Genomic DNA, 47,292 nt, shown 5'->3' with positions numbered 1-47,292 from the left:
GGGGTTGGTTATTGTTTAAATTGCCACTGCGGCAGTTGGGTGTCTGGGTGTGATAAGCGGATGAGGTCCGCCTGATAAGCGGTTTCTATAGTGTTGCCTTGGGCGAGTCTTTTGGGCTCACTGTTGAAGATGACTTTGCCTTTTTCTAATAGGACGAGTTTGTCGCCATAGAGTGCCGCTAGGTTGATGTCGTGTAGGACGCAGAAAATCCCCAACCCTTTTTGGGCAAGGTTTTTAAGTAGCCTTAAGACTCGTTGCTGCTGATGCAAGTCGAGTGCTGAAATGGGTTCGTCTAATAGTAAGTATTTGCCTTCTTGGGATTGTTTTCTTGTTCGTGAGGGCTTGTCTGCGAAGAGCTGAACTAAGACTTTTGCGAGTTGGATACGTTGCTGTTCTCCTCCGGATAAGCTGGCGTATTGACGAGTTTCTGTGTCTGGCATGCCAACTTCTACTAAAGTGTCATGAATTAACCTCGAAGCTTCGTAATCAGACAATGCCCATGGCGCGAGTCCAAGAGAAACCACTTCTTTAACGGTTAATGCGAAAGGCAGATGTATTTGCTGAGTCAATACGGCGCGCTTTTTGGCGAGGTCTGCCAGCGACCAATTCGACAACAGTTTTTTATCTAGTGTGATGTGTCCTGTATCTGCTTGAAGAGCGCCTGAGCAGCATTTTAATAACGTCGATTTTCCCGCGCCGTTTGGCCCAAGAATAATAGTAAGTTGTCCAGGCTTAATGCTAAGAGAAACATTTTCTAACAAGTTTTTCCCAGATCGAATAAGTGTGAGTTGGCTGATATTAAGCATTAGCTGGTTTCTCGTATATTTTTTAAAAGTAGCCATAAGAAAAATGGCCCACCCAGTAAGCTGGTGACCAAACCAACAGGCAGTTCAGCTGGAATGACTAAAAGTCGAGCCAAGGTATCTGCTCCTGTTAGTAAGCTGGCACCTAATAAGGCAGAGCAGGGAACGACAATGCGGTTATCGGCACCAAAGAGCATACGAATGAGATGAGGGACCATTAGTCCAATAAAGCCAATAAGACCTGTAAAGGCAACGGTCACGCCGACACATAACGCCACAATGGCGATGAGCTTTATTTTGAAGCTCTCGACATCTAGTCCTAAATAACGGGCTTCTTCTTCGCCAAGTAATAACAGATTTAAGTTTTTAGATTGACGCCAAACATAACAAAGCATTGGTAATAAAATGCTCGCAATAACAGCAACTTGTTCCCATCTAGCACCGCCTAAATTTCCCATTGCCCAAAAAGTTAAGGCTCTTAGCTGCTCATCATTACTTACGTAAGTAAGTAATCCCGTTGCTGACCCAGATAAGGCATTGATAGCGATACCAGCAAGGAGTAAATGCAGCACAGATACTTGGCCCTTGTGTTTGGATAATTGAAAAATCAACCAGCAGGTTAGTACTGCGCCCAAAAACGCTGCTGCGCTTTGCATATAAGATTGTGCCCACAGTGGTAAGTTATCTGCTAAAGGATTGAGAACAATCAGAATGCCGACAAAAACGGAAGCGCCAGATGAGACGCCTAATAAGCCGGGATCTGCCAATGGGTTACGAAATAATGCTTGCATTAACGCACCAGAAACAGCAAGTGCGGCGCCGACCAGAGCAGCCATGAGTAACCTAGGTAAGCGAACCGTCATCAGTATTTGCCGGTCTATGTCATTCATGGAAGACAGAAAAAGGTCTCGCCATGAAATCGAATAGGCTCCTTGCGTTAACGCAAATATCCCCACAATAAACAACGCTAGGATTAGGGCTGGATAAGGGATTTGCGAATAAAAGGCGCGTTTCATGGTGCCCAGTCTTCAAGTTGTTGATGTATGAACTGAATCGCCTGCGGTGTTCTTGGACCTAGCCCTAATGCTAATAAAGCATCTAAGGATATTAAGCGTTGGGCTTTTGCCGCTGGTGTCGAAGCCATTCCAGGTAAAGACCAAATGGCTTGCTCGCCTGCTCGTGTAAGCCCCTGTTGAGCGACAACAATGGCATCAGGTTGAGCGAGTAGAATGGCTTCAGGAGTAAGTGCTTTATAGCCGTTTATGGTATTTACGGCATTGATCGCCCCAGCTAGATGAAACAGCGCATCGGGAGCCGTTCCTTGTCCTGCTACCATAGGAGCACCACCCATTTGTAAGACAAACAGCAAACGAGGAGGACGTTTTTTCCAAGATTCAGGAATAGCTAATTCATCAAAGGCTTGCCTAATGCTATCAATAGCCTGCTTGCCAGCGATTTCTTGATCTAATGCATGAGCGACTTGTGAAACTTTATCAAAAATACCCTGTTTGGTATCCGGCGAATCAATAGTAACGATTTTCACACCAGTATCTTTTAGCTGCTGTAATACTTTAGCAGGTCCTGCTGCTGGCGTGATGAGTAAGAGTTCTGGATGAACGCTCAGTACGCCTTCTGCCGACAGAGTGCGCTGGTAGCCAACTTTGGGCATTTGGTTCGCTTTATCGGGGTAGATGCTACTGGTATCGCTGGCAACGAGTTGCTTGTCAGCACCAAGTAAATAGACGATTTCTGTGACTGTTCCGCCTATGCTGACAACGCGCTGAGCAAAACTGAAAGTACTGCTAAGTGATCCCAACACCATCAAGGTAACGAAAATAAGCAGCTTTCGGCTCATGACGTCGTCTCCTGTTTAGCGCTTAGATTAATCACCTTATCTACTATGTTTTGCCATAGCGGTAGTTCAGGGTTGCCCGGTTTGCGTTTGCCAAATAGCGTTAAAATGGAGTCGCCTTTGGCGTTGAATGCTTCAATAGAAGTAATAATGCCGTCGCTACTTGGTCGTTTAATAGCCCAAGTTTCTGCGATCAAATCTTCTCTTAGGTGCAAGTTAAAGCCTGGGTCTAATACATTGAACCAAGGGCCTTGTTGCATAAGGCGATGTACTTCGCCGCTGAAAATTTGGATGCAGCCTTTGTTACCAACAAACACCATGATGTTGCAGTTTTCTTCTTCAGCAAAGGTTATAGCGTTTTTTACACTGTCTTGTTCTAGTTTTGTCGCCCATTGATCACCAATTTGGGACAAAGCTTGAGTACGAGAAAGGCCGTGCCTTTTGAGCATGCCATGATATTCATGAACATCTTTTAGCTCTGACCATTCTATAGCGAAACGAACTTGGTCAAAATTAGCTGGTAGCTCGCTGATAGGTTCTTGCTCCTCTTCTAACGGTAAATAAGTTGGGGTAACTGGGGAAGCGTCACGAAATTCAGTTATGAGAGCATCCCATTTTTCGGACAGAGTATTGTCTGTGCGATAGATTTTATGAAGTGCTAAGCCATGAACGTTGAAAAACTGGATACTATGGCGGCCATTTTCGACGACATGGAATGCGCTGTGCCATTGGCCAATGAAGAGACGTAAATCAATTTCGTCCGATAGAACGAGACCCATGTTGCTTTTTTCCATAAAGCTAAACTTATGATATGTCCCTGTGGTTTCGTGTACGGCTTCATCATTGCGAGTGATGGTCATCACTTCACCTACGCCTTCTAGCAGCGCCAATAGATCTTGAAATGGCGGCTTTATTGCCCATGTTTCTATTCCTTGTCGGCAAGCAACTAATTCACCTTCGCTGATGTTCAATTGTTTGGCCAGTTCCCGAGCTCGTGGCGCTTGGCTTGATGAAACAACTTCTAGGTATCGCGAGTAAGCAAGATGATTGGTGGTATTTGCTGTTTTAACTTTAGGTGCTTCGTTGTTGACTGACATATGAATTCTCCGTGAATAAACAAGGGAGAAACGCTTTCCCTTGTTTATTTCATTGGTGCTAGTAAGTATTTCGTTGATGTTAATGAGTACTTAGTTCACGTTAATAAATACTTTGAGTGTGTCTTAGAATGACAAGGTTGCATCTATGCCAAAATTACGACCTGCACGGGTGTATCTATTCAAGTTAGTGCTGGTATTGGTTAGGTTACGAATGTCATTCCAATTCATGTATTTTTCGTCGGTTAGGTTAAAAAGACCGGCGTTAAAAGTGAGGTTTTGCGTCGGTTTGTAATAGGCTGTTAGGTCAACAAGGTTGTAATCCGATGTGGCAAGCCATTGTTTGCTGGTGGATATGTCTTCTTTTTTCTTACCAGACGCCCAAGTTAGGTTGAGCTTTCCACCCCATTGCTCTGATGGGGCATCGTAGCCAAGACCGACAACCGCACTAAGCGGTGAAATGCTGTCGAGCGGTTCACCGTTTTCAAGGTTATCTCCTTCTGCATAAGCTATGGCTCCATTTAATACCCAGCCGTCATTAAGAGCATCGATGCTTTTAGATAGGTCTAAATTACCTTTGATCTCAACGCCTTTAATCACTACATGGTTAAGGTTTTGATTGGTATATTGGCCAAGGCTAAAAGCCGCTGAAGAGCCTAAAGATACTTGCTCAATGAAGTTTTTATAATCGTTGTAGAAAGCGACAAACTCTGCCGATCCATATGTATTTTGAGCACGAAAACCTGCTTCGATGAAGAGACTTTCTTCTGGTTCCAAATCTGGATTTGGTGTTATTTGGTAAGAACCATAAGAAGCTGAGTTTGCGAAGTAGTAGTAGAGTTCGTCTAAGTTTGGCGCTCTAAAACCTGAGCCTGTTTTGCCGAAAATCGTGTAGGTTTCCGTTAGAGCAAATTCGGCAGCCAGTTGTGCTGTGAGTGCTTCGTTTTCATTATTTCCCCATGACTCTATGTATTCGTCGCCTGTTGTTGTGTACTTATAATTGTCGTAGCGGATGGCAGGGACTAGAGTCAGTCGATCTGTTGCAGCCCAGCTGTCCTCTATGTACACGCCAAAGATGTTGGCATCAGCTACAGGAGAAAAACGAGATGCTGTGGTTGTACCTGATACTGTGTCTTTGTTTAGATTTTCCAAAGACTTTTTATCGTAATTTAAACCATAGCGGATTTGATGAGCGTCAATTTGTTTCACTAAATCGGCTTTTAAACTGGTACTTTCCTCATCATAAAAGCGATCAACTAGGCGGTTGTTATTGCTCCGATGTGTTTTATTGGTGGTTTTGGTATCTTGATAATCGACCTGCCATTTTAGGCGATCATATAAGGTGTTGGTTTGTGTGTTTTCATGGAAGAAGCCAATACGGCGGCGGACACTTTTGTCGTCAGAACTTTGTTGATCTGTTGCTGAGCTTTCTGAAAATAAGTCGGACTCTGACGTGCTGTGGAAGTATTCGCCCACAACACCAATACGGTTATTGTCGTTTATTTGCACCTGTACTTTGGCGAGTACGTTGTCTGATCCAGTGTCAGAAGGGTCTACTGAAGCTCGTTTGACTCCGACTGTCTGATCCGATCCTGCGTCACCTTGATGGTTCTCATTTTCATGACCATCTCGGTTTGTGTATACAAGCAAGGATTCAACCTTGCCGGTGCGATTTGCAATGGTGAGTGTTTGATTGAATTCATCCGATGCACTTTTGTATCCGGCTTTTAACGAGCCTGAAGTGTCATTGCCTTCTGCGGATAAAAAGCTACTAGGCTCTTTTGTTCTATACTTTACAACGCCACCAAGGGCACCACTGCCTTCTACAACATCACCGCCCTTAATTATTTCGACAGACTCTAATGAATCCAGATCAACGGTATTTCGTCCAGTTCTTAAATACGTGGTTGTAGGGCCGTATGCATCGGCTTGTGTTACGCCATCGATACTGATTTTTACGCGATCGCCATCAAGTCCTCGAATATTGATGCTGCTGATACCAAAACGAGAATCTTGGCTGGCATCGACACCAGGTTCGTAGCGGACTAAATCATCTAGATTACGGACTAGTGTTTTTTCGATATCTTTATAATCAATACTAGAAACTGAGCTACCCACCTTTGGTGCACTTTCTGATAGAGCATCTGCTTCAATTGTGACAGTGTCTAACTGGTGTTCTACTTCTAATGTATCTGCGGAAAAGACAGGATTTGCTGCCATAATGGATAGAGCGATTAAAGATAAGGGAACAGGGTAAGCCGTTTTTTTCATGATTTCTCTCGTTGATTCATTAAGTTACTCCGAACTAAAAAACAATCCTTTATGAGAATGATTATCACAAATTAACGATCTTTGATGCAAATGACTTTCATTAACATTTATTAATAAAGTAAGGATATTCGCTATTGAAAGAACTTTTTTAATTATGGTTTATGATTTAGGAGACGTTGTTTTTACTATGAAGGCTTAATATGTGGGAGTTCATGCGTAAGGGAATAAATGCTTTCGTTAATGAGTTTTATGGGATGCTTGATTGGTGATCTGTTTTAGCTGAGACTGTCACTAAATCTGTTCCAAACTACAGGCCCAATCATGCAATCTCTAGACGAATTAATTGCGTTACGTAAAACCCTTCATCAGAATCCAGAGCTGTCTAATCAAGAACAGGCTACAGCGGTTCGAATTTTCAACGAATTTCAAGCTTTCTCGCCGGATGAGGTTGTTACCGATCTTGGCGGAACGGGTCTGGCGTTTGTATTTAATGGTGCTGACAGTGGCCCAACGACTTTGATTCGTAGCGAATTGGATGCTTTGCCGATCCAAGAAACCAATAGTTTTGCTCATCGTTCACAAGTGAAAGGCGTTTCTCATAAGTGTGGTCATGATGGGCACATGAGTATCGTGACCGCGTTGGGTGCGGAATTGTCGAAGCATCGTCCGCAGAAGGGGCGTGTTGTGCTGTGCTTTCAGCCAGCAGAAGAAACCGGAATGGGAGCGATTCAAGTCGTAAACGATGCGCGTTTTACCGCTCTTACTCCAGACTATGCTTTTGCCCTACATAATTACCCTGGATTAGAACTGGGTAAAGTAGCTGTGCGAGCAGGTACTTTTAATTGTGCTTCTAGAGGCATGATTATCCATCTAAAAGGCAAAACCTCACATGCGGCGCATCCTGAAAATGGTATTAGCCCTGCCAATGCCATGTGCCAAATTATCCAAGAGCTAAATTCGCTGCCAGCAAGCATTCCACAACAAGCAGGCGCAGGGCGAAACTGGGTAACGGTTATCCACGCCAAATTAGGTGAAATTGCCTTTGGGACGGCGCCAGGTGATGCGGTGGTTATGGTAACTTTGCGCAGTGAAAGCAATGAAGGTATGCAAACTCTGATAGAGCAGGCCGAGCGCTTCTCTCAAGCAGTAGCAAAGAGTGAAAATCTAAGTATTTCATTTGAATACGATGATGTGTTTCAGGCCAGCGTAAATTCTCAACAAGGTTGCGATTTAGTGGTTCGTGCCTGTGAAACCACGAAAACGCCTTTGGTCTTACTGGATGAGCCAATGCGTTGGTCAGAAGATTTCGGTCAGTTCACCGCTACAGCAAAAGAGGGTGCAATGTTTGCTTTGGGTGCAGGACAAGCTAGCCCGCAATTACACAATCCAGATTACGACTTTCCTGATGGTTTGATATTTGTTGGTCGAGATCTTTTTTTGGATATTATTCGCCAATTAAATGGTTTGGAGGAGTTTTAGCATGATTACGCTTCGACAGGCTGCTTTAGAAGAACTTGCCGATGTGAAAGCGTTACTTTGGAATCATGGTCCAAATGAATGGAATTATTTAACTGAAGAAGGTGTTGATGCTGAGTTCTCTCTGATTGAGCACGGCACGGCGGTTGCTATGGTTGCGGTTGATTCCCTTGGCGCTGGCAGCAACCAAATTATAGGCTTTGCTGTTTTGATTGATGGGGCAGTCAGTCCCGATTATTTGACCAAGTATTCGGCCCTTAATGAGCTTTGTTTTATTGGTGATGTAGTTGTTTCTAGTGCATATTCTGGTCAAGGTATTGCTACGAAATTGCTTGAGTGCTGTATAGAAAAGTCCAAAGAAAAGCGAGCTACTGTTGTATTAATTGAGCGGCATGAAGAAAACTTAGCTTCTGCAGGCATGATGAGAAAAGCCGGATTCAAAGTTGTGGAAACTTTTTATGATCCAACTAAGAGATCTGCAGGCTCAAGAAAGACTTCTATTTTGGAATGCCGAGTAGGGTAAGTTCACGTCGCTATTTTGTTTTCAACATTCTTTTCAATATAAGGTATGAGTCATAGTTGACGCGATGGCTCTTTTTGGCGTTTAACGCTAAAATCTTGTCGTTTTTGACACAAAATTTTAACCCCCACTTTAAGTAACTTGTAATGAGTACTCATTCTGAAGGATCCGTAATGAAGGGAAAATTCTTTAAAGCTGCCGCTGTTATGGCTTGTTTATCTTCTGCTGCCGCATTCGGCTTTAGTTTCGACATTTTGGGTTGGTTCCAAAAGAGTAGCAATATCGACAAGATGATCGAATATGTTCCTGCTGATACGGCTCTTTTTGTTGGTGGTGTGACAAATAAAGATATTGTTACTAGCTCTGATCAGATGATGGCTCAACTGAAAGATAGCGGCGATGGTGAAGCTATTTTAGAGATGCTTAAGTCTTTTCCTGAAAGTGAAGGCTTGGATTTTATACGCTGGTTTATCAAAGATTATTACGAAGTGGCACCCAAGGGTGGCATAGCAATGTATAACCACTACGGCTTTGATATGGAAGGCGCGAGTGTTATGTATTTAGACGGGATTTTCCCCGTTATGCGTGTTGTATTGCAAGACGAACAGGCGTTTCTGAGTCTTGTTGAAGAAGCGGCTCAAGAAAGTGATTTGACCTTGGGATCAAAAACTATTGCAGACCAAACCTTAACGACTATTGAGCTGGCGAAAAATGATGATCTAGTACTGACGCTTGGTTTTATGATCAAGGATAGTGTTCTTACTATCTCAGTATTATCGCAAAAAGATGATTCAGCCGCTCAAGCTCAGCGTTTTGCTTTAACTAAGCCTTCTATTTCTATGCCAGCAGATAGCTGGAAAAACGACAGCAAGGCATATAACTTCATGGATTATTCCCATGGTTATGTAAGTTTGCTGAACATTGCTAATGCTATGCTGGACAAAGACGCTCGTGCGCACCAGCAGTTGAAAGCCTTGATGGGAGACGAGCTGCCTGATTTAACTGAAGCTCAAATGCAGTGTCGTACTGATATTGTCAATATTGTTTCTGGTGTGCCGCGTTTTGTCTTTGGTTTGAATCGTTATGATGTAAAAGACGACAACATGGCGTTTGACTTCTCCTATGCCCTAGAAATCCAAAATGCCAATGTGTTAGGCGAACTGAGTAAACTTCGCGGCTTCATTCCAAGCTACTTAAATACTAGTAAAGACCTAACTCTTGGTCTTGGTGTCGGTTTGTCTGCGGACGCTATCTCTCCGGTCTTAACGAGCTTGTGGAATCAATTTACCAAAGCGGATTTTAATTGCGCTCAGTTGCAAAATTTACAAGTGAAGTTACGGGAAAACAACCCAGCGGTGCTGTCGGTATTTACTAGCATGGCACAAGGCTTATCTGGTGTTAGCTTGGGCGTTTTTGATTTGACAAAAGATGAAAACAGTCAGTTAGGCGCTCAATACGATGCCATTGCGACCATCACTGCTGAAAAGCCAGAAGTGCTGTCTGCACTTGCTAGTAAATTCCTACCCATCTTAAATGGTGTACAAATTCCAACCGATGGTTCTGCTATAAATCTAGCCGACAGCGGTCTGCCAATGGATGCTTTCGTGGCAATTAAGGGCAAGCATTTGGTTGCTTATACAGGCGAAAAAAGTAAGCAAGTTGCTGAACAATTAGCGACCGAAGAAGTGAAGCCAAACGGCGTTGTAGCTTTTAATATGGACAGTACTAAGCTGGGCGATCTGATCATGAATATGGGGGCACTAAACGCTAGTATGGGTAAAGACTGTACCGATTTGTTTACCGTCTCTACTGCTCTTACTACGGTGCCTTTTATACTAAAAGTTCGTGAAGATCTTGATAATAATGGCTATAAAAGCGCTTGGTCTATGTCGATGAATGATGTATCAAAAATAACCATAAAACGTCGTCAAGATTTGGTGAATGCATTTAAAGTTGAATACTTAGACGAAGAGTGTAACTGGATCGATATCGGCAGTGAAACCTTTAATGAAGATGGGACCGGTACGTTTGTAGACAGAGACGATTCTAACGGCTGTAATGTATTTGAAAGTAACTTCAAATGGTCTCATGCTTTGGGTTCTATCACAGAAACTGACTCTAACACCCGATTCCGCAGCAGCTGTGATAGTGAGTGGGAACAACAAGAGAGTGTCGACTTTAGTTGCCAAATTTTGGGCGCAAAGGAAACAGAGTTTTATTGCTTACAAGACGATGGTGATTACAAAGCCCTTCATCGTTACACGCAACTGTAATCTACATAAAACGCTAATTTAGCGGTTTATTGCACTCATAAAAAATCCAATGGCGTTGCAGCCATTGGATTTTTTTGTGCTAGTTTATTATTTACTTTTTGCTTCTTTGATCGCTGCAAAGAATTGATCAAGTAGATCTTGTCCTAGTTCTTTCGCTTGGGCGTCAATAACTATTTTTGCTGAAGCTTTCATCTTATCCATTTCTTCAGGTGCAATACTGTTTACTTCCATTTTTGTTTTTAAGAAAGCCAGAGATTTTTCAGCTTGCTCTCTACTATCTTTTCTTTCTGCTTCTCTGGATATAACGGCCGCTTTTTTAATGATTGTTTTTTCATCATTACTAAGCTTATCCCAGAAAGGCTTACTGATTAACATAACCCATGGGCTATAGACGTGATGTGTCTGGCTAAGGTACTTTTGAACTTCATAAAATTTACTAGATTGGATAGTGCTATATGGGTTTTCTTGTCCGTCTACAGCGCCAGTTTCTAATGCTGTAAATAGCTCTGAAAAGGCCATAGGGATTGCGTTGGCTCCCATTTGGTTGAAGAGCTCTAAATACATAGGGTTTTGCATAACCCTTAGTTTCACACTATTTAGATCATCCATGGTTTTTATAGGTCGTTTTGAGTTGGTTAAATCACGAAACCCATTCTCCCAGTAAACAAGGCCAACAACTCCATGTTTTTCTAAGCCATCAAGCATGGCTTGTCCAAATTTTCCATCTAGAACTTTGTCTGCTTCTGGACCATCTTTAAACATGAATGGTAAATCCCAAATCGCAAAACTTTTGTCTATGCCAATTAATGATGATGTTGACGTGATCATCATTTCTTGCGCTCCGCCAATTAGCGCATTTTGCATTTGAATTTCATTTCCCAACAAGGCGTTTGCAAAAGATTTCACTTTGAATTTTCCATCAGAAAGGCGGTTTACTTCCTCTGTAAATGTTTGTACTGCTCTACCCTGTTTACTATCTTGATTTAATCCATATCCAAATCTAATGATTCGAGAGTTCACATCTTGTGCGCTGGCACTAATTGAACCAATTGTAAGAGTGGTTCCGATAGTAATCGCTAAAATAGATTTGAATGCTTTTTTTGATATTGTTATTTTTTTCATTTAATTTTCCTTTTTAGGTTTAATAGAGCAGTTTTGCTGGTACGGTTATAATTTCTGGAAATATTACGAATAATACTATTATTGCCATATACGCAAATAAGAAGGGTAGTATTCCTCTTGTTATTTTTTCTAATGGCTCTTTTGCTACGCTAGAAACAACGCTTAAAACGGTGCCAACTGGAGGTGTAATTAGCCCTACACAGCCAACCATAATAAACATAACGCCAAAATAAATAGGATCTATACCTGCTTTAATAATTAAAGGTATGGTTACAGGTGCTAATATCAATATAGTTGGTGTTAGATCCATAACCATCCCGATTAATAACATGACGATCACGATTGTCGCCATTAATGTTCTAGGGCTGTCCATAATAGGCTCTAGAATACTTATTAATTCAGAAGGAAGATCTGCTAATGTCACCATATATGAAGAGACAATCGCCGCTGCGCAAAGAAACATAACAATACTTGTTGTATAGGCTGCTTGAATGAATAGAGGGATAAGGTCTGATATTTTCAATTCACGGTAAACTAGAAGACTAATTATCATTGCATATCCAGCAGCAATGACGGCGGCTTCGGTTGGCGTGAAAAGTCCTCCTCGTAATCCACCGATAATAATTACCGGCATAAGCAATGCAAAGAATCCATCTTTTGCTACTCTTAGTCTGGTTTTTATACTTTGGCGAGGTTGAGGTTCCACATCGACCGTTTTCATGCTCCATTTCCAAGCTAAGACCAAACCTAGTCCCATGATGATTCCAGGTACAATGCCAGCCATAAATAGCTTGCTGATAGATTGATTCGCCGTTACGCCAAAAATGATAAATGGCATGCTTGGAGGAATAATCGGCGCAATAATCCCGCCTGCAGCAATGAGTCCTGCAGAGCGACCTATTGGGTAGCCATTATTGCGCATCATTGGGAGAAGGAGCGTTGCTAGTGCTGCTGTGTCTGCAATCGCTGAGCCAGATAAGCTTGCCAGTATCACGGCTGCAATGATAGCTACGTATCCTAATCCTCCGCGTCTATGGCCTACGCAACTAATTGCAAGGTTAATGATACGTTTGGATATCCCCCCTGCATTCATTACTTCCCCTGCAAGGATGAAAAACGGTACTGCCATCAGGGGGAAGCTATCGGCACCATTGATAAGGTTTTGTGCGACTAATTGAGCATCGAAAAAATCTAGATGCCACATTAATGTTATGCCAGTTAATACCAAAGCAAATGCTATTGGCATACCCAGAAACATAAATCCAGCTAGGCTGAATAAAAAAATCCCTAATGCCATTAGTTATTCTCCTTGAGTTGTTCTGGAGATATTTCGGTATTTCCTGGAATATGAGAATTTTCACTTTTTAGAATAATTAGTATGAGATTTCTTATAATATAGAACCCCATGCCAATTGATGCGAAAAGGCCAGTGGAGTACATAAATGCTAAAGGATATTGCATAACAGTTGAATTTATATTCCAACCGATGTTGTATTGTTTCCAACTGCCTTCTAGAAATAAATACAAGGCATATAGCATAAGAGAATGACTGATTATTGCGCATATTAATCGTAAATTTTTAGGAAGTTTTCTTTGTATAAGATCAAAACCAATATGAGAATTTCGACCAACAGCAAGAGTTGCTCCCATAAAGATAAGCCATACAAACAAAAGTCTCGATAGCTCTTCTGAAGCTGCAATGCCCGAGCCAAATAAATATCGTAAAACAACATTTATAAAAACTGCAGAGAACATTACTGCTAAAGCTAAAGCCATCATATACTCAATGAATCGTTCGAATTTATTGATTATATTGTTCATTTTTTTCACCGTTATTATTTTAATTACATTAGAGAGAAATATTCTAATGTGAGTGTCTAGGTGGATTGTCTTTAGATATCACTTTTAAATGTAAGGTTGCGGGTTCTAGGCAGCCACCGGTTGAAAGTTGGCCAACAAGTTGACGATACAATTCTTGCCAAGGTGTTTGAGATGCCGGGATGTTTGGCGTCCATTCTTCACGGCGTTTGGCCATTTCCTCATCATCAATTAAAAGATTAATTGAACGATCATTGAGGTTGACCAGAAGCTTGTCGTTGGTACGAAGTAGCGCAATACCACCGCCAACAGCGGCTTCAGGGGACATATTGAGAATAGATGGGCTTGCTGATGTGCCACTTTGACGACCATCGCCAAGGCATGGCAATGATGAAATCCCTTTTTTCATTAATTCTGACGGTGGATCCATATTGACGACTTCGGCACTGCCAGGATAACCAACTGTGCCAGCACCACGAATAACCAAAATACATTTTTCATCTATGTTGAGTTCGGGGTCTTCTATTCGAGCATGATAATCTTCCGGCCCTTCAAACACGATCGCGCGAGCTTCAAATGAGTTTTCTGCACCAGGTTCAGATAAATAGGTTTTCTTGAATGCGTCACCAACCACAGACATTTTCATTATGGCGCTATCAAAAAAGTTACCACTTAGAACGATAAAACCCGCTCGATGTTTTAGTGGCGCTGCGCATTCATAAATAACATCAGCGTTATTAGTGGGGTTGGCAGTTGCAATTTCCCCGATGGTTTTGCCGCTTACTGTTTCACATTGTTCATGAAGGTAACCAGATTTTTGAAGCTCATGCAGAACCGCAGGTACGCCTCCAGCGCGATGAAACCCTTCACCAAGATGTTTACCAGCAGGCATGCAATTGACTATTAGAGGCACATTTTCACCGACTTCCTGCCAGTCATTAAGTGATAAATCTATGCCCATGTGACGTGCAATGGCGATTAGGTGAGGAGGGCAATTTGTGGATGCGCCAAGTGCGGAAGCAACCACAATAGCATTATGAAATGATTCTTTAGTCATGATCTGTGAAGGGCGAATATCATTAAGTACCAGTTCACAAATACGCTTGCCCGTTGCGTAGGCCATTTGTCCGCGTTCTCTGTACGGTGCCGGTATACTAGCGCACCCAGGTAATGACATGCCTAAGGCTTCAGCCAGAGCATTCATTGATAACGCTGTGCCCATGGTATTGCAATGGCCAATGGATGGGGATGCAGCGGTTGTCATCTCCATAAAGCCTTCGTAGTCAATCTTCCCTGTTGCTAATAATTTACGAGAACTCCAGATAACGGTGCCAGAACCGATTAGCTCACCTTTATGGTGTCCATCCAACATAGGTCCACCAGATAAAACAATCGCAGGTAAGTCGGTTGTGGCTGCAGCCATGAGACAAGCAGGGGTCGTTTTGTCGCAACCTGTGGTTAGTACTACGCCATCTAAAGGATAGCCGTGGAGTATTTCGACTAATCCTAAGTACGCTAAATTACGATCCAGTGCCGCTGTTGGGCGACGACTTTGCTCGGCAATTGGGTGGACTGGAAATTCCATTGGTATACCGCCTGCATCACGAATACCTTCTTTAATTCGTTGTGCTAGTTGTACGTGATGGCGATTACAAGGTGTTAAATCACTTCCTGTCTGAGCTATGCCGATAATAGGTCGACCTGATTGAAGCTCTTCACGAGTCAGGCCTTGGTTCATGTAGCGCTCTACATAAAGCGCTGTCATATCGGCGTGGCTTGGATCATCAAACCATTGCTGACTGCGTAAGCGAAACTTATTATTATTTTGCATGTGAATATCTCTGTGTTTTTTAATTATGCGGCGCTATTCCCATCATCAAATATTCGTTGATGATTCAACTCGTTATTTACTGACAAAGTTATTTTTAGCTTTTAATAAACCGCGGTGAGTTAAGTTATTGATGAGTGAGTTGATACCAAACTCCCATGGCTTTGCATCGCTGCTGTAAGTGACGGTGTTGTATAGCGTGCCAAGTTTTGGGCTGCTAATGATGACTGTGTCGCCTAGCTTATGCGTAAAACCGCCGCCAATATGATCACGATCTTGAGTAGGTGAGAATAGCGTCCCTAGAAATAAGAAAAAGCCATCAGGATATTGGTGATTTTCGTTAATAGTCTGCTGAACAAGATCTACTGGGCTACGACTTATTTTTATCATGGAAGACAGCCCTTCTAGGGTGTAACCGTCGGTGCCTTTTACTTGAAGAGTAACTTCGCAAGTATGCACATCCTCTAAGGTGAAGTTATCGTCAAATAAACGAATGAAAGGGCCAATGGCACAAGAGGCGTTGTTGTCTTTTGCTTTGCTAAGTAGCAGTGCGCTACGACCTTCGAAATCACGTAAATTTACATCGTTTCCTAGGGTTGCGCCTTGTATCTTACCTTTGCTGTTTACGGCTAGAACAATTTCAGGCTCAGGATTGTTCCACTCAGATTTCGGATGAATACCAATGGATTTTCCGCTTCCGATAGCCGATAAAACGGGGGCTTTTGTGAAAATTTCCGCATCTGGGCCAATACCGACTTCTAGATATTGTGACCACATGCCTTTTTCTATTAACAGTTCTTTCAACTGTGTAGCTTTTTCAGAGCCAGGCTCAACGGAACTTAGGTTATCGCCAATAACGCCTTCTACTAAAACTCGGATGGCTTTCGCTTTTGAAGGATTACCTCCCGCTTGTTCTTCGATTACTCGTTCAATCATGCTTGAGGCAAATGTGACGCCTGCGGCTTTAATAACTTGAAGATCGGCTGGAGCGAGTAGATAGGCTTGATCAGTGTTGGCTGAATCATGGGTGTTGTCCAGTAGATCCTCTAGACTGCATAGGAATGTTCCTTCGACGTCTTTAAGTTGTTCTACAGGATGATCGTTTTCTAGGAATTCACTTAGTGTTGCAAAGTGTGTCGATATATCAAAAACATTGTTTTCGCGAATGACAACGAGTGATGGGCCTGAAGGATTGCCTGGAGACCAAACGCGGCCAATAAGAGTCGCTTGGTTCGCATCGACTGGTAGGGTGTTCTTTGTTGTAAGTTTGATCGACATAATTGGTATTTCCTTATTCTTGTTGGAATGTACATTAAGATGGGGAATCGATAAAATCCAATGACATATAGTTAATATTTGATAACTGGTGGTTATTGATTGAAGGAAGGGTTATGTCACATTTTTCATTTTCAACGTTTTGTAATTGGATAAAATTTAGGCATCTTTATTTATTAGATTCACTTGGGCGTACAAAAAATATGCACTTGACTGCACAGCAAATGAATTTGAGCCAGCCAGCAGTGAGCAAGATGCTCAAAGAAATTGAGGGGTTGCTTGGTTTTGAAGTGTTTGATCGACTGCCGCGAAGTATGGTGCCGACTACTCTAGGGGAGCATGTTATTCGATATGCACATATGACCTTAAATGATGCTAATGGTTTTGTTGAGCAAATTACTAGCTTGCATAAAGGTGGACATGGTTACTTAAAAGTAGGGGGGATTTTTGCCGCTACCTCAGCGGTCCTTCCTGAAGCGATTATGGAAATAAAGAAACGTTCCCCTTTGTTGAATGTTGAAGTGGTTGAACAAACAAGTGGGAACTTGATGAAAATGTTGGAAGAAAAGACGTTGGATTTAGCAATAGGTCGCTTTTCAGAGCAAGGACAGCAACAAAATTTCGACTTTACTCCCTTAGCTCCTGAAAAATTTTGCTTAGTCGCCAATTCAAGCCATCCTCTTAGCGGAGAGGAGACGGTTTCACTTGAAAAGCTCTTTGAATGGCCTTGGTTGCTATACCCTAAGGGGACACCGATTAGAGACCGTATGGAAGAATCTTTCGCTAAAGCAGGGGTAGCATTACCGCAAGATATTGTGGTGACGATATCTGTGCAGACTTTTCTTGAATTGCTTCAGCGAGGTCCAATGATTGGTATGCTACCAACCGTTATGGTTAAGCCTCATGTAGAAAGTGGTGTTTTAACTGTGCTTAAAACACCGTTGGATTTAGTGCCCCAATATTACGGTATCTTAACAAGGAAAAATGAAGCGTTAGTCGGTCCTGCATTAGAGTTTGCCAATATTCTTCAGCATAATGCTCAACAAATATTGGCGGCTGAAAAACAACCAATTGATATTGTTTAGTTATCAGTTGATCAGTAAAAACCATTGGTAAGTGATCGATATCAGACCTAAATTACCGTGAATAACAAAAACGGTATGGGAAATTTATGTCTGATTACAACGGTTACAATTTTATTGGAAATACTCGTAGTGCAAGAGGGGATGTTGTTTTAAAGAGTTGGGATGCCACAACTGGACTTGAGTTGGCTCCTTCATTTTATCAAGCAACGATGGATGAAGTTGATTCCGCCTGTAAAATCGCTTCATCGGCCTTTCCGCTTTATAGCAAGCTATCCGCAACTCGTCGTGCAGAGTTTTTAAACAAGATTGCTGATGAATTAGACATTCTAGGAAAAGACTTTGTTGATTTGGTTCAGCAAGAAACCGCCTTGGATGAAGCCCGTATAAAAGGTGAATGCGGCCGTACGAGTAATCAAATGAGGTTATTCGCTGATTTATTGACCCGTGGCGACTTTTACGATGCCAGAATAGATACCGCAATGCCAGATAGACGCCCTTTACCTCGCGCTGATATACGTCAATGTCGTGTTGGTCTTGGTCCTATCGCTGTATTTGGCGCCAGTAATTTTCCATTAGCCTTCTCAACGGCTGGTGGCGATACTGCTTCAGCTCTTGCAGCCGGTTGTCCAGTAGTATTCAAAGCCCATAGTGGGCATATGGGGACGGCTGAAAAAGTGGCGCTTGCTATCCTCAGAGCAGCCGAACAAACGTCTATGCCTGATGGTGTATTCAGCATGATATTTGGATCGGGTGTTGGTAAAGCATTAGTTAATCATCCGGCTATTAAAGCGGTAGGTTTTACGGGGTCTTTGGCTGGTGGTAAGGCTATATGTGATATGGCGGCAACTAGACCTCACCCAATTCCTGTTTTCGCTGAGATGAGTAGTATCAACCCTGTTATTTTATTGCCTCAAGCTTTAGAAAATAGAGGTGAATTGATTGCAGTGCAACTAGCCGATTCTGTGGTTTTGGGTGTTGGGCAATTCTGTACTAATCCAGGTATGGTAATTGGTATTCGATCTGCCAATTTTAGCGCTTTTGTTAAGCAACTCTCTTCAGAAATATCACTCAAACCAAGTAAGACAATGCTAAATAGCGGCACTTTGAATAGCTATCAAAAAGGGTGTGACGCTTTACAAAATCATCCATCAATTAAAATCTTAGCCAGTGCAGAGAGTGTTGAAAACAAAGCCACTGCTTATTTATTTCAGGCTGATTCCAGTTTATTGCTGAGTGGCAGTGAGCTACTACAAGAAGAAGTATTCGGTCCTGCTACCGTTATTGTCGAAGTGAATGACATGGAAGAGTTACAAGCCTGTATTTCGGCGATGCATGGTCAACTGACAGCCACTTTAATTGGTGAATCCGAAGAGCTAGCTGAGTCTCAAGAATTACTTTCATTGCTCGAAGAAAAAGCAGGTCGAGTACTTATTAATGGTTATCCAACAGGCGTTGAAGTGTGTGATGCTATGGTACATGGCGGACCATTTCCAGCCACTTCAGATTCTCGTGGTACATCGGTGGGGACCTTGTCTATCGACCGGTTCTTACGCCCAGTTTGTTTTCAAAACTATCCAAACTCACTCCTTCCTGATGCGTTAAAAAATAGCAATCCGCTCAATATTGAACGCTTAGTAAACGGTGTAAATACTAAAAACCCTATTGAAGAATAAGCATCAAAAATAATAAGGAGATATTCCAATGAAGGGTAAGAAAGTACTTATAACAGCTGCAGGTCAAGGAATTGGCCTGTCCAGTGCAAAAGCATTTTTGGATGCGGGAGCGGACGTTTTTGGTACGGATATTGATATTCGTAATCTGCAAGCAATAGCAGGATTAAAAGCGCTTTATCTTGATGTGACTTCTGAGGCTGGAATTGTCAATCTGCTAGATCAAGTCGGTAATATAGACGTCCTTTTTAACTGCGCTGGCTATGTACATGCTGGGGATATTCTGGCGTGCGATGAGATGGCGTGGAGTAAATCGTTTGATCTTAATGTTACGGCGATGTACCGAATGATTCGTGCTTTCTTACCTGGAATGATTGAACAGGGTGGAGGCTCAATCATCAATATGGCATCAGTGGCATCTAGTATTAAAGGTGTACCTAATCGCTTTGCGTATACAGCAAGTAAGGCGGCAGTGATAGGGCTAACAAAATCCATAGCATCTGATTTTATTGGTAAAGGCATTCGCTGCAATGCTATATGCCCAGGTACGGTCGATTCTCCATCTTTGCGTCAACGAATCTCTGAACAAGCTCTACAACAAGGGCTAACTGAGGAGGCCGTCTTTAATCAATTTATTGATCGACAGCCAATGGGGCGCATAGGGCATCCTGATGAAATTGCCAAATTAGCCCTATATCTAGGTTCCGATCAGTCTAGTTATACAACTGGAACGGTGCAAATTATTGATGGTGGTATGAGTATTTAGTGTTTGTACTCGCTGAAAACAGTATTCGAAATGGTAGGAGATAACATTGAAATTATTACGATATGGTATTAAAGGGTCTGAGAAACCAGGTGTACTTGATGATCAGGGCCAAATTCGCGATCTATCTGGCTATATTGATGATATTTCTGGTAGCGCTTTAAGTGATGAGGCGATAACTAATTTGAGAAAGCTGGATTTGAATACCCTTCCTAAAGTGGCTGGTAATCCACGTATTGGTTCATGTGTGAACCATGTTGGAAAGTTTATTTGTATTGGCTTGAACTATGCGGATCATGCTGCAGAGGCCAATATGCCAGTTCCAGAAGAGCCAATCATTTTCAACAAATGGACAAGTGCAATATCGGGCCCAAATGATGATGTTGAAATACCGATTGGCTCAACGAAAACAGATTGGGAAGTCGAGCTGGGTGTTGTTATCGGTAAAGCAGGGCGTTATATATCAGAGTCGGACGCAATGGATTATGTTGCAGGGTACTGCGTTATCAATGACGTCTCTGAACGTGAGTGGCAAATTGAACGTGGCGGTACTTGGGACAAGGGTAAAGGTTTTGATACGTTCGGCCCAATTGGCCCATGGTTAGTGACGAGAGATGAGGTGCCAAATCCTCATGAATTAGGCTTATGGTTGGAAGTTGATGGACATCGTTATCAAAACGGAAATACCAACACTTTGATTTTTAAGATCCCAGAAATTATTGCCTATTTGAGCCGCTGCATGAGTTTGCAACCAGGTGACATTATTTCAACCGGTACTCCGCCTGGTGTGGGAATGGGGATTAAGCCTAATGCCGTTTATTTGAAGCCTGGGCAGACAATGAAACTAGGAATAGATGGGCTTGGGGAGCAACAGCAGTTTACGGTTGCAGCAAAATAATACATAGAAACTGAAAGGCAAATTTGAGGTCTCCAATTCACCCGGCGACCTCAAATTTATTCGCTTAAATTTTAGCTTGGGTAATATCTTTAAACGCTTGGAATTGTGATAAATACACTTTGCCATTGAGGTGTTGCAAGAATCCGCTGCACTCCAAATGATCCATCACTGGGCCTTTTACCTCTGAAAGCGAGAGTTTAATGTTCAAGCTTTTTAGTTGCAGGTTCAGGGCTTCGAGCATTTCTAAGGCGCTGAAATCAATTTCATTCACTGCGCTGCATTGAATCACCACATGGTTAATTTCTTTGCGCTGGCTAATGGTGTCGATGATGTGATCTTCCAAAAACGTTGCATTGGCAAAGAACAGGCTTTCATCTGGTCGTAAACAAAGCAGCTGAGGTGAGGTTTCCACCTCATAGCGTTTTACATTACGAAAGTGCTCTGAACCCTTGATTAAGCCAACTTCGGCCACGTGTGGTTTGGACGTACGATACAAATGCAAGGCAATGGACAATGCCACGCCAGAAGCCACGCCAACTTCCACACCCAACAATAAAGTAATCACAATAGTCGCGAGCACTGCATAGAAATCACTGCGGGAAAACTGCCATGTTTTTTTCAAGATAGAAAAATCGATCAGGGTTGTGACCGCCACAATGATGGTCGCCGCTAGTGTGGCTTTGGGCAAAAAGTACAGCATAGGCGTTAATAACAAAGACGCGATCATAATGCCAAGAGCCGTCATGATGCTGGCAAGCTGAGTCACTGCGCCGGCGTCAAAGTTCACCACGGAACGCGAGAATCCACCTGTCACTGGAAAACCACCAGACACGCCAGACGCAATGTTTGCTGCGCCTAACCCTATGAGTTCTTGGTTGGGTTTGACTTTTTCGCGTCTTTTAGCGCCTAAAGTTTTACCAACCGAGATAGATTCCACATAGCCAATAATCGAAATCATCAACGCAGGCAAAGCGAGCTCTTTGATTAATTCCAGCGATGGCAGAGTGAATGTTAAACTCGGCAATCCTGCTGGAATGTGTCCTGTGATTGCTACGCCATGAGATTGCAGATCATAGAGATAGACAATCGCAAGGCTAGAAAGTACGCCAAGAATCGGAGCGGTTTTCGCCAACGATGTGGCTGATGCTTCAGGAACTTTTAGCATGATTAAAAAACGTTTCGCGTGACGACGAGCCAGCAGCAAAAATGCGATCACAGAAACGCCAATCACAAAGGTCATAGGTTTAAATTGACCGATGTTTTCCAGCATAGAAAGTAATTGCGTAACGACATTATCGCCATGGGCTTGGATGCCCAGAATGTGCTTTAACTGACTGAGTGCAATAATGATCCCAGACGCAGAAATAAACCCCGAAATCACTGAGTGAGAAAGCAGGTTAGTAACCATGCCAAGCTTCATTACGCCCATGATTACCAACATGGCGCCAGACAATAGAGCGAGAGTAATCGCGCCAGTAAGGTAACTGGCAGTGCCTTGTTCTGCAATGACCGCGAGTGACGTCGCTGTCATCAGTGACGCCACGGCAACCGGGCCAACCGACAGTGATGTGCTGGTGCCAAATAAAGCGTACAAAACCAAAGGCAAGATACTGGAATATAAGCCTACTTCTGGTGGTACCCCAGCCAACATGGCGTAAGCCAGTGACTGAGGAATCAGCAACATGGTGACGATAAACGCCGCGGTGGCGTCTTGGCTAAATTGCCCACGGTTATAGGTCTTTAGCCAAGACAGGGCGGGAATGAAACGTTCAATGGTCATCATGAAGCTCTCGTTACTTACGCATTGTTGGTTTAACAAACCATTCATAGCCTTTCAGCATGCCGTGCCAGTAGAAAGGAGGCAGTAAGTCTTCTTTCAGCACCCAAGCGAGATAGGTGGGTTTGGTACCATCGTTCAGCCATGTCGGGAAGGTTGGTAGCAGCTTTCCGCCGTAACCAAATTCCGCCAAGACAATCTTGCCGCGTTCAACGGTAAGCGGGCAGGAGCCGTAACCGTCGTAGATGGCTCTTATCGTATTTCCGTCGATAGCATCAGCAATATTTTGTGCCACGACCGGCGCTTGCTTACGAGCCGCCGCCATGGTTTTAGCGTTTGGCGTGTTGCTGACATCACCTAATGACCAGATGTTTTTGAACGAGGTATGTTGCAAGGTTTCTTTATCCACATCGACCCAGCCAGCTGCATCAACTAATGGACTATTACGAATGAAGTCTGGTGCAGTTTGTGGTGGGCAAACATGCAACATATCGAACTCGGTCTCTACGATGCTTTTCTCGCCATCTTTGTTTGTGGTGGCAAAATAGGCGCGTTTATTTGGACCGTCCACTTTGACTAGGTTGTGAGTGAAGTGAGTATTAACTTGGTATTTTTGAATATAACTTTCCAAAGCAGGAACATATTCAGGCACGCCAAATAACACAGCACCTGCGTTGTAAAAAGATACGTTAATGTCTTTTTGTTTGTCGTTCTTCAACCAATGGTCACAAGATAGATACATGGCTTTTTGTGGCGCGCCGGCGCATTTGATCGGCATTGGCGGTTGGGTGAATACCGCTTTGCCACCGTTTAAATTTTTCACCAATTCCCATGTATAAGGTGCTAAGTCGTAACGATAATTTGAGGTCACACCGTTGCGACCTAAAGTGTCTGATAAGCCTTCAATAGCATCCCAATTAAGCTTGATACCAGCCGCTACGACTAGGTATTGATAAGCGATTTTCTGGCCGTTTTCGAGTACGACTTGGTTCTCATCCGGCAAGAAAGTTTTTACCGCTTCTTTCAGCCATTTTGTATGCGCTGGAATAACATCAGACATGTTGCGGCGCGTATTTGGAGCTTTAAACACACCGCCGCCGACAAGCGTCCAACCGGGCTGATAAAAATGACTTTCGGCTGGATCAATCAAACAAATTTTCAAGCCAGGTTTGCGTTTTAATAAACTGGCGGCGGTAGAAATACCGGCCGAGCCTGCACCGACAACCACAACATCGTATTGAGCAGTTGTTTTATTGTCTTCTTTAGATGGTGCTTTGTTGTCTTGTGCGATAGGTGTTTCGGTAGTAGAAGCTTCTTGAGCTGCTTGCCAAATTTGGCTGGAGCGATTCCCCGTTCGGCAATAAGCGTGAACATTTTCAGCATTTTGTATTGCAGCTTGAAAAGCGGTTATGTCCGAAGCCGTCATTTGTCCACCAGCAAACGGAATGTGCTCTGCTTTGATATTTTTTTCTTCTGCATAAGCGGCAACACCGGCAAAAGGTAGTTGTCCTTCTTCTTCACCATCTGGTCGATTACAAATGATAAGCGTGACACCTGATTTTGCTAAAGCGTCCACATCGTCTAAGCTAATCTGCTCAGATACGGAATAGTTGTCTGTGATTTTTTTGCGTAACATGGTTGTTCTCACTCTATATAATTATTATTTAGCCTAATGGTCATTAGGCTATTTATAGTTAGTTGCTATTATCGTTACGGTTTATTTGAATGCATTTAACGGAATCTTTAGATACGACAAACCATTGTCTTCCGGTTCTGGCAGATGTCCTGCTCTCATATTGATTTGCAGTGATGGCAAAATCAGGCGAGGCATGGCTAATGTTTTGTCGCGGGTTTCACGTAAATCTACAAAGGTCGATTTGCTGATGCCTTGCTTAACGTGAATGTTGAATTCACGCTGCGCTTTTACGGTAGTTTCATATTCCAATTCACGGCCATTCGGGCAGTAGTCATGGCACATAAAAATGCGGTGATCTTCTGGTAGTGCCAGGATTCTTTGTACAGAATCGAACAATATACCTGCGTCGCCACCGGGGAAATCAGCACGTGCGGTGCCGGCATCTGGCATGAACAAGGTATCACCAACAAATACGGCATCCCCTAAAACATGGGTGAAGCAAGCTGGCGTATGACCCGGTGTGTGGAGAGCCATGCATTGCATTTCACCGATTTGAAATTGCTCGCCATCTTCGAATAAAAAGTCAAACTGGGAACCGTCATGTAAGAAGTCATCGCCTTCGTTGAATACTTTGGCAAAGGTTTCTTGAACTGTGGTGATTTGTTCGCCAATACCAATTTTGCCGCCGACTTTGCTTTGAATGTATGGTGCAGCAGAAATGTGGTCTGCATGGACATGAGTTTCAATTAACCATTCCACTTTTAGTTTGTGGGTGGTGACGTACGCAATAATTTCGTCAGCACCTTTATGAGAAGTACCGCCAGAGGCATAGTCAAAATCCAATACACTGTCGACAATGGCACAGCTAGAAGATGCTGGATCTTTAACGACATAAGAGAAAGTATTGGAGTCTTTATCAAAGAAAGCCGCTACATCAGGCTTGGTTACAATCGTGTTTGTCATGTTTCACCTCGTTATCAAATTTTCCACACGTTCAAATAGTCTATTTATTTGATGGATTTATAGGTTAAGTAAGGCAGAAAGTGTGCCAAGGTTTTATCTTTTAATTAACTGTATGAAATATAAAGAATTAATTTTTAACAAGAAGAAAGTTTTTAAATTAGAATTGACTAATGTTTTGCTGGTTGTCATATTTGACGTCAAGTTTTGACAAAAATGGCAAATATTTTATGAATATCATCGCATCCGATTCTTCCTCCTTTGATGGACTTGCCAGCATGTTAGAAGGCTACGATTGTCCTGCTATTTTAGTATCGGTGGATTATCGAATTCTTGCCATTAATCAGCATTATCGAGAAGAGTTTGGTGATGTTCCTTTGCAGCAGAACAAGCGTTGCTTTGAAGTTTCCCATGGCTATAGCGTGCCTTGTGATGAAGCGGGTGAGGATTGTCCTTTGTCGGCTACCTTACAATCGGGCCGCAAAGAACGAGTGCTGCATATCCACCAAACGCCAAGAGGCAAAGAGCACGTCGATGTAGAAATGCTGCCGATTCATGACAGCCAAGGTCAATTGCTGTTTTTTGTCGAGCTATTGCGCTCTGTGTCAGTAGCTAGTGTGCAAGACAGCAGTAAAAAATTGGTCGGTTCGAGTAAGTCTTTTAATCGCATGTTGGAAAAAATCACCCGTGTTAGTCATAGCGACGCGTCTGTTTTACTACTTGGAGAATCCGGTAGCGGCAAGGAGCTGGTCGCGCACGCGGTTCACCAAGGCGGTCATAGAGCGAGTAATTCCATGGTGACATTAGAATGTGCAGGGCTGACGGATTCTTTGTTTGAAAGCGAGCTATTTGGTCATGTCAAAGGCTCGTTTACTGGCGCGCATAGCAACCGAGTAGGTTTAGTTGAGCTGGCTAATGGTGGCACACTGTTTTTAGACGAAATCGGCGATGTTCCGCTATCAATGCAAGTTAAGCTATTGCGACTTATTGAAACGGGCGCTTTTCGTCCGGTTGGTTCTTCAACCGTGAAGCACACTAATTTTCGATTAATTTGTGCAACTCACAAAAATTTAGCACAAATGGTGAAAGCAGGTGAGTTCCGCCAAGATTTATACTATCGGATCAACGTGTTTCCAATACATGTGCCTTCCTTAAGAGAACGACAAGATGACTTAGTCTTGTTAACCAACACCTTGTTAAAACGTATTAGTGAGCGAAAGGAATACCATCTTACTGATTCGGCGATGCAAGTATTAAAGCAATACGATTTCCCTGGCAATATTCGAGAGCTAAGTAACATCCTCAATCGCGCAACACTCTTAACTGATACGAATATGATTGAGCGAAGCACTATTCAAGAATGTTTGGAGATCGATCGTGAGCTTGATCCGCTGGTGGATACTTCATCAGCTTCTCAATCGTTAAGTATTACTGATGCTGGTGAAGACAAAGAATGGCTGGACTTAAAAACCGCAGAAAAACGCTACTTATCAGAACTCATGGCATTTCATCATGACGATAAAGAGCAAGTTGCCAAAGTCGCTGGAATCAGCCTGCGATCCTTGTATCGGAAGTTAGAATGAGGCGACTAGTAATGTCTACCCCAATGTCTTCTTGAATCGTAACGAAGCAATGATTATTCCGCCGATAGTAAAGAGTCCTAGCCATAATGCATCTTTTCCTAATAAAAGCAGACTGGCATCTCGCAAGGCGATAGCACGGATCATGCGCATGAAATGCGTTACTGGTAAGGCTTCGGCAATCCATTGAGCAGCGACCGGCATGGCATCGTAAGGAAACATAAATCCCGAGAGCAATATTGATGGCAAGAGAATAAATATGGTCATCTGCATCGATTGCAATTGCGTTTTTGCAATGGTGGAAAGCACTAAGCCAAGGGTTAAGCTGGCAAAAATGAACAGAATGGAGCTGCCGAGTAGTGACAGAATGCTGCCTTTAATAGGCACAGAAAACATCCAATGACCCACGCATAAAATAATAGCGACTTGTAAGAGCCCGACTAAAACGTAAGGCGCTATTTTTCCTATCATGAGTTCGATAGAACGCACTGGTGTGGTGATGAGAAACTCCATATTGCCATGCTCGCTTTCTCTTACTATGGCCGATGACGTAAATAAAATCATTGTCATGGTTAGAATCACTGCCACTAAACCTGGCACGATATTCACCACGGTTCTTTGTTCTGGATTGAAGTATTGCACGACTTCGAAACTCGGCGCGGTGCGTGTCGCGGTATGGTTGGCCACTTCGTCTAAGGGCATATTGCGCAATGCTCTGATGGTAGATGCAATGACGGTATCCGAGCCGTCGACTATCCATTGCCCTATTGGCAGAGTGAGTGGTGAATCAGTCTGTTTATGATCGTAGAGCGGGTGATTGAATAGACGGCGAGTCATGTCTGCTGGCAAATACAGTACAGCTCTGATCTCGCCTTTGGTAATTGCGACTTCGGCCTCTTTTATAGAGCGATAACGAGCAATAAAGTCGACAGATTGAGTGGCTACCAGTGCTTGTTCAACTGCTCGGCTTTCCGATGTTTGACTGAGGTCGACAAGACCAACGTGAATGTGTCTAGCATCGGTGTTAATCGCATAACCAAACAGCATAAGTTGTACCAGCGGTATCATGATAATCATGCCGAAGGTCATTCTGTCTCGGGAAAGCTGCTTTAATTCTTTGATGAAAATAGCATAGATTCTAATCCACATAGCGGTCTCCGGTGCAGGTAACAAACACGTCTTCAAGGCTAGGACGAGCCAATACAGTTTCTCTGCCATCACTGAGTGTCGAGATAAGGCCGAGAGGATCTTGTACTTTTTTCTTCACTAGCACTCTTAGATGCGCGCCAATTTGTGCTGCAGAGAGAATTTCTGGGTGCTGGGTTAGTGTCTGTTTGAGTTGTCTTAACTTGTTGCCACTGACTTCCACGACGGTGGCAGGCATAGCATCCATCAAGGCCTGAGGAGAGCCATCTGCGCGTTTATTGCCTTCTTCCATAATTGCCAAGGCATGACAGCGTTCTGCTTCATCCATGTAATGGGTGGACACTAAAATGGTGGTGCCAGCGGCGCAAAGGTCGAACAATCTTTCCCAAAACTCACGGCGATTTTCTGGGTCAACCGCAGAGGTCGGCTCATCGAGAAATAACAACTCAGGAGAATGTAGTGTGGCGCAGGCAAGAGCAAGGCGCTGTTTTTGTCCGCCACTCATGGAGCCAGCAAACTGTTTCGCTTGTTTTTCTAAATCGTATAAAGCGAGTAATTCTTCGAGGCGGGCTTTTTTGCGCTTCCCTACAAAACCATAAATAGCACCGACAAAATTTAGATTCTCTTGAACGGTAAGGTCATCGTATAAAGAGAATTTTTGCGTCATATAGCCGATACGTTTTTTCAACGCTTCTTCATGACCTAATAGCGGGTTGCCCAAAATAGTGACGTCACCTTCACTGGCTTCTAATAACCCAGTGAGCAGACGAATGCTGGTGGATTTTCCGCAACCATTGGGGCCAAGAAAGCCATAAATGCTGCCTTTAGGGATTTTTAAATCCAGTTTATTTACCGCAATGTTGTTGCCAAAATGCTTGCTTAATCCCTTGGCTTCAATGGCGTATTCTACTTGTTCTGACTCGTTAGAGATCATGGTAGGCGCACCTCAACAGCAAGTCCTGTAGGTAGCTGGTCCGCATCAATTAGATTGATGTCAGTCAGATACATCAGACGAGCTCTGTCTCGTTCGTTGAGGGCATAAAATGGCGTATAAGCGGGTTGTGAACGGATATTTCGCACACGACCCTTGATGGGCGATTCGATACCATCAGCAAACACCTCAATAGTGTCGCCAGCTTTGATCTTGGTTAACGCGCTGGCAGGCAAATAAACTCTTGCATAAGGGTGACCAGAAGACAGCAAGCTAATTAACTGAGTGCCTGCGGTAACACGATCTCCTTCGTGCCAAGGCAGTGTGTCAATCGTACCATCAATTGGCGCTTTGATGGTGAGGTCTTCACGGGCTTTGGTTTGCCATTCAAGGGCGGCCTGTGCGGCTTGCACCTTGGCATTGGATTGGGCAATGTCTTCTTCACGGGCACCATTTTTTAACTCTAACCATTGATCATGAGCTTGCTGTGCTTTGGCCTTATTACTGTCTCTCGAAGCTTTAGCCGCATCGAAATCGGCTTTGCCAACGACTTTGCTTTTATACAGTTTGTCGTAACGTTGGAACTTTAGCTCCGCTTCTTTACTGGCGGCTTGAGTGGCTTCTAGTGCGGCTAATGATGCACTTAATTGTTCTGGGCGTGTGCCAGCAGTAAGCTCACTGAGGGCGGCATTGGCTTGAGCAAGCTCGGCTTCGCGCTGCGCTATAAGTGAGTCGGCACTGCGAGTGTCTAAGCGTAACAATGTGTCGCCTTGGGAGACTTGTTGTCCTTCGCTGACCTTTACTAAAACAATTTGTTCTGCCGCTGGGGCCGATAAGGTGATTCTATCGCGTTCAATATTGCCCATGGCGTAAGTTGACTCTTCTGACTGGCAAGCGGTAAGCAAAGTCAGCACAAGTACGGATAGTAGAATATGACGTGTTTTCATTTTTGCTCACCTTTGGTGCTGCTGGATGATGGCTGTTGTGATGGAAAGGTGAAAAGTCCTTGTTCTAGCAGTGTTTGGTTATGATCCGCTAGATTTAATAACCAGTCTTCTTTGAGTTCGACCCCAAGTTGCTGCTGAAGGTATTTTGGCGCCAACACAGGGAAAATCATCAAGCTAACAAAACTAAGACGAATCCATGCTGGATTAAGGTTTGGATTAATTTGCTTTTGCTTTTCAAACGCCTCGATCCATTTTTCTGATCGTTTCAAGATGTTGTCGATAATGCCCGTCAAAATACCAAACGCTTCGGGGTTATCTTGTTGGTTTATCACCTGCAAAATCAATTTTGGCAGCATGGGATTGTTGGCAATCATGCGATAGTAGGTTTGCATCAGTAACAATGGATTGGGTGGAGTGTTGGGGTCAATATCGGCTTGGAATTGTTCGATAACTGGAGCTAAGGTTTCTTGTATGGTTGCTTCGAATAAACCTGCTTTTGAACCGAAGTAGTAACGAATCATAGCCGCATCTACTCCCGCCGAGAGGGCGATTTTTCGAGTCGATACCTTGTCAAAACCCTGTTCAGAGAAACAACGCTTGGCGGCAGCAATTAAACTGCTGCGAGCGGAATCTTGATTCTTATCAGACTGTTTAGGGCGCCCCATTCGGGTGGTCATTGTTGGCTCCAATTATTAATTCATCTAGTGATGAATATAGGCCATATATCCACAATGAGTTACTAAGATAATTCCTCAAAATGTTATTTAGTGAGGGATTTAACGTTAAAAACCTCTTCATTTTTTATTGGATTACTGTGACTGTATTAGAGAAAAGATAGGTGAATATTTGAATTCACCTATCTTGGTAGCTAGCTAGGGATCGCTCAAGCAAACTGGAATTGTTTGATTTTTTTGCTAAGTTCATCGGTCATTTTGGCAATCATCGTGCTGCCTTCGGACACTTGTTGAGAATCCTCTAGTACCTTTTCAGATACTGCTCGAATACCCATTATGTTGTGGTTGATCTCTTCGGCCACTGTGCCTTGCTGTTCCGCAGCGGAGGCGATTTGATGGCTGCGAGCCGATACGTCGTCTACTTGTGTTAGCATGTTTTTCAAGTTTTCAGCGGCGACATGCATTCTGTCTGCACCGCGTTCAGCTTGTTGAGTGCTGGTAGCCATAGACGTGGAAGCTTCTTTTGATTGATGCTGAAGCTTTTCGATAATCGAGCGGATTTCGACAGTTGATCCTTGAGTGCGGCTTGCCAGTGAGCGAACTTCATCGGCCACGACGGCAAAGCCTCGACCTAGTTCACCAGCTCGTGCCGCTTCAATGGCTGCGTTCAAGGCAAGTAGGTTTGTTTGCTCTGAGATATCTCCAATTACGCCTAAAACAGAGTCGATATCGCCTGTTTGCTCAAGTAGTTTAATAATAACGTCGTTTGCACCTTCTATGTTCTTGGTTAAACTTTGGATGTCTTCGTTAGTGGCGTCTAGGTCTTGGCTACTTTGGCGCGTAATGGTTTGCACCATTTGAGTCGCATCAGCGGTATCTTTGGCATGTTGCGCTACGTCTCGAATGGAGTAAGACATTTCGTTCATGGCGGTAGCAAGCATTTCGACTTCTTGGAATTGGTGATCCATCCCTTGTTTAGTATGTAAGCTATTGCCTTGCATTTGTACGCAAACGGCTTGCAGTTCGGTGATGGCGTGGTCGACTTCTAGCAAGGTGTCGTTTAATGAAACGGATACGTGGTTTGCCGCATTGGCTAAAATACCGATTTCGTCTCCACGTTGCATATCTAATTGCTTAGTAAGATCGCCATCTGAGATATGTTGTAAATGTTCTGTCACTGTTTTAAGTGGTCTTGTGATGTTACGAACAATAGTGACACTTCCGATCAGAGCAATAAGCACTAGAATTAGTTCGATAAACGCAGATTTTTGCACTGCAGCCCAAAATATATCCGTAACACCGCTGTATAGTACGCCACTGCCAATGACCCATCCCCAAGGTTGATAACCTTTTACATAAGACACTTTATCTTCAGGCTGTGAAACTTGTGGGCCCTTGTAGGCATAGTGAACATAGCCTTCCTCTTGTTTTCTCACCACAGATACCATTTCTTGCCAGTGATGAAAGCCATTTATGTCGGTGACATTTGTCATGCTTTTCCCCTCATCTTGCGGCTTAAAGGGATGCATTAGCAGCTTGGCTTGCATGTCGTTCACCCAGAAGTAGCCATCGTCGCCAAAGCGTAGAGCAGATAGCGCAGCCAAAGCAGATTGCTTCGCTTGTTCTTCGCCAATGATAGGTGCTTGGTCGCCATAATATTTTACGAGAGAATAAGCGCTATCGACTTGTTCTTTAACTTGGAGTTGTCGTGCGTTGAGCAATTCGCTGTGCAGTTCGCTATAGGCCATAGCGCTAAAAACGATGAGTAATGTGACTAAGGTGCCAATAAGCCCCCATAGTTTGTAGCTTACCTTGATTGAGCTGAGCTTCATGCGATATCCCTATTAGTATTAATGTTTGTTTTATAAGCAGAGATTATGGGCTGGAGTGGCTGTTAATATTGTGATCAAAATCAAGAAAACAGCACTTAGCATCACTATTTGCTACGATCCAAAGCACGGTGATTTTTTCTTGTTTAGTTAATGCTCATCGAATTCTGTGGCATCATTATTGCTTTAATTTATTTCAGATAAATCAAATCAGCAGGACTCGTTCTTGCTAGGCAAAGGCGCCTGAACCCGCAGCAGTAAATTAGCAGCGGGGTTCAGGCGCCTTTTTTTGTACTGCATTGGAGATACAGGAACATGAAGTGGCTTACTTATCCGGCATTTTTGTTGTTGCACACACTGGGCATCATCGGCATGCTTCGTACTTTATTAGGTCTTTCCATAGTCGGTGGCATCCTCACTTTAGTAGCACCTTCGCGGCTAGCTGAGATGCTGTGGGCCGTATTGGCCTATCTAGCGATTGCCAGCCTGTGGCTTCTATTGCAGGAAATCGGTCAGTTGCAACGCTATTGTGAAGAAACTGTCCTGCAGAGTACCAATGAGCCTTTCAGCGCTATTCAGTGGTTGTTGTTGCAGCCTGTCAGCCGCGGGTTTCAGCAGTGTCTAAACCGCGAGCAACGTCAACAACAGCTGTTACAGCAGCGTTTGGATGAGATATCTCACTCGTCACATGAGCTTGAACAAAGCGCCGCCTTGGTAACTCGTAACGCCGAAGGGCAAAGTGATTCAGCTACCGTAGCGGCAGCAGCGGTAGAAGAGTTAAATGTGAGCATCATGCAGGTGGCTTCACTGGCTGCCGACTCTCGTCAAACCAGCGTTGTGGCCAGCGAACAGTTGGCTGATGGTATCGAGCAGCTCACCAATCTGGTGCGACAGGTGTCCGAGATGGCGCAGCAAGCTATTACTACCGACGAGTTGATCCGCCAATTGAGCAGCAATTCGCACATCATCAATGAAATGTCCGGTACCATCCGCAGTATCGCCGACCAGACTAACCTGCTCGCTCTTAATGCAGCTATCGAAGCTGCGCGTGCGGGCGAAAGTGGTCGCGGTTTTGCTGTGGTGGCTGATGAAGTACGTCGTCTGGCCATGCATAGTCAGGAGTCTGCTACAGAAATCAGTCGCAATATCGAATTGGTGCAACAGCATATCAAGGAGGCCGCTGTCCAGGTGTCTGATTTGACCGGGTTAGCGCACCGCAGTGCCGAAAATTCAGAAAGGGTGCGGACGTTACTCAATCAAGTTCAGCAGCATACCCAGCAACTAACGGGGCAAGTCGATCAAGTGGCGGTCAGTACCGAACAGCAGGGGCAGGCTGTGGCGGAAATTGCTGAATTGGCCGATCGTGTTCGTCGGGGTAATGCCGATAATTTGCAGGCTGCCGATCAGGCACGCACCATTGCCCACCATCTGGCTCACCTTACAGGATAATTAGTATGAATAATATCCACTATGTATTACCGCTATTGTTCACCATTCTGATGGTATTGGCCTTGTTGTTTTATGGTTTACACTGGCGCTTGCAACAAAAAAAGCGCTTACATATCCAATTGAACATTCGTCAATTGACTTTGCTGCGAGTGCTGATTGCTGAATTTCAGCGTCATCGCGGTCTTAGTAATGCTGTGCTTTGCGGCGACACCAGCATGAGTCAGGATCTTGCCACCACCCGACAGAGCTTGGATCAACATATTCGTGCCGCCCAGGAGTTTGATGGCACGCATCGAAACGCTTGGAACAGTCTGATCGATCACTGGTCGCGCATGCGTGAAGGGCGCAGTAGTGACCGAGCGAATAATCTCATCCAGCATCACCTAATTATCCGTAACAGCATTTTTCTGATGGAAGATGTGGCCAGCGAGATTGATTTGACTAAAGGCCTGCCTGAATTGGGCTACTTGCCCTGTATCTGGCGAGAAGTAATTCAGGCGGCAGAATGGGCGGGTCAGGCGCGCGCTTTGGGTACTGGCATGGCCGCAGCCGGACAAAGTAGTGTCGAACAACGGGTAAGAATGCATTTCCTCTATCAGAAAATTGAATTACTGGCAGGCAAGGCTTTTGCCACCTTGCAACATCATGCTATTGAACATCCACAGATGAATGAGTTTCTTCTACAACATTGTGAACAGGTAGTAGCTGATTTTCTAAGTTGTATAAAACAGGAGTTGCTCGGATCGGAGCTCCCTGTGATTTCCGCTAAAACCTATTTCCAGCATGCCACTCAAGCAATAGATGAACTGCTAGCCTTAGTGGATACAGCATTGGGTCAGCTGCATCCGCGACGCTAAGGAAGATGGAATGTGTCGCCAGTGGAGCCATGATCCATGCATTTTGCTACCATCCAAAGCTTGAAGACTTTTTCCATGAGGAAGCACTATGCAATATTCTATTCTTATCACAGGTTGTTCGACGGGAATTGGACTGGAAGCAGCCAGAATGCTCCAAGATCGTGATTTTCTAGTAGTGGCGAGTTGTCGCAAGCAAGAAGACGTAGCTGTGTTACAAGCCCAAGGCATTAAGCACGTCGTGCAGCTGGATTTAGCGGATTCGGCTTCGATAGAAAAAGGCTTGCAAGAAACATTAGCGATTACCAACGGCCAGCTTTTTGCTTTGTTTAATAATGGCGCCTATGGCCAGCCCGGTGCGGTAGAAGATTTGCCTGTTGATGCGTTAAGAGCTCAGTTTGAGTGTAATTTCTTTGGTACGCACGAGCTGACAACGAAAGTACTGAAAATAATGTTAGCTCAAGGTTACGGACGCATCATCAATAACAGCTCTGTGCTTGGCTTAGTTGCTGCTCCGTTCCGCGGTGCTTATAACGCCAGTAAATTTGCTTTGGAAGGCTTAACAGATACCCTGCGTTTGGAATTGTCGGACACGCCTATTAAGGTTTGCTTAATTGAACCTGGTCCGATTGAAAGTCGTTTTCGTGCGAATGCGTTGCTTGCTCTAAAAGACAATATCGACATAGAAAATAGCCGTCACCAAAAAGGCTATGCAGAAGCGATTGCTCGTTTGAGTAAAGAGGGCGTGACGTCATCGCAAACCTTGCCAGCCAGTGCAGTGGTGAAAAAACTGATTCATGCGTTGGAGTCAACTCATCCAAGAGCGCGTTACTATGTGACTATGCCAACGTACGCCGCTGTTGTAATGAAACGAGTATTACCTACTTGTTTATTGGATTGGATAATGCGACGCCAAGGCGCTTAGGTTTTAAGAGGCTAGTTCAGCGCTGCTAATCTAGCTTTTCTAGCCATTGAGTCATGGCTGATAAGTAGTTTGTTCGAGCGGATTGATGAGATAAATACAAGTCATGGAAACCTTGAGGAATACTCGCTTGCGTGAGGTTCGTGAAGGTTTTCTTGGCCGCTTGCTGCATGCTATTGACATCTAACACGCCATCGCCTTGTTGTATTTCTTTTACTGTACGCTTACCTATAGTACTGATTTCTGAATGGCAAATTAGCGTTGGGATAGCGAGACGTTGATTAGCAAGACGGCGCTGTGCAATGATGACTTCTCTTAGCCAATGAAAAGAAAGATCAAAGCCCCGTGGGGGTTTCCAATCTAATCGATAATCCCATTCTCCACCAAATACTGTGTGTAGTGATTTTGAGTAAATGTTGATCTTCTTTGCTCGTAAATACGAAAATGGTAGTAAAGACACTAATATTCGAACTGGCCAGCTGACGAAGTTTAATACGGCTGGCGGGAACGGCAGGGCGAGAAATGGACTGTTGAGCATCAGTCCAATCACTTCTGGAAAGGCTTTATTGTAATAGCTTTCGCGTTCGGGCAATGCGTAAGGCTGCGCCAAATAGGTCGATACGACTAAGCCGCCAGTAGAGTGCCCGAGTATGACTACTTGATTCACCCCATCTTCTTTTATCGTTGCCAAGGCAATGTCTAAATCTTGGCCATATTGTTCAATTGATTCACACCAGTTTGGCGGTGTAGAAGGGCGAATAGAGCGACCGTAGCCTTGTAAATCTAAGGCATAGAAACGATAACCTAAGTCGATAAAGTGTTCTGCTAAACCAGTCTGAAAAAAATAATCCGTGTAACCATGAACGTACAAAATGGCTTTTGTCGCGTCTGGGTTACCGATATGGTGAATGAGTGTGGTGTGGACTTTGGTTTTTGGGCCAGCAAAGGAAAAAGTGCGAGCAAGAAAGTCGACGCCCAATAGATCTTCACATTCGTTTACTTGTTGCCAGTGTTGTCCTATTGGTGCGCTCATTATGTTTTTTCCTTCGTATTAGCCGAAAATATTATCACCTAGCTGATCAATCGTAAGCTTGGCTTTGCGCAATGTTATTTCAATGCATTCGTCGCGGTTTGGCATGAGATCAGAACGAATGAATTTGTGTGTTTTTTGTTCTTCACCTTCGCCTTTGGTGATGGTTGCAGCAACGCGATATTGGCCACCATCTTTCATTGGTGCTGGTATAATTGAAAAACCTTTGTGTTCTACGACGTCTTCGGCTTTTTCTGGTGCGCTTTCGCCACCTGCAAATAGCCCTTTAAGGCTAGATAAGATACCCATGAAATTATTCTCCTATGTTTTGCGCTATTTTTCGGGGATTTGTTGTATTAGTCAAATGCCGTCGTATTATTTATTTTAATCGGTTACAGAATTACCACAGGATAATCGTCCTGTCGAAGTATAATAAATCTTTAGCGTTTTCTTTTCCTAGGGTATTAGCTTGAAAAAAACAATGAGCACCATTACTCAAGTTGCCACACTTGCAGGCGTTTCTAAAGCCACGGTTTCTCGAGTGTTGAGTGGCACCACGCCAGTCAAAGACGAGACAAAATCTCGGGTGTTGGATGCTATTAATACACTCTCTTATAGCCCTAATCAGGCGGCTCGTTCACTTGCTAGTAACAAAACCTATACCATTGGTTTGGTTGCATCTCGCATTGATACCGCTTATTACGGCCCTGCTGCGAGTGGGGTTGAAAAAGCCTTGCGAGGTGGTGATCGTCATGTGATTATCGCCAGTGGTAACGGATCGTTAGAAGGCGAACGTGAAGCCGTTGATTTTTTGATTAAACGTCAAGTTGATGCCTTGGTTGTACTGACAAACTTTATGTCAGAAGAGGAAATTGCGGTTATTAATAAGCGTTGCCCTGTTTTTGTTTTAAACCAACATTTTCCTGGTGACGACGGTCATAGTATTTCTTTCGATAATTTTGCGGGTGGTGAAATGGCGACCCAATATCTTATTGATAAAGGCCATAAAAAAATTGCGACTGTCACTGGCCCATTATGGAAACATGATGCGTACCAGCGTTATTTAGGCTGCCAAAAAGCGCTACAAAAAGCAGATATTGCCCTGCATTTTCAACTTGAAGGTAACTTTAGTGCGAATTCTGGCATGACTCATATGCAATCTATTTTAGAGCGAGAAGATAAACCAACAGCGATCTTTTTTGCTAATGATATTATGGCGATGGGAGCACTGCATGTATGCGCCGAGCATGGTGTTAAGGTTCCCGAAGATATTGCCATAATAGGTTTTGATGACCTTGATATGTCTAAGTATTATTCCCCAAGTATTACCACCATAAAATTGCCTTTATATGATATGGCTGAAGCCACCGCATATCTGCTTTTAAACAGCGTTTATGGTGCTCATTTCCCTTTAAAAACGACTTTTTTCCCTGAGTTAATTGTTCGTCAATCTGCTTAGTTTGACTTAGTTGCCCTCAAAACAAATAAGTAAAAAGTATTGACGGGGATCTTTTATTGTCTAATATTTGTTCATGAAAGCGGTTTCATTTCAAGTTTTACCATTTTCAGCTCAAGCCTTTCGCGAGGAAGTATTGAGGACAAAAACCCAATAGAGGATAAAAATAATATGATGGGTAAAAAACTGTTTGCTGCCACAATAGGGGCAGGTTTTATGAGTGCATCGGTGCAAGCAGCTGATGTGGAAGTGATTCATTGGTGGACATCAGGTGGTGAGCAAAAAGCCGTTACTGTGTTAGCTGAAGAATATAACAAACTCGGTAACGATAAATGGGTCGATACGGCTGTTGCATTGGGCGAAAATGCACGATCACTTACTATGCAGCGTATTCTTGGTGGTGATGCACCTGGTGCCGCACAATTCAATACCTCTCGTCAGTTCGAAGAATTGATTGAAGAAGGTCTTCTCCTTGATCTCACTCCGGTTGCGGAAAAAGAAGGCTGGAAGAATTTTATTCGTCCTTCCAGTATTTTAAACCCCTGTATGAAAGACGGCGGCATTTATTGTGTGCCCGTCAATATTCACTCTAATCAATGGCTTTGGACGAATAAGAAAGTCTTTGCTGATGTGGGAGTGAAAGAGCCGCATACATGGGAAGAGTTTTTAACGGTTGCCCCTAAGATCCAAGCGGCAGGCTATATTCCTTTGGCATTTGGTGGACAAGGTTGGCAAGAGCGCCATGTTTTTGATGTGGTGATGATTGGTATGACAGACGAAAAATTCTGGAATAGTGTATGGAAAGATAAGGACCCCAAGGCTGCTAGCAGCGATAAAATGCGCAAGGTATTTGAAACCTTCGGAGCTTTACGTCAGTTTACGGATGCAGGTGCACCTGGTCGAAACTGGAATGATGCCACTAATATGGTTATCACTGGCAAAGCCGCTGCACAAGTAATGGGGGACTGGGCTCGTGGTGAGTTTGCTGCGGCAGGAAAAGTCGCCGAAGTGGATTACGGTTGTATTCCTGGACCCGCAAAACGTCCTTCTCTTACTCTTGGGGGTGATGCATTTATCTTCCCTAAATCCTCTGATAAAAACCTTGAAGCGGCACAAATGAAGTTAGCTTCTATGATGTTGAGTCCAACTATTCAAGCAAAATTTAATAATACTAAAGGCTCCTTGCCTGTGCGCGCGGATGTCGATTTAGATGTAGCCGATGCATGTATGAAAAAAGGTCTCGCTTTGTTGGATGACCCCAAAGCTACTATCACACCTGCAAATAATTACATTACGGAAGATACGAATGGGCAGGTTCAAGATCTAGTTTCTACTTTCTGGAACGAACCAAGTATGTCTGTTGACACTGCGCTTAGCATTTTCAAAGGCATCATCGAAGACGCTGAGTAACCTTCGATAATCAGAATAACCACCAGTTTCTCTAGAGTTTCTAGTACTAAAGATGCAGTACTGGCGGTTAATTCTCGTATTTCAAAAGGAGTTCAAGATGGAAGAGACTATGGTTACTTCAGCAAAAGTGTCTAAACCCAGACGAACAAAACGTGTGCAAATTTCTTCGTTATTAGCCAGTGCTCCTATGGCGATCGTAGCAATTGGTGTGTTTGTTGTTTGTGTCGGTTATTCGGTGGTGCTTTCTTTCACGAAATCACGCTTGTTCCCTAATTTCAATTGGGTTGGATTGGATCAATATGAGCGACTATGGGGAACGTCTCGGTGGATAGTATCAGTCGAAAACTTATTTTTGTACGGTGTGTTATTTATCGCCTTGTGTTTAGTTTCCGGTTTTTTTATGGCGGTCTTTCTGGATCAGAAAGTACGTTTTGAAAGTGGTTTTCGAACCTTATTCCTTTATCCCTATGCTATGTCCCTAGTAGTAACTGGATTGGTTTGGCAATGGATGATGGAACCTTCTCTTGGTCTTCAAAATGTGGTTCAGCGCATGGGCTGGGAGTCTTTCGAATTTGCGCCTTTGGTCGATCCACAGTATGCCATTTATGGTGTACTGATCGCTGCCGTGTGGCAATCATCTGGGCTAGTGATGGCCTTGATGCTGGCTGGATTACGCGGTATCGATGGCGAAATTTGGAAAGCGGCTCGTGTGGACGGGATTCCCACTTGGAAAACTTACCTTTTTATTGTTCTGCCAATGATGCGGCCTGTGATGATTACTTCTGTGGTGCTGCTCGCTGTTGGCGTGGTGAGGGTTTATGACCTTATCGTCGCGCAAACCGGCGGAGGCCCAGGCATGTCGACTGAAATGCCAGCAAAGTTCGTTATTGATCACATTACAGCCCGTGGCAATGTTGGCTTAGGGATGGCGGCGGCGACCATGATGTTGCTTCCAGTACTCTTGGTCATTGGTCCTTGGATTTATCGCGAATATGTTCGTCCAACGAAACATTAGGAGTCGATCATGGAACAGATTCAATTAACAGGCCCACATGGGCCAAAGCCAAAGAAGACAACCGTCTCACGATTTGGTGTTTATGCATTTTTGTTTAGTGCGGCGATTTTCTTTTGTATCCCTTTGTATGTGATGTTGATTACTTCGCTGAAGGGAATGCCTGAGATCCGCCTTGGGGAGCTTTTCTCTTTGCCAGCAGATCCTAGTTTTGCCGCATGGGTGAAAGCGTGGGGTGAGGCCTGCTCTGGGGTGGAATGTAATGGTATTCAAACAGGATTTTGGAACTCCGTAAAAATTACGATTCCAAGTGTGGCGATATCTATCATCCTCGGTTCGATCAATGGTTATGCTTTGTCATTCTGGCGTTTCAAGGGATCTAATTTGCTGTTTGGTCTACTGCTGTTCGGGGCCTTTGTGCCTTTTCAAGTAGTGATCTTTCCGCTGATTATTTTCCTTCGTGAAGTAGGGCTTTATGGTTCTTTGACGGGGATTATTTTGATTCACACCATTTTTGGTATGCCCATTATGACTTTGTTATTCCGCAATTATTTTTCATCGTTACCCGATGAGTTGTTTAAAGCTGCTCGTGTAGATGGGGCGAATTTCTGGCAGATTTTTTTTCAAATCATGATGCCGCTATCTATTCCTGTAACGGTTGTCGCGGTGATTTTACAGACAACGGGCATTTGGAATGATTACTTATTGGGGCTGATTTTTGCCGGTCGAGAGAACCTGCCAATGACAGTGCAATTAAACAATATTGTGGCCACGACATTTGGCGTACGTGAATACAACGTGAATATGGCGGCGACGATTCTTACAGCGTTAGTACCGCTGGCTATTTATTTGTTGTCTGGCAAATATTTTGTGCGTGGCATAGCGGCTGGCGCGGTGAAGGGGTAAGGCGATGAACAGTATATCTATTAAAGAGTTGGATCTTAAGTATCAAGACGCGCATGTTTTGAAGCAGCTTAATCTTGATATTAAAAAGGGCGAGTTTTTGGTTCTGCTTGGCTCTTCAGGTTGTGGCAAATCGACCTTGCTTAACTGTATTGCTGGCTTGTTGGATATCTCCGCTGGGCAGATTTGGATTAACGATCGTAACGTGACTTGGGAAGAGCCTAAAGATCGTGGAATCGGCATGGTTTTTCAGTCTTATGCTTTGTACCCACAGATGACAGTGGAAAAGAATTTGTCTTTTGGCTTGAAAGTCAAAGGCATGGCAAAAGATGAAATTCGTGAGCGAGTGGACCGCGCGGCGAAGATTCTGCAGATCGAGCCATTGTTAGATCGCAAACCGTCTGAATTGTCTGGCGGACAACGTCAGCGTGTGGCGATAGGTCGTGCTTTAGTTCGAGATGTGGATGTCTTTTTATTTGATGAACCCTTGTCGAATTTAGATGCTAAGTTGCGTGCCGATTTACGTGTCGAAATTAAACGTCTGCATCAGCAATTAAAAAACACCATGGTGTATGTGACTCACGATCAGGTAGAAGCGCTTACTTTGGCAGATCGAATTGCCATCATGAAAGACGGCGAAATCCAGCAGCTTAGTTCTCCAGCGGATATTTACCATAAGCCGTGTAATCTTTTTGTCGCGCAATTTATTGGTTCGCCGAGTATGAACCTTTTAGAAGGCCGTATTGTTGGTGAAAACTTTGTTTATCATGATTATCGCGTCAATTTAATGGGCTACGAATTTATCAATCAAGGGGATCATGATACGTCTGCTTACTTAGGAATTCGGCCAGAACATTTGGCTATTGAAGCCCGTGATGGTTATGTGAAATTGGCATCAGTCAGTATTGATATTATTGAACCAATGGGCGATGAAACCATTGTTTGGTTTGATTTTATGGGCCGTAAATGGTCAGTAAAAGTTCATGGAGACCATCAGCTTAAATGGGATGAGGAAGTCGATATTTATCTTGATCCCAAAAAAGCTCATCTCTTTTCGAAGCAAAGCGAAGTGCGGCTTTAAGCCAACAGTCCTGGCAATAAAAATAAAAAGGAAACGATATGAACGAATTTTCATTTCAGCTTTATAGCGCCCGTAATACTAAATCTCTCGATGAGGTTTTTGCTCTTTTACACCAAGCTGGTTATCAGCAAGTGGAAGGCTATGGTGGTTTGTATGGTCAATTGGATGAATTAAAAAGCTTATTAGAAAAACATCAATTAACTATGCCAACTGGGCATTTTGATTTAACCATGTTGGAAAACAATATTCAGCAGGCTTTGTATATCGCTAAAACCCTGAATATGCACACCATTATTTGTCCTTATATTTTGCCAGATCAACGTCCTGACAATGCACAAGGTTGGTTTGAGTTGGGACAGCGGCTAGAAGCCATTAGAGAAAAAACCATCAATGCTGGTTTTGAATTTGGTTGGCATAACCACAACTTTGAATTTGAGGCTTTAGCCGATGGTTCTTTGCCCATGACGCAGATTCTAGAAGGCGGCCCGAATATTAAATGGGAGATGGATGTGTCTTGGGTGGTCAAAGGCGGACAAGACCCGATTGAATGGCTAACTAAGTATCGTGACCGTATTTGTGGTGTGCATTTAAAAGATATTGCTTCTGAAGGGGAATGCCAAGATGAAGACGGTTGGGCTGACTTTACTTATGGTGTCTTGCCTTGGCGTGAATGGTGGCCTGTTGTGCGTTCAACACCAGCTAGTGCTTTTGTAATGGAGCATGATAATCCGAATGATTTATCTCGTTTCGCTAATCGTGCGTTAACAGGAGCAAAAGCCTTACTAAAAGGAGCGACAGTATGAAAACCATTTTGAAGGTTGGGCTGATTGGCTGCGGCAATATTTCGGACAGTTATTTTTCTTTAGCTCCGCAATTCTGTGGTTTTAAGATTGTAGCTTGTGCTGATTTAAACGCTGAGTTAGCAGCAACGAAGGCGCAAAAGTACGGTGTTGAAGCACGTAGTGTTGAAGCATTATTGGCTTCTCAAGATATTGATATTATTGTTAATTTGACGATTCCTGCTGCGCATTATGCAGTGAGCATGAAGGCACTTGAAGCAGGTAAGCATGTTTATTCAGAAAAACCTTTGGTTTTGAGTCTTGAAGAAGGCTTAAAAATGAAAGCGCTTTCACTAGAGAAGGGGCTAAAGGTAGGTAGTGCACCAGATACTTTTATGGGGGGATCTCATCAATTTGCTCGACACTTATTGGATCAAGGTGAAATAGGTGAGGTGTATTCAGGTACGTGTCATGTAATGAGTGCTGGAATGGAGAGCTGGCACCCTAATCCGGACTTTTTCTTTAAGGCTGGCGGCGGTCCGATTCTTGATTTGGGACCATATTACATTGCTAACTTGATTCAACTATTAGGACCTGTGGAGTCTGTGATTGCCAAAACATCGATTCCACGTAAGCAACGTAAAATCACCAGTCAGCCAAGATCTGGCGATATGATAGACGTAGAAACGCCAACCACTATTCATGCCATTTTGAGCTTTAAAAATGGAGCCATGATTACGCTGGGCGCAAGTTGGGATGTGCAAGCCCATCAGCATTCCCATATGGAGTTATATGGTAGTAAGGGCTCTATGTATTTGCCTGACCCTAACTTTTTTGGTGGAAAAGTATCGCTGATTCAAGAGGGTCGTGAGATGCCCTTGAAACTCTGGGATCACCCGTTTGGCGTGCCAAATCAAATCCATGGCGAGCTGGCCAAGGCAAATTATCGTGCCGCAGGTTTAGCGGAAATGGGAATGGCGATTCACATGGGGCGCGATCATATGTGCTCACTTGACCGAGCATTGCATGGCGTGGAGGTCATGACGGCGATTTTAGCGTCAGGAGAAAGTGGACAATCCATCAAGATGACCACCCATTGTGATCGTCCTCGCGCACTTGATCCTGAGGCTGCTAAAGCCTTACTTGCTGCTTGTTTTTAGGAGGACATTATGAAAACGATAAAAGGCCCTGCGATTTTCCTTGCCCAGTTTGTGGGCGATGAAGCACCTTTCAATAGTTTCGACGGGATTTGTGGTTGGGTTGCCTCATTGGGTTACAAAGGCGTGCAAGTTCCCACTTGGGATAAGCGCTTGATGGATCTCGAGCGCGCCGCAAATAGCCAAGACTATTGTGACGAGCTAATTGCTACGGCGGCAAAGCATGGCGTGGTGATATCGGAATTATCCACGCATTTACAAGGTCAGCTGGTGGCGGTGCATCCAGCTTATAACGAGGCGTTTGATGGCTTTGCCGATCCAAGTGTAAGGGGGAACCCAAAAGCTCGCCAAGCCTGGGCGGTGGAACAGCTTAAAATGGCCGCCAAAGCTTCGCAGCGTTTTGGTCTAAATGCTCACGCTACTTTCTCCGGTGCGCTCGCGTGGCCGTATTTTTATCCTTGGCCGCAACGTCCAGCTGGTTTAGTAGAAGAAGCTTTTGCTGAGCTTGGTCGCCGTTGGAAGCCGATTCTCGATGCTTTTGACCAAGCAGGTGTCGATTTATGTTATGAAATCCATCCAGGTGAAGATCTGCATGATGGGGTAACCTTCGAGCGTTTTCTTGCCGAAGTAGATCATCATCCGCGAGCGAACATTCTTTATGATCCGAGCCACTTCGTGTTACAGCATTTGGATTATTTAGCCTTTATCGATCATTATCATGAGCGCATCAAAATGTTCCATGTGAAAGATGCAGAACTCAATTTAGATGGAAAATGTGGTGTTTATGGTGGTTTCCAAAACTGGGTAGATCGCTCTGGGCGTTTTCGTTCTATTGGTGATGGCCAGGTAGATTTTAAAGGCATTTTCTCCAAGCTCACCGCCTATGATTTTGCCGGCTGGGCGGTGCTGGAATGGGAATGTTGTTTGAAACACCCTGAAGATGGGGCTCGCGAGGGCGCGCAACATATTCAAGACTTTATTATCCGAGTGACCGATAAAGCCTTTGATGATTTTGCTGACAGTGGTGTCGATGCGCAAGCGAATCGTCGTATGTTGGGGCTCTAATAGTTTGGAGGGAATAATATGACGATAGAACAAGAAAAAATATCAAAACGCCGCTTACGCCTTGGGATGGTAGGTGGCGGGGAAGGTGCGTTTATCGGTGAAGTTCATCGTTTTGCTGCGCGTCTTGATGACCATTATGAGCTGGTGGCTGGGGCGTTATCGAGCCAATCAGATAAAGCAGAACGTTCAGCACAAGCGCTTGGAATTACTCGATCCTATGTGGATTTTGAAGAAATGGCGCGTCAGGAAAGTGGGCGTGAAGATGGTATTGACGTGGTGTCCATCGTGACACCCAATCATCTGCATGCACCCGTGGCGATGGCGTTTCTTAAAAGAGGTATTCATGTCATTTGCGATAAACCGCTGACCGCGACTTTGGCAGAAGCCAAAGCGCTTTATCAAGTGGCAGAAGCAAGCCAAGCACAGTTTTTGTTAACGCATAATTATTCCGCTTATCCTATGGTGCGCGAAGCACGAGCCATGGTGAAAGAGGGTAAGTTGGGTGAAATTCGTTCTATACAAGTGGAATACGTGCAGGATTGGTTAACACAGTCGTTAGAGCAAACCGGCAACAAACAAGCGGTTTGGCGATCTGATCCTGAGCAATCTGGTATTGCGGGCTGTATGGGAGACATCGGCAGCCATGCTTATCAATTGGCGTGTTTTGTTGGTAATACTCAGGGTAAAGAAGTTTTGGCGGATTTATCCAGCTGGGTTGAAGGGCGAGCTTTGGACGATGACGCGAATATTCTGTTGCGCTATGAAAACGGAGCTAAAGGTCATTTGTGGGCGAGCCAAGTGGCTCCTGGCAATGAGAATGCCTTGTCGTTGCGGATTTATGGCGATAAAGCCGGCATCGAGTGGCATCAGGAATCACCTAATGAGCTGATTTATTCTGTGTTAGGTGAACCAAGCCAACGCCTTCGTCGAGGAAATAGCTATTTGAGCGAGGCGGCCACATCGGTTTCTCGTATTCCGTCTGGTCATCCTGAAGGTTATTTAGAGGCATTTGCGAATTTATATAGCGAGTTTGCAGAGCAACTTCTTACATCAATCCCTAACCCTGATTTGCCAACACCGGCAACAGGGTTGCATGGAATGCGATTTATTACGGCTACTGTTTATTCGAGTCAAAATAATGGCCTTTGGGTTCCATTAATTGATTAGCTATTAGAAGCGAGACCAGCATGAAGATGGAATTAGCCGCAATATCTTTAAGCGGCTTTTTTCGGCTTGCTGTATACTTTCGGCTAAATAGCGAATTGAGTCATAGGAATAAATAGACATGGTTGGAACACAAGCGAATAATCCTTTACATGGTGTGAAGCTAGAAAGAATTGTCACAGATTTGGTTGAGCATTATGGCTGGGAAGAGTTGGCGATCCGCATCAATATTAATTGTTTTAAAAGCGACCCTTCGGTTAAGTCTAGCCTAAAGTTTTTGCGTAAAACGCCATGGGCGCGAGACAAGGTGGAAGGGCTTTTTCTAGATACTTTTCATCGTTAGCAACAGATCTGATTGCGTCCTTCGCGTTTGGCTTGGTAGAGTTTTTGATCTGCAGAGCGAAGGAAATCAGTAAACTCGTGTTCTTTTTGTAATGAGCTGATACCAATGCTTACTGTTACTTGAATGGGAGTATTGTGGCTTAAGAAGATCTTTTGCTCTATAGAATGTCTTACCTTCTCTGCAATCTTATAAGCAGTCTCATCTGAAATGTCTTTGAGTAAGCAGACGAACTCTTCACCACCCAAGCGATAAATTTCTTTTACTTGGATTGATTGCGTAAGTAAGTCGGCTACCTCAGTAAGTACCGAGTCGCCAATATCGTGTCCATACTTGTCATTGATGCTTTTGAAATGATCAATATCGATCATAAGCATATGGATGCTCTGAAAGTGTTTATAGATTGCACTAAAGTCCGCTTTCAGTGCATGGCGATTTTTTA

General features: G+C 43.8%; 42 protein-coding genes (1 of these 42 only partly in view). 21 read left to right on the top strand and 21 right to left on the bottom strand.

The features are described 5' to 3' along the window. Nucleotides 1–8 precede the first annotated feature (8 nt). The 5 genes from CCS02_RS17990 to CCS02_RS17970 form a co-directional block, all read right to left on the bottom strand. Entirely contained in the window at nt 9–806 is a 798-nt protein-coding gene (locus tag CCS02_RS17990; RefSeq protein WP_157808012.1) for a heme ABC transporter ATP-binding protein, read from the bottom strand. Next, complete coding sequence (locus CCS02_RS17985; RefSeq protein ID WP_100637347.1) at nt 806–1,819, bottom strand: FecCD family ABC transporter permease; 1,014 nt, start codon at nt 1,817–1,819, stop codon at nt 806–808. Before CCS02_RS17985 ends, CCS02_RS17990 begins: the two co-directional genes overlap by 1 nt. Then, complete coding sequence (locus CCS02_RS17980; protein ID WP_100637346.1) at nt 1,816–2,658, bottom strand: heme/hemin ABC transporter substrate-binding protein; 843 nt, start codon at nt 2,656–2,658, stop codon at nt 1,816–1,818. Before CCS02_RS17980 ends, CCS02_RS17985 begins: the two co-directional genes overlap by 4 nt. Continuing rightward, entirely contained in the window at nt 2,655–3,752 is a 1,098-nt protein-coding gene (locus CCS02_RS17975) for a hemin-degrading factor (protein WP_100637345.1), read from the bottom strand. The genes CCS02_RS17980 and CCS02_RS17975 overlap by 4 nt, the downstream gene beginning before the upstream one ends. Nucleotides 3,753–3,875: 123 nt before the next feature. Further along, on the bottom strand, nt 3,876–6,020 hold the full coding sequence (locus CCS02_RS17970; RefSeq protein ID WP_100637344.1) for a TonB-dependent hemoglobin/transferrin/lactoferrin family receptor: 2,145 nt from the start codon (nt 6,018–6,020) through the stop codon (nt 3,876–3,878). A 321-nt stretch (nt 6,021–6,341) separates the two neighbouring features. On the opposite strand from CCS02_RS17970, the gene CCS02_RS17965 reads away from it, so the two are divergent. From CCS02_RS17965 to CCS02_RS17955, 3 genes are all read left to right on the top strand, one after another. After that, on the top strand, nt 6,342–7,499 hold the full coding sequence (locus CCS02_RS17965) for an amidohydrolase (protein WP_100637343.1): 1,158 nt from the start codon (nt 6,342–6,344) through the stop codon (nt 7,497–7,499). Between the two features lies 1 nt (nt 7,500). Beyond that, nucleotides 7,501–8,019 carry a GNAT family N-acetyltransferase gene (locus CCS02_RS17960; protein ID WP_072840422.1) on the top strand — a complete coding sequence of 173 codons (519 nt, stop codon included), beginning with the start codon at nt 7,501–7,503 and terminating at the stop codon, nt 8,017–8,019. A gap of 143 nt (nt 8,020–8,162) precedes the next feature. Further along, nucleotides 8,163–10,289, top strand: coding sequence for a hypothetical protein (locus CCS02_RS17955; protein WP_232728911.1), 2,127 nt, complete (start codon nt 8,163–8,165; stop codon nt 10,287–10,289). Nucleotides 10,290–10,376: 87 nt separating this feature from the next. On the opposite strand, the gene CCS02_RS17950 is transcribed toward CCS02_RS17955, so the two are convergent. From CCS02_RS17950 to CCS02_RS17930, 5 genes are all read right to left on the bottom strand, one after another. Continuing rightward, a complete protein-coding gene (locus CCS02_RS17950; RefSeq protein ID WP_100637341.1) occupies nt 10,377–11,411 on the bottom strand; it encodes a TRAP transporter substrate-binding protein in 1,035 nt (344 codons plus the stop codon). A 19-nt stretch (nt 11,412–11,430) separates the two neighbouring features. Beyond that, a complete protein-coding gene (locus CCS02_RS17945) occupies nt 11,431–12,708 on the bottom strand; it encodes a TRAP transporter large permease subunit (protein WP_100187957.1) in 1,278 nt (425 codons plus the stop codon). Further along, nucleotides 12,708–13,232 (bottom strand): TRAP transporter small permease, encoded by a 525-nt coding sequence (locus tag CCS02_RS17940; RefSeq protein ID WP_100187956.1) that lies wholly within the window; start codon nt 13,230–13,232, stop codon nt 12,708–12,710. Before CCS02_RS17940 ends, CCS02_RS17945 begins: the two co-directional genes overlap by 1 nt. A 43-nt stretch (nt 13,233–13,275) precedes the next feature. Beyond that, nucleotides 13,276–15,060: an IlvD/Edd family dehydratase gene (locus tag CCS02_RS17935; protein WP_100187955.1), complete on the bottom strand. Its 1,785-nt coding sequence runs from the start codon at nt 15,058–15,060 to the stop codon at nt 13,276–13,278. Nucleotides 15,061–15,132: 72 nt separating this feature from the next. After that, on the bottom strand, nt 15,133–16,335 hold the full coding sequence (locus CCS02_RS17930) for a fumarylacetoacetate hydrolase family protein (RefSeq protein ID WP_100187954.1): 1,203 nt from the start codon (nt 16,333–16,335) through the stop codon (nt 15,133–15,135). 113 nt (nt 16,336–16,448) lie between these two features. Here CCS02_RS17930 and CCS02_RS17925 point away from each other — a divergent pair, with 113 nt between their 5' ends. The 4 genes from CCS02_RS17925 to CCS02_RS17910 all read left to right on the top strand — a co-directional run bounded on the left by CCS02_RS17925 (nt 16,449) and on the right by CCS02_RS17910 (nt 20,748). After that, nucleotides 16,449–17,417, top strand: a complete 969-nt coding sequence (locus CCS02_RS17925) for a LysR family transcriptional regulator (RefSeq protein WP_072840415.1) — start codon at nt 16,449–16,451, stop codon at nt 17,415–17,417. An 86-nt stretch (nt 17,418–17,503) separates the two neighbouring features. Continuing rightward, the gene (locus CCS02_RS17920) at nt 17,504–19,090 is read left to right on the top strand and encodes an aldehyde dehydrogenase (NADP(+)) (protein WP_100637340.1); all 1,587 of its coding nucleotides are present in this window, start codon (nt 17,504–17,506) and stop codon (nt 19,088–19,090) included. A 28-nt stretch (nt 19,091–19,118) separates the two neighbouring features. Further along, nucleotides 19,119–19,853 carry an SDR family oxidoreductase gene (locus CCS02_RS17915; RefSeq protein WP_198515418.1) on the top strand — a complete coding sequence of 245 codons (735 nt, stop codon included), beginning with the start codon at nt 19,119–19,121 and terminating at the stop codon, nt 19,851–19,853. A 46-nt stretch (nt 19,854–19,899) separates the two neighbouring features. Beyond that, the gene (locus CCS02_RS17910) at nt 19,900–20,748 is read left to right on the top strand and encodes an ureidoglycolate lyase (protein ID WP_100637338.1); all 849 of its coding nucleotides are present in this window, start codon (nt 19,900–19,902) and stop codon (nt 20,746–20,748) included. A 64-nt stretch (nt 20,749–20,812) separates the two neighbouring features. On the opposite strand, the gene CCS02_RS17905 is transcribed toward CCS02_RS17910, so the two are convergent. From CCS02_RS17905 to CCS02_RS17895, 3 genes are all read right to left on the bottom strand, one after another. Further along, the gene (locus CCS02_RS17905) at nt 20,813–22,531 is read right to left on the bottom strand and encodes a SulP family inorganic anion transporter (protein WP_332870749.1); all 1,719 of its coding nucleotides are present in this window, start codon (nt 22,529–22,531) and stop codon (nt 20,813–20,815) included. Nucleotides 22,532–22,541: 10 nt separating this feature from the next. Further along, the gene (locus CCS02_RS17900; RefSeq protein ID WP_100637337.1) at nt 22,542–24,161 is read right to left on the bottom strand and encodes a bifunctional protein tyrosine phosphatase family protein/NAD(P)/FAD-dependent oxidoreductase; all 1,620 of its coding nucleotides are present in this window, start codon (nt 24,159–24,161) and stop codon (nt 22,542–22,544) included. Nucleotides 24,162–24,242: 81 nt separating this feature from the next. Then, on the bottom strand, nt 24,243–25,124 hold the full coding sequence (locus CCS02_RS17895; protein WP_100637336.1) for an MBL fold metallo-hydrolase: 882 nt from the start codon (nt 25,122–25,124) through the stop codon (nt 24,243–24,245). 227 nt (nt 25,125–25,351) lie between these two features. Between CCS02_RS17895 and CCS02_RS17890 the strand changes: the two genes are divergently transcribed. After that, nucleotides 25,352–26,704, top strand: coding sequence for a sigma-54 interaction domain-containing protein (locus CCS02_RS17890; RefSeq protein ID WP_048814223.1), 1,353 nt, complete (start codon nt 25,352–25,354; stop codon nt 26,702–26,704). A 15-nt stretch (nt 26,705–26,719) separates the two neighbouring features. Here the strand turns inward: CCS02_RS17890 and CCS02_RS17885 are convergent, their stop codons facing one another. The 5 genes from CCS02_RS17885 to CCS02_RS17865 all read right to left on the bottom strand — a co-directional run bounded on the left by CCS02_RS17885 (nt 26,720) and on the right by CCS02_RS17865 (nt 32,231). After that, nucleotides 26,720–27,850 (bottom strand): ABC transporter permease, encoded by a 1,131-nt coding sequence (locus tag CCS02_RS17885; RefSeq protein ID WP_100187946.1) that lies wholly within the window; start codon nt 27,848–27,850, stop codon nt 26,720–26,722. Further along, on the bottom strand, nt 27,840–28,781 hold the full coding sequence (locus CCS02_RS17880) for an ABC transporter ATP-binding protein (protein WP_100637335.1): 942 nt from the start codon (nt 28,779–28,781) through the stop codon (nt 27,840–27,842). Before CCS02_RS17880 ends, CCS02_RS17885 begins: the two co-directional genes overlap by 11 nt. After that, nucleotides 28,778–29,725: an HlyD family secretion protein gene (locus CCS02_RS17875; protein WP_100187945.1), complete on the bottom strand. Its 948-nt coding sequence runs from the start codon at nt 29,723–29,725 to the stop codon at nt 28,778–28,780. Before CCS02_RS17875 ends, CCS02_RS17880 begins: the two co-directional genes overlap by 4 nt. Then, the gene (locus CCS02_RS17870; protein WP_072840406.1) at nt 29,722–30,402 is read right to left on the bottom strand and encodes a TetR/AcrR family transcriptional regulator; all 681 of its coding nucleotides are present in this window, start codon (nt 30,400–30,402) and stop codon (nt 29,722–29,724) included. The genes CCS02_RS17875 and CCS02_RS17870 overlap by 4 nt, the downstream gene beginning before the upstream one ends. Before the next feature lie 206 nt (nt 30,403–30,608). Then, nucleotides 30,609–32,231, bottom strand: coding sequence for a methyl-accepting chemotaxis protein (locus tag CCS02_RS17865; protein WP_100187944.1), 1,623 nt, complete (start codon nt 32,229–32,231; stop codon nt 30,609–30,611). A 312-nt stretch (nt 32,232–32,543) separates the two neighbouring features. Here CCS02_RS17865 and CCS02_RS17860 point away from each other — a divergent pair, with 312 nt between their 5' ends. From CCS02_RS17860 to CCS02_RS17850, 3 genes are all read left to right on the top strand, one after another. After that, on the top strand, nt 32,544–33,677 hold the full coding sequence (locus CCS02_RS17860; RefSeq protein WP_100637334.1) for a methyl-accepting chemotaxis protein: 1,134 nt from the start codon (nt 32,544–32,546) through the stop codon (nt 33,675–33,677). A gap of 5 nt (nt 33,678–33,682) precedes the next feature. Then, nucleotides 33,683–34,534, top strand: coding sequence for a nitrate- and nitrite sensing domain-containing protein (locus tag CCS02_RS17855; RefSeq protein ID WP_100637333.1), 852 nt, complete (start codon nt 33,683–33,685; stop codon nt 34,532–34,534). Between the two features lie 88 nt (nt 34,535–34,622). After that, nucleotides 34,623–35,456: an SDR family NAD(P)-dependent oxidoreductase gene (locus tag CCS02_RS17850; RefSeq protein ID WP_100637332.1), complete on the top strand. Its 834-nt coding sequence runs from the start codon at nt 34,623–34,625 to the stop codon at nt 35,454–35,456. Between the two features lie 25 nt (nt 35,457–35,481). Here the strand turns inward: CCS02_RS17850 and CCS02_RS17845 are convergent, their stop codons facing one another. Together CCS02_RS17845 and CCS02_RS17840 are read right to left on the bottom strand one after the other, a co-directional pair. Then, nucleotides 35,482–36,486 (bottom strand): alpha/beta hydrolase, encoded by a 1,005-nt coding sequence (locus tag CCS02_RS17845; protein WP_100637331.1) that lies wholly within the window; start codon nt 36,484–36,486, stop codon nt 35,482–35,484. 18 nt (nt 36,487–36,504) lie between these two features. After that, entirely contained in the window at nt 36,505–36,792 is a 288-nt protein-coding gene (locus CCS02_RS17840; protein WP_012068599.1) for an HlyU family transcriptional regulator, read from the bottom strand. A 160-nt stretch (nt 36,793–36,952) separates the two neighbouring features. Here CCS02_RS17840 and CCS02_RS17835 point away from each other — a divergent pair, with 160 nt between their 5' ends. The 10 genes from CCS02_RS17835 (at nt 36,953) to CCS02_RS17790 (ending at nt 46,853) form a co-directional block, all read left to right on the top strand. Then, on the top strand, nt 36,953–37,942 hold the full coding sequence (locus tag CCS02_RS17835) for a LacI family DNA-binding transcriptional regulator (RefSeq protein WP_084122458.1): 990 nt from the start codon (nt 36,953–36,955) through the stop codon (nt 37,940–37,942). A 168-nt stretch (nt 37,943–38,110) separates the two neighbouring features. Continuing rightward, nucleotides 38,111–39,349 carry an ABC transporter substrate-binding protein gene (locus CCS02_RS17830; protein WP_012068601.1) on the top strand — a complete coding sequence of 413 codons (1,239 nt, stop codon included), beginning with the start codon at nt 38,111–38,113 and terminating at the stop codon, nt 39,347–39,349. A 97-nt stretch (nt 39,350–39,446) separates the two neighbouring features. Further along, nucleotides 39,447–40,364 (top strand): carbohydrate ABC transporter permease, encoded by a 918-nt coding sequence (locus tag CCS02_RS17825; RefSeq protein ID WP_012068602.1) that lies wholly within the window; start codon nt 39,447–39,449, stop codon nt 40,362–40,364. A 9-nt stretch (nt 40,365–40,373) separates the two neighbouring features. Then, nucleotides 40,374–41,267 carry a carbohydrate ABC transporter permease gene (locus CCS02_RS17820; RefSeq protein WP_012068603.1) on the top strand — a complete coding sequence of 298 codons (894 nt, stop codon included), beginning with the start codon at nt 40,374–40,376 and terminating at the stop codon, nt 41,265–41,267. Nucleotides 41,268–41,271: 4 nt separating this feature from the next. Continuing rightward, entirely contained in the window at nt 41,272–42,345 is a 1,074-nt protein-coding gene (locus CCS02_RS17815) for an ABC transporter ATP-binding protein (protein WP_100637330.1), read from the top strand. Between the two features lie 38 nt (nt 42,346–42,383). Next, nucleotides 42,384–43,148: a sugar phosphate isomerase/epimerase family protein gene (locus tag CCS02_RS17810; protein ID WP_100187936.1), complete on the top strand. Its 765-nt coding sequence runs from the start codon at nt 42,384–42,386 to the stop codon at nt 43,146–43,148. Further along, complete coding sequence (locus CCS02_RS17805) at nt 43,145–44,284, top strand: Gfo/Idh/MocA family protein (protein ID WP_012068606.1); 1,140 nt, start codon at nt 43,145–43,147, stop codon at nt 44,282–44,284. Before CCS02_RS17810 ends, CCS02_RS17805 begins: the two co-directional genes overlap by 4 nt. 9 nt (nt 44,285–44,293) lie before the next feature. Next, on the top strand, nt 44,294–45,346 hold the full coding sequence (locus CCS02_RS17800) for a sugar phosphate isomerase/epimerase family protein (protein ID WP_100637329.1): 1,053 nt from the start codon (nt 44,294–44,296) through the stop codon (nt 45,344–45,346). Between the two features lie 18 nt (nt 45,347–45,364). After that, nucleotides 45,365–46,513: a Gfo/Idh/MocA family protein gene (locus CCS02_RS17795; protein WP_100637328.1), complete on the top strand. Its 1,149-nt coding sequence runs from the start codon at nt 45,365–45,367 to the stop codon at nt 46,511–46,513. 118 nt (nt 46,514–46,631) lie between these two features. Further along, a complete protein-coding gene (locus CCS02_RS17790) occupies nt 46,632–46,853 on the top strand; it encodes a VF530 family DNA-binding protein (protein ID WP_100637327.1) in 222 nt (73 codons plus the stop codon). Here CCS02_RS17790 and CCS02_RS17785 read toward each other — a convergent pair. Then, nucleotides 46,850–47,292, bottom strand: partial view of a GGDEF domain-containing protein gene (locus CCS02_RS17785; RefSeq protein WP_100637326.1) — the final stretch only. 556 nt of this gene lie beyond the right edge of the window; 443 of the gene's 999 nt are visible here — the last part of the coding sequence; its start codon lies off the right edge, out of view — the gene reads right to left on this strand; it ends in the stop codon at nt 46,850–46,852. The two genes, CCS02_RS17790 and CCS02_RS17785, sit on opposite strands and share 4 nt — an antisense overlap.

This window comes from Marinomonas sp. ef1 (assembly GCF_002806845.1).
Taxonomy (GTDB): Bacteria; Pseudomonadota; Gammaproteobacteria; order Pseudomonadales; family Marinomonadaceae; genus Marinomonas; species Marinomonas polaris.
The sequence above is the reverse complement of the archived record's forward strand: the minus strand, read 5'-3'. Positions and strand labels throughout refer to the sequence as shown.

Coding starts and splice junctions, on each gene's coding strand:
- CCS02_RS17805 (WP_012068606.1), top strand. CDS start 43,145: ATGAAAACCATTTTGAAGGTTGGGCTGATTGGCTGCGGCAATATTTCG.
- CCS02_RS17920 (WP_100637340.1), top strand. CDS start 17,504: ATGTCTGATTACAACGGTTACAATTTTATTGGAAATACTCGTAGTGCA.
- CCS02_RS17890 (WP_048814223.1), top strand. CDS start 25,352: ATGAATATCATCGCATCCGATTCTTCCTCCTTTGATGGACTTGCCAGC.
- CCS02_RS17940 (WP_100187956.1), bottom strand. CDS start 13,232: ATGAACAATATAATCAATAAATTCGAACGATTCATTGAGTATATGATG.
- CCS02_RS17905 (WP_332870749.1), bottom strand. CDS start 22,531: ATGATGACCATTGAACGTTTCATTCCCGCCCTGTCTTGGCTAAAGACC.
- CCS02_RS17955 (WP_232728911.1), top strand. CDS start 8,163: ATGAGTACTCATTCTGAAGGATCCGTAATGAAGGGAAAATTCTTTAAA.
- CCS02_RS17855 (WP_100637333.1), top strand. CDS start 33,683: ATGAATAATATCCACTATGTATTACCGCTATTGTTCACCATTCTGATG.
- CCS02_RS17965 (WP_100637343.1), top strand. CDS start 6,342: ATGCAATCTCTAGACGAATTAATTGCGTTACGTAAAACCCTTCATCAG.
- CCS02_RS17850 (WP_100637332.1), top strand. CDS start 34,623: ATGCAATATTCTATTCTTATCACAGGTTGTTCGACGGGAATTGGACTG.
- CCS02_RS17880 (WP_100637335.1), bottom strand. CDS start 28,781: ATGATCTCTAACGAGTCAGAACAAGTAGAATACGCCATTGAAGCCAAG.
- CCS02_RS17870 (WP_072840406.1), bottom strand. CDS start 30,402: ATGACCACCCGAATGGGGCGCCCTAAACAGTCTGATAAGAATCAAGAT.
- CCS02_RS17990 (WP_157808012.1), bottom strand. CDS start 806: ATGCTTAATATCAGCCAACTCACACTTATTCGATCTGGGAAAAACTTG.
- CCS02_RS17810 (WP_100187936.1), top strand. CDS start 42,384: ATGAACGAATTTTCATTTCAGCTTTATAGCGCCCGTAATACTAAATCT.
- CCS02_RS17980 (WP_100637346.1), bottom strand. CDS start 2,658: ATGAGCCGAAAGCTGCTTATTTTCGTTACCTTGATGGTGTTGGGATCA.
- CCS02_RS17815 (WP_100637330.1), top strand. CDS start 41,272: ATGAACAGTATATCTATTAAAGAGTTGGATCTTAAGTATCAAGACGCG.
- CCS02_RS17795 (WP_100637328.1), top strand. CDS start 45,365: ATGACGATAGAACAAGAAAAAATATCAAAACGCCGCTTACGCCTTGGG.
- CCS02_RS17860 (WP_100637334.1), top strand. CDS start 32,544: ATGAAGTGGCTTACTTATCCGGCATTTTTGTTGTTGCACACACTGGGC.
- CCS02_RS17885 (WP_100187946.1), bottom strand. CDS start 27,850: ATGTGGATTAGAATCTATGCTATTTTCATCAAAGAATTAAAGCAGCTT.
- CCS02_RS17925 (WP_072840415.1), top strand. CDS start 16,449: ATGTCACATTTTTCATTTTCAACGTTTTGTAATTGGATAAAATTTAGG.
- CCS02_RS17825 (WP_012068602.1), top strand. CDS start 39,447: ATGGAAGAGACTATGGTTACTTCAGCAAAAGTGTCTAAACCCAGACGA.
- CCS02_RS17800 (WP_100637329.1), top strand. CDS start 44,294: ATGAAAACGATAAAAGGCCCTGCGATTTTCCTTGCCCAGTTTGTGGGC.
- CCS02_RS17790 (WP_100637327.1), top strand. CDS start 46,632: ATGGTTGGAACACAAGCGAATAATCCTTTACATGGTGTGAAGCTAGAA.
- CCS02_RS17915 (WP_198515418.1), top strand. CDS start 19,119: ATGAAGGGTAAGAAAGTACTTATAACAGCTGCAGGTCAAGGAATTGGC.
- CCS02_RS17950 (WP_100637341.1), bottom strand. CDS start 11,411: ATGAAAAAAATAACAATATCAAAAAAAGCATTCAAATCTATTTTAGCG.
- CCS02_RS17960 (WP_072840422.1), top strand. CDS start 7,501: ATGATTACGCTTCGACAGGCTGCTTTAGAAGAACTTGCCGATGTGAAA.
- CCS02_RS17865 (WP_100187944.1), bottom strand. CDS start 32,231: ATGAAGCTCAGCTCAATCAAGGTAAGCTACAAACTATGGGGGCTTATT.
- CCS02_RS17975 (WP_100637345.1), bottom strand. CDS start 3,752: ATGTCAGTCAACAACGAAGCACCTAAAGTTAAAACAGCAAATACCACC.
- CCS02_RS17840 (WP_012068599.1), bottom strand. CDS start 36,792: ATGGGTATCTTATCTAGCCTTAAAGGGCTATTTGCAGGTGGCGAAAGC.
- CCS02_RS17945 (WP_100187957.1), bottom strand. CDS start 12,708: ATGGCATTAGGGATTTTTTTATTCAGCCTAGCTGGATTTATGTTTCTG.
- CCS02_RS17930 (WP_100187954.1), bottom strand. CDS start 16,335: ATGTCGATCAAACTTACAACAAAGAACACCCTACCAGTCGATGCGAAC.
- CCS02_RS17845 (WP_100637331.1), bottom strand. CDS start 36,486: ATGAGCGCACCAATAGGACAACACTGGCAACAAGTAAACGAATGTGAA.
- CCS02_RS17970 (WP_100637344.1), bottom strand. CDS start 6,020: ATGAAAAAAACGGCTTACCCTGTTCCCTTATCTTTAATCGCTCTATCC.
- CCS02_RS17820 (WP_012068603.1), top strand. CDS start 40,374: ATGGAACAGATTCAATTAACAGGCCCACATGGGCCAAAGCCAAAGAAG.
- CCS02_RS17935 (WP_100187955.1), bottom strand. CDS start 15,060: ATGCAAAATAATAATAAGTTTCGCTTACGCAGTCAGCAATGGTTTGAT.
- CCS02_RS17900 (WP_100637337.1), bottom strand. CDS start 24,161: ATGTTACGCAAAAAAATCACAGACAACTATTCCGTATCTGAGCAGATT.
- CCS02_RS17895 (WP_100637336.1), bottom strand. CDS start 25,124: ATGACAAACACGATTGTAACCAAGCCTGATGTAGCGGCTTTCTTTGAT.
- CCS02_RS17830 (WP_012068601.1), top strand. CDS start 38,111: ATGATGGGTAAAAAACTGTTTGCTGCCACAATAGGGGCAGGTTTTATG.
- CCS02_RS17985 (WP_100637347.1), bottom strand. CDS start 1,819: ATGAAACGCGCCTTTTATTCGCAAATCCCTTATCCAGCCCTAATCCTA.
- CCS02_RS17875 (WP_100187945.1), bottom strand. CDS start 29,725: ATGAAAACACGTCATATTCTACTATCCGTACTTGTGCTGACTTTGCTT.